This is a genomic window from Xanthomonas sp. LF06-19 (genome assembly GCF_034105425.1).
Lineage (GTDB): Bacteria > Pseudomonadota > Gammaproteobacteria > Xanthomonadales > Xanthomonadaceae > Xanthomonas_A > Xanthomonas_A sontii.
Window position 1 is genome coordinate 740,812 of record NZ_JAXGGH010000001.1, and the last position, 57,671, is coordinate 798,482.

The 57,671-nt window shown below is 70.6% G+C and carries 44 protein-coding genes and 1 riboswitch (1 of these 45 running past the window's edge); of the genes, 10 read left to right on the forward strand and 34 right to left on the reverse strand.

The features are described from left to right. The 4 genes in view from SLW55_RS03370 to SLW55_RS03385 are tightly spaced (at most 1 nt apart) and all read left to right on the forward strand, a layout consistent with a single transcriptional unit that may run on beyond the window. A protein-coding gene (locus SLW55_RS03370) for a penicillin-binding protein activator (protein WP_320744569.1) crosses the window boundary here: on the forward strand, positions 1-1,201 show its 3' portion. It extends 524 nt beyond the left edge of the window; the window shows 1,201 of its 1,725 coding nt (coding positions 525-1,725); the start codon falls outside the window, past its left edge; its stop codon occupies positions 1,199-1,201. Beyond that, a complete protein-coding gene (locus SLW55_RS03375; RefSeq protein ID WP_026143653.1) occupies positions 1,191-1,559 on the forward strand; it encodes a YraN family protein in 369 nt (122 codons plus the stop codon). Before SLW55_RS03370 ends, SLW55_RS03375 begins: the two co-directional genes overlap by 11 nt. Before the next feature lies 1 nt (position 1,560). Beyond that, positions 1,561-2,112 (forward strand): metal-dependent hydrolase, encoded by a 552-nt coding sequence (locus SLW55_RS03380; protein WP_320744571.1) that lies wholly within the window; start codon positions 1,561-1,563, stop codon positions 2,110-2,112. Continuing rightward, positions 2,109-3,494, forward strand: a complete 1,386-nt coding sequence (locus SLW55_RS03385; RefSeq protein WP_267099978.1) for an FAD-linked oxidase C-terminal domain-containing protein — start codon at positions 2,109-2,111, stop codon at positions 3,492-3,494. The genes SLW55_RS03380 and SLW55_RS03385 overlap by 4 nt, the downstream gene beginning before the upstream one ends. A 20-nt stretch (positions 3,495-3,514) precedes the next feature. Here SLW55_RS03385 and SLW55_RS03390 read toward each other — a convergent pair whose 3' ends face one another. The 21 genes from SLW55_RS03390 to SLW55_RS03490 form a co-directional block, all read right to left on the reverse strand. Next, a complete protein-coding gene (locus SLW55_RS03390) occupies positions 3,515-4,489 on the reverse strand; it encodes a hypothetical protein (RefSeq protein ID WP_226980418.1) in 975 nt (324 codons plus the stop codon). 32 nt (positions 4,490-4,521) lie between these two features. Beyond that, entirely contained in the window at positions 4,522-4,929 is a 408-nt protein-coding gene (locus SLW55_RS03395) for a hypothetical protein (protein ID WP_152180394.1), read from the reverse strand. 390 nt (positions 4,930-5,319) lie between these two features. Next, positions 5,320-6,048 carry a response regulator gene (locus SLW55_RS03400; protein WP_267099977.1) on the reverse strand — a complete coding sequence of 243 codons (729 nt, stop codon included), beginning with the start codon at positions 6,046-6,048 and terminating at the stop codon, positions 5,320-5,322. Continuing rightward, positions 6,038-8,716 carry a sensor histidine kinase KdpD gene (locus SLW55_RS03405; protein ID WP_267082003.1) on the reverse strand — a complete coding sequence of 893 codons (2,679 nt, stop codon included), beginning with the start codon at positions 8,714-8,716 and terminating at the stop codon, positions 6,038-6,040. The genes SLW55_RS03400 and SLW55_RS03405 overlap by 11 nt, the downstream gene beginning before the upstream one ends. Positions 8,717-8,782: 66 nt before the next feature. Continuing rightward, the gene (gene kdpC / locus SLW55_RS03410) at positions 8,783-9,382 is read right to left on the reverse strand and encodes a potassium-transporting ATPase subunit KdpC (RefSeq protein ID WP_320744646.1); all 600 of its coding nucleotides are present in this window, start codon (positions 9,380-9,382) and stop codon (positions 8,783-8,785) included. Between the two features lie 72 nt (positions 9,383-9,454). Then, positions 9,455-11,524, reverse strand: a complete 2,070-nt coding sequence (kdpB, locus tag SLW55_RS03415) for a potassium-transporting ATPase subunit KdpB (RefSeq protein WP_043090518.1) — start codon at positions 11,522-11,524, stop codon at positions 9,455-9,457. A 10-nt stretch (positions 11,525-11,534) separates the two neighbouring features. Further along, a complete protein-coding gene (kdpA, locus tag SLW55_RS03420; protein ID WP_295965420.1) occupies positions 11,535-13,253 on the reverse strand; it encodes a potassium-transporting ATPase subunit KdpA in 1,719 nt (572 codons plus the stop codon). Positions 13,254-13,269: 16 nt separating this feature from the next. Next, positions 13,270-13,362 carry a potassium-transporting ATPase subunit F gene (locus tag SLW55_RS03425; RefSeq protein WP_010341961.1) on the reverse strand — a complete coding sequence of 31 codons (93 nt, stop codon included), beginning with the start codon at positions 13,360-13,362 and terminating at the stop codon, positions 13,270-13,272. Between the two features lie 292 nt (positions 13,363-13,654). Next, positions 13,655-15,163 (reverse strand): outer membrane beta-barrel protein, encoded by a 1,509-nt coding sequence (locus tag SLW55_RS03430; RefSeq protein ID WP_320744573.1) that lies wholly within the window; start codon positions 15,161-15,163, stop codon positions 13,655-13,657. Positions 15,164-16,439: 1,276 nt separating this feature from the next. Then, positions 16,440-18,011, reverse strand: a complete 1,572-nt coding sequence (locus SLW55_RS03435; protein ID WP_267100049.1) for a CocE/NonD family hydrolase — start codon at positions 18,009-18,011, stop codon at positions 16,440-16,442. A 233-nt stretch (positions 18,012-18,244) separates the two neighbouring features. Further along, positions 18,245-19,219 carry a thiamine-phosphate kinase gene (gene thiL, locus SLW55_RS03440; protein ID WP_267099974.1) on the reverse strand — a complete coding sequence of 325 codons (975 nt, stop codon included), beginning with the start codon at positions 19,217-19,219 and terminating at the stop codon, positions 18,245-18,247. 132 nt (positions 19,220-19,351) lie between these two features. Beyond that, a complete protein-coding gene (nusB, locus tag SLW55_RS03445) occupies positions 19,352-19,822 on the reverse strand; it encodes a transcription antitermination factor NusB (protein ID WP_152239566.1) in 471 nt (156 codons plus the stop codon). Continuing rightward, positions 19,819-20,286, reverse strand: coding sequence for a 6,7-dimethyl-8-ribityllumazine synthase (gene ribH, locus SLW55_RS03450; protein ID WP_017910047.1), 468 nt, complete (start codon positions 20,284-20,286; stop codon positions 19,819-19,821). Before ribH ends, nusB begins: the two co-directional genes overlap by 4 nt. Positions 20,287-20,388: 102 nt before the next feature. Then, complete coding sequence (ribB, locus tag SLW55_RS03455) at positions 20,389-21,522, reverse strand: 3,4-dihydroxy-2-butanone-4-phosphate synthase (RefSeq protein WP_295912895.1); 1,134 nt, start codon at positions 21,520-21,522, stop codon at positions 20,389-20,391. 115 nt (positions 21,523-21,637) lie between these two features. After that, positions 21,638-22,237 carry a riboflavin synthase gene (locus SLW55_RS03460; protein ID WP_152239567.1) on the reverse strand — a complete coding sequence of 200 codons (600 nt, stop codon included), beginning with the start codon at positions 22,235-22,237 and terminating at the stop codon, positions 21,638-21,640. 79 nt (positions 22,238-22,316) lie between these two features. Continuing rightward, positions 22,317-22,480: riboswitch (FMN riboswitch) on the reverse strand. A 140-nt stretch (positions 22,481-22,620) separates the two neighbouring features. Continuing rightward, positions 22,621-23,754, reverse strand: coding sequence for a bifunctional diaminohydroxyphosphoribosylaminopyrimidine deaminase/5-amino-6-(5-phosphoribosylamino)uracil reductase RibD (gene ribD, locus SLW55_RS03465; RefSeq protein WP_295965417.1), 1,134 nt, complete (start codon positions 23,752-23,754; stop codon positions 22,621-22,623). Continuing rightward, on the reverse strand, positions 23,751-24,233 hold the full coding sequence (locus tag SLW55_RS03470; protein ID WP_267086338.1) for a GNAT family N-acetyltransferase: 483 nt from the start codon (positions 24,231-24,233) through the stop codon (positions 23,751-23,753). The genes ribD and SLW55_RS03470 overlap by 4 nt, the downstream gene beginning before the upstream one ends. A 4-nt stretch (positions 24,234-24,237) precedes the next feature. Continuing rightward, on the reverse strand, positions 24,238-24,768 hold the full coding sequence (nrdR, locus tag SLW55_RS03475; RefSeq protein WP_010340907.1) for a transcriptional regulator NrdR: 531 nt from the start codon (positions 24,766-24,768) through the stop codon (positions 24,238-24,240). Positions 24,769-24,873: 105 nt separating this feature from the next. After that, the gene (gene glyA / locus SLW55_RS03480; RefSeq protein ID WP_017912204.1) at positions 24,874-26,142 is read right to left on the reverse strand and encodes a serine hydroxymethyltransferase; all 1,269 of its coding nucleotides are present in this window, start codon (positions 26,140-26,142) and stop codon (positions 24,874-24,876) included. Positions 26,143-26,264: 122 nt separating this feature from the next. After that, positions 26,265-26,789, reverse strand: coding sequence for an RcnB family protein (locus SLW55_RS03485; protein ID WP_148829930.1), 525 nt, complete (start codon positions 26,787-26,789; stop codon positions 26,265-26,267). Positions 26,790-26,899: 110 nt separating this feature from the next. Continuing rightward, positions 26,900-27,823, reverse strand: coding sequence for a helix-turn-helix transcriptional regulator (locus tag SLW55_RS03490; protein WP_320744576.1), 924 nt, complete (start codon positions 27,821-27,823; stop codon positions 26,900-26,902). Between the two features lie 185 nt (positions 27,824-28,008). On the opposite strand from SLW55_RS03490, the gene SLW55_RS03495 reads away from it, so the two are divergent. After that, entirely contained in the window at positions 28,009-29,481 is a 1,473-nt protein-coding gene (locus SLW55_RS03495; RefSeq protein WP_320744577.1) for an MFS transporter, read from the forward strand. A 138-nt stretch (positions 29,482-29,619) separates the two neighbouring features. Further along, entirely contained in the window at positions 29,620-31,281 is a 1,662-nt protein-coding gene (ettA, locus tag SLW55_RS03500) for an energy-dependent translational throttle protein EttA (RefSeq protein ID WP_017908418.1), read from the forward strand. Between the two features lie 338 nt (positions 31,282-31,619). Here ettA and SLW55_RS03505 read toward each other — a convergent pair whose 3' ends face one another. From SLW55_RS03505 to SLW55_RS03565, 13 genes are all read right to left on the reverse strand, one after another. Then, positions 31,620-32,135 carry a peptide deformylase gene (locus SLW55_RS03505; protein ID WP_150411280.1) on the reverse strand — a complete coding sequence of 172 codons (516 nt, stop codon included), beginning with the start codon at positions 32,133-32,135 and terminating at the stop codon, positions 31,620-31,622. Positions 32,136-32,605: 470 nt separating this feature from the next. Next, positions 32,606-37,084, reverse strand: a complete 4,479-nt coding sequence (locus SLW55_RS03510; RefSeq protein ID WP_320744579.1) for a cellulose synthase subunit BcsC-related outer membrane protein — start codon at positions 37,082-37,084, stop codon at positions 32,606-32,608. Then, positions 37,072-38,238, reverse strand: coding sequence for a cellulose synthase complex periplasmic endoglucanase BcsZ (bcsZ, locus tag SLW55_RS03515; protein WP_267100343.1), 1,167 nt, complete (start codon positions 38,236-38,238; stop codon positions 37,072-37,074). The genes SLW55_RS03510 and bcsZ overlap by 13 nt, the downstream gene beginning before the upstream one ends. Next, complete coding sequence (gene bcsB, locus SLW55_RS03520) at positions 38,235-40,523, reverse strand: cellulose biosynthesis cyclic di-GMP-binding regulatory protein BcsB (RefSeq protein ID WP_017910603.1); 2,289 nt, start codon at positions 40,521-40,523, stop codon at positions 38,235-38,237. Before bcsB ends, bcsZ begins: the two co-directional genes overlap by 4 nt. Before the next feature lie 59 nt (positions 40,524-40,582). Beyond that, positions 40,583-42,733 (reverse strand): UDP-forming cellulose synthase catalytic subunit, encoded by a 2,151-nt coding sequence (gene bcsA / locus SLW55_RS03525; protein ID WP_267093478.1) that lies wholly within the window; start codon positions 42,731-42,733, stop codon positions 40,583-40,585. 95 nt (positions 42,734-42,828) lie between these two features. Beyond that, positions 42,829-43,212 (reverse strand): hypothetical protein, encoded by a 384-nt coding sequence (locus SLW55_RS03530; RefSeq protein WP_267085140.1) that lies wholly within the window; start codon positions 43,210-43,212, stop codon positions 42,829-42,831. 47 nt (positions 43,213-43,259) lie between these two features. Next, the gene (locus tag SLW55_RS03535) at positions 43,260-43,718 is read right to left on the reverse strand and encodes a cellulose biosynthesis protein BcsD (RefSeq protein ID WP_193312645.1); all 459 of its coding nucleotides are present in this window, start codon (positions 43,716-43,718) and stop codon (positions 43,260-43,262) included. A gap of 219 nt (positions 43,719-43,937) precedes the next feature. Beyond that, positions 43,938-45,122, reverse strand: coding sequence for a nicotinate phosphoribosyltransferase (pncB, locus tag SLW55_RS03540; RefSeq protein WP_017916257.1), 1,185 nt, complete (start codon positions 45,120-45,122; stop codon positions 43,938-43,940). A gap of 73 nt (positions 45,123-45,195) precedes the next feature. Continuing rightward, on the reverse strand, positions 45,196-46,158 hold the full coding sequence (locus tag SLW55_RS03545) for a glycosidase-like protein (protein WP_320744649.1): 963 nt from the start codon (positions 46,156-46,158) through the stop codon (positions 45,196-45,198). Then, positions 46,149-47,663 (reverse strand): hypothetical protein, encoded by a 1,515-nt coding sequence (locus tag SLW55_RS03550; protein ID WP_320744582.1) that lies wholly within the window; start codon positions 47,661-47,663, stop codon positions 46,149-46,151. The genes SLW55_RS03545 and SLW55_RS03550 overlap by 10 nt, the downstream gene beginning before the upstream one ends. Continuing rightward, entirely contained in the window at positions 47,611-49,503 is a 1,893-nt protein-coding gene (locus SLW55_RS03555; protein WP_267100379.1) for a glycosyltransferase family 2 protein, read from the reverse strand. The genes SLW55_RS03550 and SLW55_RS03555 overlap by 53 nt, the downstream gene beginning before the upstream one ends. Before the next feature lie 41 nt (positions 49,504-49,544). Continuing rightward, positions 49,545-50,495 (reverse strand): hypothetical protein, encoded by a 951-nt coding sequence (locus tag SLW55_RS03560; protein WP_295912426.1) that lies wholly within the window; start codon positions 50,493-50,495, stop codon positions 49,545-49,547. A gap of 151 nt (positions 50,496-50,646) precedes the next feature. Beyond that, positions 50,647-51,492, reverse strand: coding sequence for a glycosyltransferase family 2 protein (locus SLW55_RS03565; protein WP_267097158.1), 846 nt, complete (start codon positions 51,490-51,492; stop codon positions 50,647-50,649). A 421-nt stretch (positions 51,493-51,913) separates the two neighbouring features. Here SLW55_RS03565 and SLW55_RS03570 point away from each other — a divergent pair, with 421 nt between their 5' ends. The 4 genes from SLW55_RS03570 (at position 51,914) to SLW55_RS03585 (ending at position 57,324) form a co-directional block, all read left to right on the forward strand. Continuing rightward, the gene (locus SLW55_RS03570) at positions 51,914-53,065 is read left to right on the forward strand and encodes a phosphotransferase (RefSeq protein ID WP_320744583.1); all 1,152 of its coding nucleotides are present in this window, start codon (positions 51,914-51,916) and stop codon (positions 53,063-53,065) included. A gap of 110 nt (positions 53,066-53,175) precedes the next feature. Then, the gene (locus SLW55_RS03575) at positions 53,176-55,356 is read left to right on the forward strand and encodes a TonB-dependent siderophore receptor (protein ID WP_320744584.1); all 2,181 of its coding nucleotides are present in this window, start codon (positions 53,176-53,178) and stop codon (positions 55,354-55,356) included. Between the two features lie 490 nt (positions 55,357-55,846). Continuing rightward, positions 55,847-56,419 (forward strand): nicotinamide riboside transporter PnuC, encoded by a 573-nt coding sequence (pnuC, locus tag SLW55_RS03580; protein ID WP_267117969.1) that lies wholly within the window; start codon positions 55,847-55,849, stop codon positions 56,417-56,419. Positions 56,420-56,592: 173 nt separating this feature from the next. Continuing rightward, entirely contained in the window at positions 56,593-57,324 is a 732-nt protein-coding gene (locus SLW55_RS03585) for a UTRA domain-containing protein (protein WP_295959400.1), read from the forward strand. Positions 57,325-57,671: the final 347 nt, after the last annotated feature.

The following is a 57,671-nucleotide window of genomic DNA, read 5'->3' on the forward strand; positions in this document are numbered from 1 at the left end:
CGACAACCAGCGCGCCATCGTGCGCCAGCTGGCCACGCTCAACGACGCCACCCTGCAGGCGCTCGCCGCCGCGCTGCCGGCCGGCGACCCGCTGTACAACTTCGTCGGCCGCGCGCTGCTGAGCCGCGGTCTGGCGCTGCCGCGTCCGTTCGACCGCGGCGAGCAGTGGGGCTTCGACACCAGCAAGCGGCCGCCGGCCGAACGCGACGGCTATCGCCCGCCGGCCAAGCTGGCGGTGCTGCTGCCGCTGAGCGGCAGCCTGGCCACCGCTGCGGCGCCGGTGCGCGACGGTCTGCTTGCCGGCTACTACGGCGAGACCCGGCGGCGTCCTGCGATCGACTTCATCGACACCACCGGCACCCCGGCCGGTGCACTGGCCGCCTATCAGAAGGCGGTCGACGGCGGCGCCGATTTCGTGGTGGGCCCGCTCGGCCGCGACGAGGTCACCGCGCTGTTCGGGCGCGACGCGTTGCCGGTGCCGGTGCTGGCGCTGAACCGCGGCACCCACGCGCCGCCGGGCGGCAGCGCCGGCTTCTCGCTGGCGCCGGAAGACGACGGCATCGCCGCCGCCGAGTACCTGCTGGCGCACGAACGCCGCAATACGCTGGTGATCGGCAGCAACGACGACACCGGCCGCCGTGCGGTGGCCGCGTTCCGCGACCGCTTCAGCGAGCGCGGCGGCAAGGTCGCCGGCAGCGTCAGCGTGGCCGACACCCCGGGCGACATCGGCGCGCAGCTGCGCAACGCCGGCGCCGCCGATTCGGTGCTGCTGGCGGTCAAGGGCAATACCGCCCGCGCGCTGGCGCCGCAGCTGGCGCTGGCCGGTTTCGCCGGCAAGACCCGGGTGGCCACCTCGCAGCTGGTGCTGGGCACCGGCAAGCCCGAGGACGACCTGGTGCTGGACGGCATCGTCTACCCGAGCGAGCTGTGGAACGTGCGCGGCGTCGGCGGCCTGCCGGCGGCGACCAGCGTGGCCGACATGCTGCCGACCGCGCGCGGCCCGGCCGGGCGGCTGTTCGCGTTCGGCTACGACGCCTGGCAGATCACCGCGTACCTGGAGAAGCTGGCGACCGGCAAGGACAGCGGCCTGCGCGGCGCCACCGGCGTGCTGCACCTGGACGGCTTCGGCAACATCGTGCGCACCCCGGCCTGGTCCACCTTCAGCGGCGGGCGCCCGACCCCGCTGCCCGATGGAAACTGAGCGGCGCCGACGCGGCAATGCGGTGGAAGCGGCGGCGCGCGCCGAACTGGAGCGCGCCGGCCTGCGCCTGATCGCCGCCAACGTCGCCTTCCGCGGCGGCGAGCTGGACCTGGTGATGCAGCAGGCGCAGAGCCTGGTGTTCGTCGAAGTACGCTACCGGCGCAGCGCCGCGTTCGGCGGCGGCGCGGCCTCGGTCGATCTGCGCAAGCGCCGCCGCCTGCTGCTGGCGGCGCAGCTGTTCCTGGCCGCGCATCCGCAGTACGCCAACTGGCCGTGCCGCTTCGACGTGGTCGAGGCCGAGGGCGATCCGCCGCGGCTGACCTGGTTGCGCGACGCCTTCCGCGCCGAGGATTGCTGAGGTGCCCAGCGTCTTCACCCACGCCGCGGTGCCGCTGGCGCTGTGGGCCGCCGCCGATCGCGGGCGCATCTCCACGCGCCTGCTCGGCGCCGGCATCGTCGCGGCGATGCTGCCCGACGCCGACGTGCTCGGCTTCGCCCTGCACATCCCCTACGCCGACGCGTTCGGCCATCGCGGCGCCAGCCATTCGCTGCTGTTCGCCGCCGTGCTGGGCGCGCTCGGCGCGTTGCTGCACCGACCCTTGCGCGCCGGCGCGCTGCAGGCGGCCGTCTGGCTGTTCGTCTGCACCGCCTCGCATCCGCTGCTCGATGCGATGACCTCCGGCGGCCTCGGCGTGGCCCTGGGGTGGCCGTGGAGCGAACAGCGCTGGTTCGCGCCGTGGCGGCCGATCCGGGTCTCGCCGTTCGCCAACGGTTTCTTCAGCGCGCGCGGCATGGCCACGCTGTGGTCCGAACTGCGCTGGGTGTGGCTGCCGCTGGCGCTGGCGGTGCTCACCTGGAAACTGCTGCAGCCGCCCTCGCCCTCCACTTCGTCGTCGCCACCTTCGCCATGACCACCGCCCTGCCCACCGCACTCACCGACACCCTTTCCGCCCTGCTCGGCACCGAGGGCTGGCGCACCGACGCCGACAGCCGCCGCAGCTACGGCGAGGACGATTCGCGGCGCTGGGCCCTGGCCGACGCGGTGGCGCTGCCGCAGACCCGCGAGCAGGTGCAGGCGATCGTGCGCGCCTGCCGTGCGCACCGCGTGCCGCTGGTGGCGCGCGGCGCCGGCACCGGCACCGCCGGCGCCGCGGTGCCGTTCGCCGGCGGCGTGGTGCTGTCGTTCGCGCGCATGAACCGCATCGTGCAGCTGCGCCCGGCCGACCGCTGCGCGGTGGTCGAACCCGGCGTGCTCAACGGCGACCTGCAGCAGGCCCTGGCGCCGCACGGGCTGTTCTGGCCGCCGGATCCGTCCAGCGCGGAGATCTGCAGCGTCGGCGGCAACCTGTCCACCAATGCCGGCGGACCGCGCGCGGTGAAGTACGGCGCCACCCGCGACAACGTGCTCGGCCTGGTCGCGGTGACCGGCACGGGCGAGCTGATCCGCTGCGGCGGCGCCTACACCAAGGACGCCACCGGCTACGACCTGACCCACCTGCTGGTCGGCAGCGAAGGCACGCTGGCGCTGATCGTGGAAGCGACGCTGAAGCTGTCGCCACGGCCGCTGGCGCAGGCCAGCCTGCGCGCGCTGTACCGCGACGCCGCCGCCGCCGCGGCGGCGGTGTCGCGGCTGATGGCACAGCCGAGCACGCCGACCATGCTCGAGTTCATGGACCGCAGCGCGATCGCGCTGCTGCGCCGCAATGGCAGCGACGTGCCCGAGGCCGGCGCGATGCTGCTGATCGAGGCCGACGGCGACCACGACACCCTGCCCTACACGCTGCAAGCGTTGGGTGCGGCGGCCGAGGGCGAGGGCCTGCTGACGCTGGACGTGGCCGCCGACGGCAGCGCGCGCGACCGCCTGTGGGCCGCGCGCCGCGCGCTGTCGCCGGCGCTGCGCACGATCCGCCCCGGCAAGATCAACGAAGACGTGGTGGTGCCGGTGTCGCGCATCCCTGAGCTGGTGGCCGGCGTGGAAGCGCTGGCCGCCGAGTTCGACCTGCCGATCGTGGCCTTCGGCCATGCCGGCAACGGCAACCTGCACGTCAACATCATGTACGCGCCGGACGACGCCGCCGAAACCGCGCGCGCGCAGGCGGCGCTGCCGCGGCTGTTCGCACTGGTGCTGTCGCTGGAAGGCACCCTCTCGGGCGAACACGGCATCGGCGTGGCCAAGCGCGACTATATGGACCAGGCCTTCAATGCCGCGACCCTTGACGCGATGCGCGCGATCAAGCGGGCGCTGGATCCGGATGGGATCCTCAATCCGGGGAAGGTGTTGCCGCCGGGATGAGGGACTCCCCAAACGCCACTTCAGCGTGATGGCACATTCGGCGCTTGGGCATGGATCGCGGCGTCCTGATGCTGCCCGTCCTGTTGTGCGGCTTGTTGCAAGGCGTCGGACATCGAAGGCGCAGCCGCGCCCAAGTCGATTTGGACGCGGGTCCCAGGCGGAAACGATGCGGCCACCCATGCCTGATCGTCCTTCATGAAGACCTGCGCATCGTTCTCGCGAATCCCTTCGGCCTTTGCCAGGACCGACGCGTGCAGCACGTGCGCATCGGAGACAGACGCCGGAAACCGCTCACGCAAGGTCGAATACATGGAATAGACGGCATGTCCTTGCGGAACCGCGTCGACCTCGGAAGGCTGCGGCGTGCCGGGTCGACGCAGCGTGGGAGCGATGGCCCGATCGTAATAGTCACCGTAGTATTGCTCATAGGTCGAATGGGGACTGACCGATGGCTGTTCCGTCTTGAACACCTGACCGATCTGGTTGAGCGCGGCATCCCGCCCTAGCCGACCGGCCAGGTACTGATCCGCGATTGCCGCGTACTGTCTAGGCCGATCTCCACTGCCGGAGATGCCGATATCGGCTCCACCACGAGCGAGGATTTCCTGTCTGACCTTGGCATTGCTCAACGTCGCAGCGGCCTCGCCACGCAGCATGCTGGCGACATAGGTCTCCCGCGACGACTTATCGGGTATCTCGGTAAATCGATGATGGCCTATTTCGTGAGAAATCGACCTTGCGATTCGCCCACCATGTCCCATCGCGTTTTCATCGATGACGATGGCACGACCAGGATCCACATAGGTTCCACCTCCTGCCCTTCCCCAGATCACCTCGATGCGGTCGTGACGCAACTGCGCCAATCCGCTTCGCAACGTCGGCGACTCCTCCAGGAATGACTGCAGCGAAGGATCCTGCAGCGGTGTAGCCGGGCGCGGCGGAGAGGAATTTGGCGACGCCTGCGAAGCGCCGGGTTCCGACATCGACTCGACCATGCTGCAACTCCTTTGCCAAAGGCATACAGTTCTTAGTTCTTCCGAATCGTCATCTGGATCAGATGCTTCTCGTCGGCAGAAAGACCCAGGATCACGCGGGTGTCCGGTGCGGCGTCAACGGACCAGTAAGCTGCCGAATCGACTGCATCGGGCCGAGGCGGATACAACGTCGCGTTCGGCCATGGCGCGCTTTCAAGCGGCACTCCCGGCAAAGGGAAACGCAGCAGCAACGTGGCATGCGACGCATCGTCTTTCGCGCTACGCAATTCAATGTCGCTGACGGGTATCCCGCCAAGCGAGCCACTGTCGCTGGTGCGCACGTCGAAACCATCCCCCGCCTGTACGGCACCGAGGCTAGTCTGTAGCTGTGCGTTGATTGCTGCAATGTCGTCGAATCGCGTATCGACCAGACGATCCACCACCCGCTTGATGCGTTCCATCGGACTCTCCTTGCTCTCTGAGGCGGATACGGCTGGCGCCACGCTGCGAGCGCGATCTAGCTGGGCATCGCGGGTGCACGCCGCAAAGATCAGGCAAGACATCGAGATGCTCAACCATCGCCATCGATGCCCGTGGCGCCGCACAACGGGGATGGCTCGCGTCCAGCAACTCATGGCCCTAACATGCATGTGTCCGGCCCGGCTCCTACGATGCCGCGGAATTTATTCAAATCCACCCGCTTGCACAAGACGGCGCCTTCGGCGCGTCGCTACGACGCGCATGGCGAGCAAGACGGCCTACTCGGACCAGACCAGGATCAAACCCCGTTTCCACAGCGAGTACGTCCGGTGCCGACCATGCGTGATCGATGCGTCCACCCCTCGCTTGAATCAGCTACTGCGTTCGTTCACGCCGATGAAACGCAGCCCCACGCCCGGCTCGGTGGCGATGTAGCGCGGGGCCACGGCGCTGTCGCCGAGTTTCTGCCGCAGCTTGCCGACCAGGATGCGCAGGTAGTGGGTGTCGTCCTGGTGGGTGGGGCCCCACAGTTCGCGCAGCAGTTGCGGCTGCGTCACCACGCGGCCGCTGTGGCGCAGCAGCAGCGCCAGCAGCGCGTACTCCTTGCGACTGAGCGGCAACGCTTCGCCTTCAAGACGCACTTCGCGCAGGCCCAGGTGGATGTGCAGGTGGCCGTCGTCGAACACCGGCTCGGCCTCGCCGGCCACCGGCTGCATGCGCAGCAGCACGCGGATGCGCGCCATCAGTTCCTGCACGCCGAACGGCTTGGTCACGTAGTCGTTGGCGCCGGCGTCCAGCGCCTGCACCTTCTCGTCCTCGCCAGCGCGCACGGTCAGCATGATCACCGGCACCGACGACCATTGCCGCAGTTCGCGCAGCACGCTGTGCCCGTCCTGGTCGGGCAGACCGATGTCCAGCACCACCAGTTCGGCGCCGTGCGCGGCCAGTTGCGCCAGGCCGGCGGCGCCGGTGTCGGCCTGCAGCACGCGGTAGCCCTGCGCGCGCAGGCTGATGTCGAGGAAACGGCGGATCTGCGGCTCGTCGTCGATGACCAGCACGCGCGGCGGCGGAATCGGATCGGCGTGGGACTCAGTCGGCATCGGGGCGGGACGGCGGCGCGGCGGGTTCGATGAGCGGCAGGGTAATGCGGATCGTGGTGCCGCGGCCATCGGGGCCCGGCAGCGCCTCGACGCTGCCGCCGTGCGCGCCGATCATGCCCTGGCAGATGGTCAGGCCCAGGCCGGTGCCGTGGCGGCCGCGGTCGCCGCGCTCGACGCTGTAGAACATGTCGAAGATGCGCGCGCGCTCGTCCTCGGGAATGCCCGGGCCGCGGTCGCTGATGTCGATGCGCAGGCGGCCCTCGACCATGCCCGCGGCGACACGGATCGCCGCGTCCGCCGGCGAGAACTTGGCCGCGTTCTCCAGCACGTTGAAGATCGCCTGCTCGACCAGCGCCGGGTGCACCCACAGCGTCGGCAGTTCCGCGGCCAGGGCGATGTCCAGGCGCACCTGCGGCTGGTAGCGCTGCAGGCGCCGCGCGGCCGAGCCGATCAGTTCGTCCACGCCGATCCAGTCGCGGTTCAAGGTCAGCCCGGTGTGGCCGAGCCGGGTCATGTCCAGCAGGTTCTGGATGTAGCGGTCCAGACGCTCGCCTTCCAGTTGGATCGTCTCGAGCAGGCTGCGGCGGTCGTCCGCATCCATCGCCTTGCCGTAACTGGACAGGCTGCTGGCCGCGCCGATCATCGCCGCCAGCGGCGAGCGCAGGTCGTGCGAGACCGAGGACAGCAGGGCCGAGCGCAGCCGCTCGGTCTCGCCGCTGACCCGCGCGCTCTCCAGGTCGGCGACCAGCCGCGTGCGCAGCGCGGCCTGGCCGATGTCCTCCACCATCGCCTCGGCCAGGCGCTGCTGCTCCAGGCCCGGGCGCTGCACGCCGGCACCGAAGCGCAGCCCGACCACACCGATGGTGCCGCGCTCGTGGCGCACCGGCAGGAACCACCAGCTCGCGCCGGCCAGCGTATCGGTGAACCGCCCGGTGGCCTGGCCGTGGCGCTGCGCCCAGTCGGCGGCGCTGCGGTCCACCGCGGCCATCGTCGGCGCGTAGTCGTCGGCGCCGTCATGCGCGCGCTCCAGCGGCTGCAGGCGCAGCCAGGCCTCGGCATCGAGGGTGCCGGCGAGCGCGCGGCGCCCGGCCTCCAGCACCTGGCCGAGGTCGGCGGCACTGGTCAGTTCGCGGCCCAGCCGCTGCAGCGCGGTGGTCTGCGCGTTGACCGCGCGCAGCGCCAGCACCTGCATGCGCAGGCGCGAGGCCAGGCGCCCGGCGACCAGGGCCGCGACCAGGAACAGCAGCACCGTGACCACGCCCTGGCGCGCGCCGATCTGGAAGGTGAAGCGCGGTTCGATGAAGAAGAAGTTGTAGCTGAAGAAGCTCAGCAGCGCCGCCAGCACCGCCGCGGTCATCCGCGTCTTCGATGCGACCATCACCACCGCGACGATGAACACCATCGACAGGTCGTCGATGCCGACCCAACTTTCGGCGATCCAGGCGACCACCACCGCCAGCGCCGACGCCACCGTGGCGAACAGCAGGTCGTCGCGCGACAGCCAGTGCGCGGGGCTGCGCCAGCGCCGCCGCGCCCGCGCGCGTGCTTCCGGCGAACTGATGATCACCAGTTCGTAGTGCGCGCCGCGTTGCAGCAGCTGCTGGGTCAGGGTGCGGTTGATCATGCGCGCCAGCGGGCGCTCGCGGGTGCGGCCCAGCACCAGGGTGGACACGCCGCTGCGCGCGGCATGGTCGAGCAAGGCGTCGGCGACGTTGGCGCCGTGCAGCAGCGCGGCCTCGCCGCCCAGCCGGCGCGCCAGCGCGAACGCGCGGTCGATCTCCAGTTGCCAGTCGGCATCCGGCTGCGCCTGGGTCTGCACGGTGACCACCGTCCACGGCGCGCCGCGGCGCTCGGCCAGGCGCCGCGCCACCCGCACCAGGTAGTCGGACTGGCCGCGCCCGTCGATCGCCACCATCACCGTGCGCCGCAGGGCGACGCTGGTGCGGCCCTGCGCGGCCTGCACGTCGCGCAGGTCGTTGTCGACGCGGTCGGCGGCGGTCTGCATCGCCAGTTCGCGCAGCGCGGCCAGGTTCGACGGCGAGAAGAAGGCCTGCAGCGCCTGCCCGGCCTGCTCGGGCAGGTAGACCTTGCCCTGCTGCAGGCGTTCGATCAGCTCGCGTGGCGGCAGGTCGACCAGCACGATGTCGCGCAGGCGGTCGAAGATCGCATCGGGCACGGTCTCGCTGACGCGCACGCCGGTGATGCGGTGGACCACGTCGTTGAGGCTTTCCAGGTGCTGGATGTTGACCGTGCTGTAGACGTCGATGCCGGCGTCGAGCAGCTCCTGTACGTCCTGCCAGCGCCGCTCGTGACGGCTGCCCGGCGCGTTGCGATGGGCCAGCTCGTCCACCAGCACCAGCGGCGGGCGCAGCGCCAGCAGCGCATCCAGATCCATCTCGTCCAGGGTGCGGCCGCGGTACTCCAGCCGCCGCCGCGGCTGCACGGTGAGGCCCTCCAGCAGCGCCGCGGTCTCGGCGCGGCCGTGGGTCTCGACCACGCCGACCACCAGGTTGCTGCCCTGCTGCTGCAACTGCCGCGCACGCGACAGCATCGCGTAGGTCTTGCCGACCCCCGGCGCCGCGCCGAGGAACACGGTCAGGCGCCCGCCGCGCTCGCGCTGCAGTTCGCCGATCAGGGCGTCGGCCTGTTGGGTGCGGGGGTCGGGCATTTGGAGCTGGGAATGGGGAATTGGGAATGGGGAATCGCAGAGCGCAAGCCTACATGGCTGCGCGATTTACCGCTGTTGCTCCTGCTTTTGCCCATTCCCGATTCCCGTTTCCCCATTCCCGGCATCCAAGGCCAAATTCAGCGCCAGCACGTTCACCCGCGGCTCCCCCAGCACGCCGAACTGGCGCGGCTGGGTCTGCGCGGCGACCAGGGCGGCGACGGTCTGCGGCGGCAGGCCGCGCGCGGCGGCGACGCGCGCCACTTGGATGTGCGCCGCTTCCACACTGATGTCCGGGTCCATGCCGCTGCCGGACTGGGTGACCAGGTCGTCCGGCACCTGCGCCGGGTCGATGCCCTCGCGTGCGGCCACCGCCTGGCGGGTGGCATCCAGGCGCTTGCGCAGGTCGGGGTTGCTGCGCGCCTGGTTGCTGCCGGCCGCCGACATCGGATCGTACTTGGCGCCGGACGGACGCGGCTGGAAGTAGCCGGCGGCGGCGAACGGCTGCGCCACCAGCGCCGAGCCGACCACGCGGCCATCGCGCGTGCGCAGGCTGCCGTTGGCCTGCTCGGGGAACAGCGCGCCGGCCAGCACGGTGGCCAGCAACGAGTACAGCGCCGCGGACGCGAGCACCAGCAGCGGCAGCACCAGCACCGCGCGCCAGCGCATCGGTTCGCGAAGGGAAACGGAAGACACGGTCATGGAGGTAATTCCGAAGGAGCGTGAGAATCGGCGCTGGGGTCAGCCCAGCGCCACCAGCAGCAGATCGATGGCCTTGATCCCGACGAACGGCAGCAGCACGCCGCCCACGCCGTAGATCAGCATGTTCCGGCGCAGCAGCGAGGTCGCCGAGGACGGGGTGAAGCGCACGCCACGCAGCGCCAGCGGGATCAGCGCCGGGATCACCAGCGCATTGAAGATCAACGCCGCCAGCACCGCGTTGGTCGGGCTGGACAGGCGCATCACGTTCAGCGCGGCCATCTGCGGGATCGAGGCGGCGAACAGCGCCGGCAGGATCGCGAAGTACTTGGACACGTCGTTGGCCAGCGAGAAGGTGGTCAGTGCGCCGCGGGTGATCAGCTGCTGCTTGCCCACTTCCACCACCGCCAGCAGCTTGGCCGGATCCGAATCCAGGTCGACCATGTTGCCGGCCTCCTTGGCCGCCTGGGTGCCGGAGTTCATCGCCAGGCCGACGTCGGCCTGGGCCAGCGCCGGCGCGTCGTTGGTGCCGTCGCCGACCATCGCCACCAGGCGTCCGCCGGCCTGCTCCTGGCGGATGCGCGCCAGCTTGTCCTCGGGCGTGGCCTCGGCGATGTAGTCGTCGACGCCGGCCTCGGCGGCGATGGCCGCGGCGGTGAGCGGGTTGTCGCCGGTGATCATCACCGTCTTGACGCCCATCGCGCGCAGCCGCGCGAACTTCTCGCGCACGCCGTGCTTGACCACGTCCGACAGCTCGACCACGCCCAGCACGTGCCGGCCCTCGGCCACCACCAGCGGCGTGGCGCCGCTGCGCGCGACCTGCTCGACGCGGCTCTTCAGTTCCGCCGGCACCTGCCCGCCCAGCGCGGTGACGTGGCGGATCAACGCATCGGCGGCGCCCTTGCGGATCGAACGCGGCGGCTGCATGCCGTTGGCCGGCAGATCGACACCGGACATGCGCGTCTGCGCGGTGAAGGCGACGAACTCGGCGCCCGCCGGATCGGCCGGCGGCAGGCCCTGTTCGCGCGCCAGGCGCACGATCGACTTGCCTTCCGGGGTCGGGTCGGCCAGCGACGACAGCATCGCCGCCTCGCGCAGCTGCGCCACGTCCACGCCACTGAGCGCATGGAACACGGTGGCCTGGCGGTCGCCGTGGGTGATGGTGCCGGTCTTGTCCAGCAGCAGCACGTCGACGTCGCCGGCCACTTCCACCGCCTTGCCCGACTTGGCCAGCACGTTGGCCGACAGCGCGCGGTTCATGCCGGCGATGCCGATCGCCGGCAGCAACCCGCCGATGGTGGTCGGGATCAGGCACACCAGCAGCGCGATCAGCAGCAGCGGATCCACGTGCACGCCGACGAAGCCGGCGATCGCCGGCAGCGAGGCGACCACGATCAGGAAGGTCAGGGTCATCGCCGCCAGCAGCATGGTCAGCGCGATCTCGTTCGGCGTCTTCTGCCGGTTGGCGCCTTCCACCAGCGCGATCATCCGGTCCAGGAAGCTGTGGCCCGGCTCGGCGGTGACCTTCACCAGGATCTCGTCGGACAGCACCTTGGTGCCGCCGATGACGCCGGAGCGGTCGGTGCCGGCCTCGCGCAGCACCGGTGCCGATTCGCCGGTGACTGCGGCCTCGTTGATGGTGGCCAGGCCGTGCACGATCTCGCCATCGGCCGGGATCAGCTCGCCAGCCGACACCACCACCAGGTCGCCCGGGCGCAGTTCGGCGGCAGGTACGCTGGTCTCGCCGTCCAGCCGCACACTGGCGACCCGGCGCGCCACCAGGTCCTTGCGTGCGCGCCGCAGCGACGCAGCCTGGCCGCGGCCGCGGGCCTCGGCCACCGCCTCGGCGAAGTTGCCGAACAGCACGGTGACCAGCAGGATCGCGGTCACCGCCCAGCCGAAGCCGGCCGGGCCCTGGCCGGACACGGTGATCAGCGCCGACAGCAGCGTGCCGGCGAACACCACGGCCATCACCGGGCTGCCCAGCAGGTGCCGCGGCGACAGCTTCAGCACGCTGTCGCGCAAGGCCGCGCGCAGCGCCGCGGCATCGAACAGCCCAGGCCGGCGCGCCGGCGAAGAAGCCACGGATGTAGAAGGAAGCGGGGTGCTCATCGTCGTCGTCTCAGTGCGCGGCCAGGGTCAGGTGATCGGCGATCGGTCCCAACACCAAAGCCGGCGTGAATTGCAGAACGGTCAGGATCGCGATGACCGCGATCAGGGTCAGCGCGAAGGTCGGGGTTTCCACCTGCAGGCTGCCGCCGGTTTCCGGCGCCACCCGCTTGCGCGCCAGTTGCGCGGCCACGATCAGCGGCACGATCAGCGCCGGATAGCGGCCCAGCAGCAGCACCACGGTGCAGCTCAGGTTCCACCATGGAATGCCGTCGCCCAGCCCCTCGAAACCGGAGCCGTTGTTGGCGAACGCCGAGGTGTACTCGTAGAACACCTGGCTGATGCCGTGGAAGCCGGGATTGGAAGCCGCCGAGATCGAGGCCGGCAGGGCAAGGGTGATCGCGGTGAAGCCGAGCAGCACCAGCGGCTGCAACAGGATCAGCAGCGCCAGCAGGCGCACTTCCGGCGCCTCGATCTTGCGCCCGAACAGTTCCGGGGTGCGCCCGGTCATCAGGCCGGCCAGGAACACGCTCAGCAGCAGGTACACCAGGAACTGCTGCAGGCCGCAACCGATGCCGCCCCAGATCGCGTTGATCAGCATGTTGACCATCGCCACGCCACCGGTCAGCGGCGCCAGCGAATCGTGCATGGCGTTGACCGAGCCGTTGGAGGTCTGCGTGGTCAGCGACGACCAGGCCGCCGAGGCATCGACGCCGAAGCGCACCTCCTTGCCTTCCATCAGCGCGGCACTGCCGGGCGCGTGGCCTTCGGCCCACAGCGACACCGCGGTGGACGCCAGCGACATCACCAGCATGCTGCCGAACACCAGCGCGGTGAACTTGCGGCGCCCGGTGAACGGGCCGACCATGAACGCCACCGCCACCGGGATCAGCACGATGCCCAACATCTCCAGCAGGTTGGAGAACGGCGTGGGATTTTCCAGCGCCATCGCGCTGTTGGGGCCGTACCAGCCGCCGCCGTTGGTGCCGAGCTGCTTGATCGCCACCATCGCCGCGACCGGGCCGAGCGGGATCTTCTGCGTCTGCTGGCCGGCGCTGGCGTCCAGCGGCGTGGCGACCGGACCGGCCGCCAGCGTCGAAGGCACACCCTGCTGGGTCAGCAGCAGCGTCCACAGCAGGCACAGCGGCAGCAGGAAGCGCAGGGTGGGACGGATCACGTCGGCCCAGTAGTTGCCGAGATCGACCTCCTGCGCCGTCTCGCCGCCACTCGCGGCCGCCTTGCGCGCCGCATCCTGGCCACGCCCACCGAACAGGCCGCGCAGCGTCGCCGCGACCAGCGCCAGGCCCATCATCGGGGTGATGAACTGCAGGCCGACCACGCCCACCGCCTGCGACAGGTACGACAGCTGCGCCTGGCCCGAGTAGTGCTGCTGATTGGTGTTGGTCAGGAACGACACCATGGTGTGCAAGGCCACGTCCCAGCGCATGTTGGGCACCGCATCCGGATTGAACGGCAGCCAGGCCTGGGTCACGAACAGCACGAACACCAGCACGCCCAGTACCAGGTTGCTGGCCAGGAACGCGCCGGCATAGGCGCGCCAGTGCATGCCGCGCGCCGGGTCCGTGCCGAGCAGGCGGTACAGCGGGCGTTCGATCCAGCCGAACAGCGCGTCGCCGCGCATCGGCGCCCCGCGCATCACCTTGGCCAGGTACAGGCCCAGCGGCCATCCCAGCAGCAGCGCGAGCGCATAGACAAGCAATGTATCGATCATGGAAGTGGCACTCGGCTCAGAAATCTTCGGGGCGCAGGATCACGTACAGCAGGTAACCGGCCGCGACGATCACCGCCACGCCGCAAACGAACGAAAGCCAACCGCTCATGGTCTCAACTCCGAAACAAAGGGACGGCCCGCCGCAGGGCAGGCCGCAATCGTGTGGGAACACCGCCGGACGCGGCATGCGCACGGAGGCAGAAGGGAAGCGCAACATGGCCACGCACGCCGGGTCGGACAGGCCTTCTGGCCCAGGCCGGCATTATCGAAGCCGCCGCCATAAACTCTCCGTGGCGAAGGCGCGCGGCACGCATAAATTCTGCGTAAAACCGCGCGACGCAGGCGCGTGCGCCACGTCTGCCGGCGCCGCGCCGCCGCCTGCACGGCAGCGCGCGACGACCTCAGTAATGCAGGATCGCGTCGATCAGCGCCGTCGCCTGATGGTTGCGGCGCCCGCCGTCGTAGGCGGGGAAATCGTAGGCATGCTCGTAGCGCAGCTCCGGGCGGATCTCCAGGTCCTGCGACACCCAGTGGGTGAGGCCGATGGTGTGGCTGGAGTAGCGCGTGGCGAAACCGGTGCGCTGGCCGTCGTGGTCGTTCACGAACTCGTTGCGGATCGCCAGCATGTCCGACGCGCCGAGCTGGATGTTGACGTAGTTGACGATGGCGTCGGCAGTGCTGCGCCCCAGCGGGAAGTCCGGCGCCTCGCCCAGCGCATAGCCCGGGCGCCCGGTCGGCGCGTGCGACTGCGACGGATCGGTGGCCAGCGCCTGGTCGCGCACGTAGATGTGGTAGGCCTCGGTGAGCATGTGCACCTTCGGCGAGAAGCGGTGGCCCCAGGTGAGCACGAATTCCTGCAGGTTGTTGTAGGTCTGCGCGGCGTTGTTGTACGACTCCACGCACGGATACAGCATGTCGTCGTTGCTCTTGGAGACCCAGCGCAGGCAGGCCTGCGCGCTCAGGCGGCTGGTCGCGTCCCAGATCGCCGAATCGTCGCCGCCGTGCACGCCGAGCTGCAGCGTCCACTGGTCGTTGAGCTTGGTGGTGGTGAGGATGCCCATGTTGGTATAGGCATCGACCGTATAAAGGATCGAATGGGTCAGCAGGTAATTGTTCGGCGAGAACTGCGCCTCGATGTCCGGTAGCGACAGGTAGCGGCCGACCGTGACCAGCATGCCCTGCGCCACCGACGGCAGGTACAGGTCCACGTGCGCGATCATCGGATCGTTGCCATAGATCTTGCCGTTGAGCGCGCTGTTGGGCTGCGGGTGGTGCAGCAACTGGTCGCTGGTGACGCCCTTCATCGTGGTGTAGTGATAGTCGTAGCCGTACAGGTCGTCGAGGTGGAAGCCCCAGTCGACATGGTCGGTCTGCACCGTGTCCGGCACGCGCTGCAGGCGGATCAGCGCCTGGTTGAACTCGCCGCGATTGGGCCGCGTGGAGTAGGACAGCGGGTAGTTGCTGCGCGAGGACGTGCTGGCGTTGAGCGAGGGATTGATCCAGCCGTACAGCTCGATGCGATTGCGCTGCATCCACTGCCCCACGCGCGTGCAGGCTAGCGCCTTCTCGACCGGGTACTGTGCGTTCTCGTTGGGCACGCCGACCGGGTAGTCGACCGCGCCGAGCTGCCATTCGGCCGACGGAAACGGCGGCGAGGAGAACGGCGCCGCCAGACCGCGGCGCGCCGGCGTCGGCGCATCGGGATCGGCCGGTTGCGCATCCTCGCGATAGGCGGAGGCCAGGCGCGAGAAGAAGCCATTGGAACAGTCGGCGCTGCGTGCCGGCGGCACGGGGGCGGGCTCCGACGCCGGCATCGCCTCCGACAAAGGCGCAGCCAGGCCCACGGCGGCGGCATCGCCGGCGCACAGCAAGGCCAGGGACAGGAACAGGGGATGGAGCTTCATGGACATCGCGACGTCGGCTCGCAACGAGCCGTCCTTCGTTGGGTGGAGGGGGCAACGACGGCGCGCCGCCTCACGCGCACGCGCCATCGCAGGCGATGCGCCGGGTAGCGCATCGCGGGGAGGGAGTTGGAATGCAGCGCCGCGGTGGTGGCGGCGTTATGTCGTCAACGCGCGTGCAGTGAACGCGCGCGGCCGTGTGGCGGCGGATGCTGCAGCGCGCTGCGGCAGCCATGGTGGCGTCGCGGCGCACATGGCATGGCCGCCACGCGGACGCGGACGGCACGCCGTTGCGTCTGCGGCACGCGGCGCCTGCAGGCGATCAGTGCGGCCTGCGACACGCTCAAGATTGCAGCCATCGATTCCACGCAAGCATCCCGTCGTCAGCGCGGAAAGTATAGGAATCGCCGGATATCTTCGTTGCAAAGCGCCGGCGGGTTCGAATAAAAGCTGCGTAAATTCGTGTGCTGTGCTGGCGTGGTGTGCGCGCTATGTGGCGATGCGTGGTGCCGTACCCTCATCCGCCCCTGCGGGGCACCTTCTCCCGGTGGGAGAAGGGAGAAGCCAAAGCCCCTCTCCCGCCGGGAGAGGGGTTGGGGTGAGGGTCCGACGCGCGAAGCGCTGCGCTGATCCAACTGCACGAGGCTTCGCCCGTACCCTCATCCGCCCCTGCGGGGCACCTTCTCCCGATGGGAGAAGGGAGAAGCCAAAGCCCCTCTCCCATCGGGAGAGGGGTTGGGGTGAGGGTCCGGCAAGCGAAGCGCTGCGTTGATCCAACTACACGAGGCTGCGCCCGTACCCTCATCCGCCCCTGCGGGGCACCTTCTCCCGGTGGGAGAAGGGAAAAGCCCAAAGCCCCTCTCCCATCGGGAGAGGGGTTGGGGTGAGGGTCCGACGCGCGAAGCGCTGCGCTGATCCAGCTGTACGAGGCTGCGCCCGTACCCTCATCCGCCCCTGTGGGGCACCTTCTCCCGGTGGGAGAAGGGAGAAGCTCAAAGCCCCTCTCCCATCGGGAGAGGGGTTGGGGTGAGGGTCCGGCGCGCGAAGCGCTGCGCTGATCCAACTACACGAGGCTGCGCCCGTACCCTCATCCGCCCCTGCGGGGCACCTTCTCCCGGTGGGAGAAGGGAGAGGCCAAAGCCCCTCTCCCGCCGGGAGAGGGGTTGGGGTGAGGGTCCGGCAAGCGAAGCGCTGCGCTGATCCAACTGCACGATGCTCAGCCCTACCCTCATCCGCCCCTGCGGGGCACCTTCTCCCGACGGGAGAAGGGAAAAGCCAAGCTACCTCAGTGCAACGGCACACTCAAGAAAGACGGCGTCGCCGTCGGCGAGCTGAAGCTCACGGTGCCGCCGAAGCGGCTGGCCGAGGTGTAGCGCGGATCGGTGGTGTCCACCACCAGCACCAGGCGGCGGCCGGCCGGGATCTCGACCGCGGTCGCCTGCAGCGCCAGGTCGAGCGTCACCGGTGTGCCCGGGGTCGCGTTGCGCAGGGTGTACGGCACATGGCTCAGCAATTGCGCCGAACCCGTGCCGTCCATGCTGTACAGATAAGCGAACAACGACACGTTGGACTGGCTCGGGGTCACCGTCAGCCGCAACGAGGGCGCGCCGGCCAGGCGCTTGTCGCTGGACAGCACCGGGCCGCTCCACACCGCGGCGCCGGCGCGGCTGACCAGCGGGATCGAGGTGGTCACCGGCTGGCCGAGACCCTGCAGCAGGCCGCTCACCATCACCACGCCGGAATCGGCCAAGGTCGGCACGCCGGTGGCGATGCGGTAGTTCCAGCCGCTGCTGTTGCCGCTGGTCAGCGACCCGGTCGGCAACAACAGGCCGCTGGGGCCGGTCAGGCCGTAGCGGGTGGCGCCGGCCTGTACGCTGTTCCAGTCGGCATAACTGAGCCAGGTGCCGCCGAGGGTCGACAGCTGCACCGGCGCTTCACGGTCCACGCCGTTGTCGCGGCCTTTCAGGTAGCGGTCGAACCAGCGCGTGGCCTCGGTATACACCTGGTTCGGCAGGCCCAGCGCGCCCGGCAGTTCGGCGGTGGCGTGGTCGCCCTGGCTGAACATCAGATGCTTGGGCACGCTGAGCCGGTTGTACAGGTTGATGTACTGGTTCGGCGGGAACAGGCCGTCGTTGAACGCATTGGCCATCAGCACCGCCGGGCCGTTGCGGTTGAGCGCCTGCACCTCGTTGATCACCCCGCGTTCGGCCGCCTTGGGCAGGAAGCCCTGCACCGCGCCGTCGTAGTCGCCCACCGCCACGTGCGCGGTGATCCGCGCCAGGTCCGGACCGGGCCGGCCGGTGGCGACCCCGGCGGCAACCAGCAGTCCCACGCCCTGTTGGCTCACGGTGCTGTTGGCGTACAGCGAGGCTTGCAGATCGGCCCAGCCGCTGAGCGCGGCCACCGCCTTGATCCGCGGGTCGCGCGCGGCGGCGAGCAGGCTGGTGCCGGCGCCGTAGGAGATACCCGAGACACCGATCGCCTTGGCGTCGGCCGGGGTGTTGGCCAGCGCCCAGTCGATCACTGCGCTGACGTCCTCCACCGTCGGTGCCCCGGCGATGTCGATCAGCCCCTGCGAATCCCAGAAGCCGCGCGAGGTGTAGCTGACCACCACGTAGCCGTCGTTGGCCAGTTCGCTGGCGCGGCCCACGTATTCCAGGTTGGGCAGCGACCAGCTGGCCGGCATCACCACCAGCGGGAATGGCCCCGGGCCCTGCCCTTGCGGCACCAGGACGAGCGCGCCGAGCTTGGTGCCATCGAAACTGGAAATGCTCTGGTACTGCTTGGAGAAGCCGGCCGCAGCCGCGGCGGCGGAGAACACCAGCAACATCGCGCCAAGGGCGATGCGACGTGACACGGACATGCGCATGGACTGCCTCCCAAGCGGCGCCGGACCGGGATGGCCGGCTGCCGGAACGGTACTGCCAGAACGATGACAAGGGCTCGACACGGGGCCGGGCAGGCGGACCGTACCACCGGGTACGGGCGATATTCACGCCGCAGTGCGGCACAGTATGGAAGGACCTTGGCGGGCGGCCCAAACGTGCTGGCGCCGCGGCCGGTGGCCGGCACACGCTCAGGCCACGCGGCTCAGCTCAAAAAGTGCTGGTAGCCGCTGCGCGGCGGCTGCCACCGCTGGCCGTCGGCATCGCGCACCGCGATGCCATTGCCGGCGACGATGCGCCCGATCGGCGTCGCCGTGACCCCGACCGCCTGCAGCGCCTGCCCGATCGCCGCGCGCTGCGCCGGGTCGGCGGTGAAGCACAGTTCGTAGTCGTCGCCACCGCCCAGCTGCCAGGCGTGCACCTGCGCAGGGTCCGCGTCGGCCGGGGCGGCGACCGCCGGCAGCGCGGCCAGCTCCAGTTCGGCGCCGACGCCGCTGCGCGCGCAGATGTGCTCCAGGTCGGCCAGCAGACCGTCGGAGACGTCCACGCAGGCCCGCGCCAGGCCACGCAGGCGCAGGCCCACCTGCACCCGCGGCGTCGGCCGCAGCAGGCGTTGGCGCAGGCGTTCGTGCACGGGATCGGCGGCGGGCGCGGTCACGTCGAGGCGCCCGGCCTGCCACAGCGCCAGCGCCGCGGCCGCCTCGCCCGGCTGGCCGGTCACCCAGACCTCGTCGCCCGGCTGCGCGGCATCGCGGCGCAGCGCCATCGTCGCCGGCACGCTGCCGATCGCGGTGACCGACAAGGCCAGCGGCCCGCGCGTGGTGTCGCCGCCGGCCAGGCCGATGCCGTGCGCATCGGCCAGGGCGAAGAAGCCCTCGGCGAACGCATCGACCCAGGCCATGTCGACCTGCGGCAACGACAGCGACAGCGTGCACCAGCGCGGCTGCGCGCCCATCGCCGCCAGGTCGGACAGATTCACCGCCAGCGTCTTCCAGCCGATGTCGGCGGCCGCGGTCTCGGCCGGGAAATGCACTCCGGCGTTGAGCGTATCGGTGGTGATCGCCAGCAACTCCCCCGGCGGCGGCAGCAGCAAGGCCGCATCGTCACCGATGCCCAGCGGCAGGTCGTCCCGCGCCCGGCTGCGCGCACGCAGGCGCTCGATCAGATCGAATTCGGGCATGGGGGGCTGGGAATCGGGAATGGGGAGTCGGGAATGGGAAAAGCAGGAGCAACAACCGGCGCGCCGGCGATCTCGGAGGGGACGGCAGTTGCTTTTGCCATTCCCCATTCCCTTTTCCCCATTCCCAGCCCCTCAGCCCCCCGACTCCACCGCGCGCCATTCCAGCGCGGCGCGGTCCAGGACGCCGTTGACGTAGGTGTGGCCGTGTTCAGAGCCGAAGCGCTTGGCGGTCTCGATGGCTTCGTTGATCACCACGCGGTACGGCACGTCCATGCGGTGCAGCAGTTCGTAGGCGGCCAGGCGCAGCACCGCGCGCTCGATCGCGTCCACTTCCTCGACCGTGCGGTCCAGGTAGCCGACCAGCGCTGCGTCCAGTTCGGCGCGGTGCTTGAGCACGCCTTCGACCAGGTTCTCGAAGTACACCAGGTCGGCGATCTCGTGCGCCTGCTCGTGCGCGAACTGCGCGATCACGTGCTGGGCGTTGCCGCCGGAGATCTGCCAGGCGTAGATCGCCTGCAGCGCACGCCGGCGCGCGCGCGAACGCAGGACCGGATCCACGCCGTCGCGGCGTGAGTGGTGCTTGTGGCCAGCGGGTTTGTTCACGGCAGCAGCTCCAGCAGGTTGACCATCTCCAGCGCGCTCAGCGCCGCTTCCTCGCCCTTGTTGCCATGGCTGCCGCCGGCGCGCGCCTCGGCATCCTCGACCTGCTCCACCGCGAGCACGCCGTTGAGCACCGGGATGCGGAAGTCCAGCGACACCCGCAGCAGGCCCTCGGCGCAGCCGTCGGCCACGTGTTCGTAGTGGCGGGTGTCGCCGCGGATCACGCAACCCAGCGCGATGATCGCGGCATGCTTGCCGGCCGCGGCCAGGCGGGCGGCGACCAGCGGCAACTCCCACGCGCCCGGCACCCGGATCACGTCCACCGCGTCATCGGCGATGCCGTTGCCGGCCAGGCTCTGCCGCGCACCGGCGACCAGCACGTCGGTGATGCGGGCGTTCCAGCGGCTGGCGATGATCGCGAAACGCGCCGACTCGGGAGTGCGGAGGTCGCCTTCGTAGTGGGACATGGCGGTGGCAGCTTTAGGGGGTGGGAGAGTTTAACAGGCAGGGAGGCCGCGGCCCGAGCGAGGGAGAACAGTCGCTCGCCCAGCGCCGATCCGGCACCCGAATCAGGCTTTACCCAATCCCGAATCCCGATTCCCCAATCCCTGCCCCACCTCCACATGCTCCACCACCTCCAGCCCGAACCCGGCCAGGCCGATCTGCCGGCGCGGGGTGCCGAGCACGCGCAGCTTGCCCAGGCCCAGGTCGGCCAGGATCTGGCTGCCGGCGCCGTTGCGCCGCCACTGGCCCACGTCCTTGCCGTGCGCCGCCTCGGGCTGCGCGCGCAGCCGCGCCAGCAGCGCCTCGCTGTCGCGCGGCGCCGACAGCACCACCATCACCCCGCGCTCGGCGGCGGCGATCGCGCGCAGGGCGTCGCTGGCGGCCACCCCGAAATCGTCGCGGCGCCAGTGCAGCAGGTCGGCCAGCGGGTTTTCCACCTGCACCCGTACCAGGGTCGGCGTCTCGGCATCCGGGGTGCCGCGGACCAGCGCGAAGTGCAGGTCGTGGGCGATGCGGTCGCGGTAGGTGACCAGGGTGAAGCCGCCGAACTCGGTCTCGATCGGCCGCTCGTCGATGCGTTCGACGGTGTGCTCGGTGGCCAGGCGGTAGGCGATCAGGTCGGCGATCGAGCCCATCTTCAGCCCGTGGGTGCGGGCGAACGCTTCCAGCTGCGGACGCCGCGCCATGCTGCCGTCGGGATTGAGCACTTCCACCAGCACGCCGGCCGGCTCCAGCCCCGCCAGCATCGGCAGGTCGCTGGCGGCCTCGGTGTGGCCGGCACGGGTCAGCACCCCGCCCGGCTGGGCGATCAGCGGGAAAATGTGGCCGGGTTGGCTGAGGTCGTGCGGCTTGGCGTCGGGCTTGACCGCGGTACGCACGGTGTGGGCGCGGTCGTAGGCGGAGATGCCCGTGGTCACGCCCTCGGCGGCCTCGATGCTGACGGTGAAGTTGGTATGGAACTGCGCGGTGTTGCGCTGGACCATCGGCGCCAGGCCCAGTTGCGCGCAGCGCTCGCGGGTCAGCGACAGGCACACCAGGCCGCGCGCGTGCGTGACCATGAAATTGATGTCCGAGGGCTTGACCAGCTCGGCGGCCATGATCAGGTCGCCCTCGTTCTCGCGGTCCTCGTCGTCGACGATGACCACCATGCGGCCGGCACGGAGTTCTTCCAGCAGCTCGGGAACGGAGGCGAAATTCAGGCTCGGGGTAACGGAAGGCGACATGCGGGGACTCGCGGAAAGACGGAAGGTGCCGCGCGCGCCGCAGGCAGCGGCGCAGCGTGGCGGAGAGGCAGAAGGCCGGACGCGGCCAGGATCAGTCCTGGCGGCCCTGCAACAGGCGTTCGACGTAGCGCGCGACCAGGTCGATCTCCAGGTTCACCGCCGCGCCGACGGCGGTCTGCGCGAACGCGGTGTGCGCCACGGTGTGCGGAATCAGCGCGACCTCGAAGCCTTCGGCGTCGACTTCATTGACGGTGAGGCTGACCCCGTCCACGCAGATCGAGCCCTTCTTGGCGATGTAGCGCAGCAGCGGCGCCGGCGCGGCGAAACGCCAGCGCTGCGCGCGCGCATCGTCGTGAATCGACAGCACCTCGCCGAGGCCGTCGACATGGCCGCTGACCAGGTGCCCGCCGAGGCGGTCGCTGGGGCGCATCGCCCGCTCCAGGTTCAGTATCGCGCCCTCGGCCAGGCGGCCGAGCGTGGTCAGCGCCAGGGTCTCGGTGGAGGCGTCGGCCTGGAACGCCGCCGCGTCGAAGGCGATCACGGTCAGGCACACGCCATTGACCGCGATGCTCTCGCCCAGGCGCACGTCGGCGAACGGCAGGCTGCCGGTGGCGAAGGTGAAGCGGAGATCGCCGCCCTGCGGCTGGCGTGCGGCGAGATGGCCAACGCCTTCGATGATTCCGGTGAACATAGCTACGTTTCTCGCAATGGGGTGAGCGAAAAACGCCACAAGGCAAACAGGCACGCGCACAGCCGCAAGGCTGCGCGAAGGCCGTCTTCTTTCATCCGGACTATACCGTCGGCTCCGGCATCGCACCGGATCTGCTGACCTTCCCGATTCGGCGCGTCGCGCCTGCGCCGGGAAGCGCTCGCGGGCTCGTGCGCGAACGCACCTACCGCCGGTGGGGAATCGCACCCCGCCCTGAAGACGTTTGTGGTCGCCGGCGAACCGGCTCGGGCATTCTAGCAGGCGCGGCCGCAGCGGCCGCCCGGTACAGCGCGCCACCGGTGGGACAAAGCGTCGCGGTGCGCACGGCAACCTTGCGCGCGGCGACGCGCATCACCGGCGATCGCTCAGGGCGAGGCCGCCCCCGCGCTGGCGGCGATCGCCGGCCGCAGCAGCAGGCGCAGGTCGTCGCCGAGCTGGCGCACGTCCTGCAATTGCAGCGGTACGCGCTGCGCCATGGTCTCGATGCCGAGCCCGGCCAGTAGCGAACGCGCGGTATCGCCCAATAGGAGCGGCGCCATGTACACCAGCACCTCGTCGACCAGGCCGGCGCGCAGCAGTGCACCGCTCAGCGTCGCCCCGGCCTCGACCTGGACCTCGTTGATGCCGCGCTCGCCGAGCAGGCGCAGCGCCGCGTGCAGGTCGCAGCGGCCGTCGTGCAGCGGCACCGCGGCGAACGCGGCATGATCCAGCGCCGGCGGCACGCAGTCCGGCGCATGCAGGTACAGGGTCGGCGCGCTGCCGTCGCGGACCTTGGCCTGCGCCAGGCTGCGCAGTCGCGCGTCCAGCACCACGCGCAGCGGCGGCTCCACTTCGGTCGCCGCCTCCAGGCGCACGGTCAGTGCCGGGTCGTCGGCCAGCACGGTGCCGGCGCCGGTAAGGATGGCGCCGGCGCGGGCGCGCCAGTGCTGCACGTCCTGGCGCGCCGCCGCGCCGGTGATCCATTTCGATTCGCCGCTGGCCAGGGCGGTGCGTCCGTCCAGGCTGGCGCCGAGCTTGATCCGCAACCACGGTCGGCCGCGCTCCACCCGCGACAGGAAACCGCGGTTGAGCGCGCGTGCCTGCGCGTCCATCAGGCCTGCCTGCACCGCGATGCCAGCCTCTCGCAGCAGCGCGAAGCCGCCGCCGTTGACTTGCGGGAACGGGTCGGCCATCGCCGCCACCACCCGCGCCACGCCGGCCTCGATCAGCGCCAGCGCGCACGGCGGGGTGCGGCCGTAGTGCGCGCACGGCTCCAGGGTCACGTAGGCGGTGGCGCCACGGGCGCGTTCGCCGGCGGCGCGCAGCGCTAACACCTCGGCGTGCGGCCCGCCGGCGCGCTGGTGGAAGCCCTCGCCCACCACGACACCGTCGCGCACGATTACGCAGCCGACCATCGGATTGGGCCGCGTGGTGTAGGCGCCGCGCTCGGCCAGGCGCAGGGCCTGCGCCATCCAACGATGGTCGTCGGCGGAGAAGTCGGAGACGACGTCGGTGCTCATGCGGATGCGGTAGCAGCACTGACGTCGCGGCGCATCACCACGATCTGCAGCAGCCCCAGCGGCAGGTCGGCATGGCGCTGCCAGCCCAGGCGCTCGTAGAACGGCACCAGCACCGGCTCGCAGTACAGGTACAGCCACTGCACGCCGAAGCGCGCGGCGGCCTGCACGCAGTGCGCGACCAGGGCGGCGCCGACGCCGGCACCGCGTGCCTGCGGCCGCACGTACAGCGTCGCCAGCCACGGCGAGAACTGGCGGATGCGCGCGTCGTCGTTCTGCAGCAGGCTCACCGACCCCAGCCAGTCCTCGCCGTCCAGGGCGATCCAGCTGGTGGGGATGCGGCGTTCGTCGCGGTGGCTGCGCAGGTCGGCCTCGGCCTCCACCACGTTCCACTCCGGCAGCAGCGGGCCGAACGCCTGCAGATGCTCCTGCGCCAGCGCGGGAATGTGCTGCGCGGCCTCGGCCAGACAGACGATGCGCATGCGCTCAGCGCTTGCCGGTCTTGTCGCCCGGCTTGGCCGCGCGCACCAGGTCCAGCAGCGGCAACTGCTCGCTGCCCACCGGCAACTCGCGCTCGAGCTTCTCGATCTCCTCGCGGAAATCGGCCACGTCCTGGAAGCTGCGGTACACCGAGGCGAAGCGCACGTAGCCGACGTGGTCGAGCTTGCGCAGCTCGGCCATCACGTACTCGCCGACCCGGATCGAAGGCAGTTCGCGCTCGCCGGACATGCGCAACTGATGCACCACCGCGCGCACCGCTGCCTCGATCTGCTCCTCGGCCACCGGCCGCTTCTGCAGCGCGCGGTCGAAGCTGGTGCGCAGCTTGCGCGCATCGAACGCCTCGCGGCCGCCGTCGCTCTTGATCACCGTCGGCAGCTTGAGTTCGATCGTCTCCAGCGTGCTGAAGCGCTCGCCGCAGGCCTCGCACTCGCGACGCCGACGGATCGTCGCGCCATCCTCGGACACGCGCGAATCGATCACCCGGGTATCGGTGTGCTGGCAGAAGGGGCAGTGCATCAGGGGCTGGGATTGGGGATTGGGGATTGGGGATTGGAAAAAGCAGAAACCTCAGGAGCCGAGCTTACGCCCAATCCCGAATCCCCAATCCCCAATCCCGGCTTCTCAGCCATACACCGGATACTTGCGGCACTGCGCGGTCACCGCGTCGCGCACGCGCGCCAGCACGGTGTCGTCGGCCGGGGCGTCGAGCACGTCGGCGATCCAGTTGGCCAGGTCGACGCAATCCTGTTCCTGGTAGCCGCGGGTGGTGATCGCCGGGGTGCCCAGGCGCAGGCCCGAGGTCACGAACGGCGAGCGCGGGTCGTTGGGCACCGAGTTCTTGTTGACGGTGATGTGGGCCTTGCCCAGCGCCGCTTCCGCGTCCTTGCCGGAGACGTCGCGGCCGATCATGTCCACCAGCATCAGGTGGTTCTCGGTGCCGCCGGAGACGATCTTGTAGCCGCGCGCGATCAGGGTCTTGGCCATGGCCTGGGCGTTCTTCACCACCTGCTGCTGGTAGCGGGTGAATTCCGGCTCCAGCGCTTCCTTGAACGCCACCGCCTTGGCGGCGATCACGTGCATCAGCGGGCCGCCCTGGATGCCGGGGAACACGATCGACTGCAGCTTCTTGGACAGATCCTCGAGCTTGTCGCCGGCGCCGGCGGCACTGGCGACGATGATGCCGCCACGCGGGCCGCGCAGGGTCTTGTGGGTGGTGGAGGTGACCACGTGCGCGTGCGGCAGCGGGGTCGGATAGACACCGGCGGCGACCAAGCCGGCCACGTGCGCCATGTCCACGAAGAAGTAAGCACCGACCTTGTCGGCGATGGCGCGGAAGCGCGCCCAGTCGATCACCTGCGAGTAGGCGGAGAAGCCCGCCACCACCATCTTCGGCTTGTGCTCCACGGCCAGGCGCTCGACTTCGTCGTAGTCGATCAGGCCCTGGTCGTCGACGCCGTACTGCACGGCGTTGAACAGCTTGCCGGAGGCGTTGACCTTGGCGCCGTGGGTCAGGTGGCCACCGTGCGCCAGCGACATGCCGAGGATGGTGTCGCCCGGCTGCAGCAGCGCGAAGTACACCGCCTGGTTGGCCTGCGAGCCGCTGTGCGGCTGCACGTTGGCGTAGTCGGCGCCGAACAGTTGCTTGACCCGGTCGATGGCCAGCTGCTCGGCGACGTCGACGAATTCGCAACCGCCGTAGTAGCGCTTGCCCGGATAGCCTTCGGCGTACTTGTTGGTCAGCTGGCTGCCTTGCGCTTCCATGACCAGCGGGCTGCAGTAGTTCTCGCTGGCGATCAGCTCGACGTGGTCTTCCTGGCGGCCGGCTTCGGCGGCGATGGCGCGGGCCAGGTCGGGATCGTAGGTTTCGATGCGGGCGTCGCGCGGGAACATCGGGTCTCCGGGGGGCATGGACAGAAGGCAGACGACTAGTTTAAGCCCCGCGCGCGGCCGAGGGCGAACCAAAACGCAGACGGCCTCCCGAAGGAGGCCGTCTGGCGATGCCGCAGCAGGGCTCAGCGGCCGCTGAGCACCAGATCGGCGATGATGCCGGTGGCGATGGCGACCAGCAGCAGGTTGCCGGTGTCGTCGCGCACCCAGCGGTAGCCGTACGGCGGGCGCCGGACCTGGTAACGGTCGTAGTCGTAGACCACGTAGTTCGGGCCGTAGTAGCGCTGGCCGCGCGCCCAGCGCGGCGGGCCCGGGCGGTAGTAGACGACGTCCGGACCGTTGCGATAGCCGTCGCGGTAGCCGCGGTCGTAGGCGCGACGGGCGTCGCGGCGGTCGCGCTCACGGTCGCGCCAGTAGCGCTCGCGATCGGCATCGCGGTAGCCGCGGTCGTACCAGCCATGGTCGCGCGGACCCGGTCCCGGCGGCGGGGGCGGCGGCCCCGGAGGACCCGGAGGACCCGGAGGACCCGGCGGGCCCCAGCCCGGACCGGGACCCGGGCCGCCCGGACCCCAGGCGAACGCGGGTGGCGCCATGAAACCCAGCGCCAGCGCGGACGAGAGGGCGATTGTGGCAATGCGTTTCATGTTCATGGCAACTCCGTCACGTGGTGTGGCGGTTGCATTTAGGCCGTTTTCGTCTGAACCGTCTCCTGCTGGAATCGGTTACGTATTCAGCTTCACGGATCGGGCTGGGAAAGCGTTCATCCAGCGGCATTTCCGGCCTGCGCGTGCAGGCGCAACAGCGCCGCCTGCGCCGTGTCATCGGCTGGCAAATAGACCACCAGGCGGTTGCCGTTGCGCGGCGCCGACCACCAGTTGACCTGCTGCAGGCGCAGCTCGCCTTCCTGCGGATGGCGGAAGCGCTTGAGCTGGTTCTCCACGCCGCGCACCTCGCGCCGCTGCCGCCACAGCGCATCGAACTCGGGAGAGGCCGCGCGGTAGCGCGCCAGCAGCGCCTCCCATTCCGGCTCGCCCAGGTGTTCGGCCATCGCCGCGCGCAGCAACGCCACCATGTGCTGCAGCACGTCCTGGCGATCGAGCAATGCGTCGCGCCAGCGCGGATTGGTGAAGGCCTGATAGACGCAGTTGCGATCAGCGTCCGCCAGGTCGGCCAGGGTCACGCCCATCAGCCGCTCGAAGGCCGGGTTGGCGCCGAGGATGTCGAAGCGCGGGGTCTGCAGCATTGCCGGCCACGGGCCGAGCTGGTCCAGCAGCATGCGCCCGGTGCCGGTGAGGCGTTGGCACGGCGGCGGCGCCAGGGCCGTGGTCTCGCCCAATCCCGCCAGCGCCAGCACGTGCGCGGTTTCGACCTCCGAACACTGCAGGGCGCGGGCGATAGCGGTCAGCACGCGCGCCGAGGCGCGGACCGGGCGCCCCTGCTCCAGCCAGGTGTACCAGGTCACGCCGACATCGGCGAGCAAGGCCACTTCCTCGCGGCGCAGGCCGGGGGTGCGGCGCCTGCCGCCGCGCGGGAGCGCCAGCCGCGCCGGGTCCAGGCTCTCGCGGCGGGCGCGCAGGAAGGCGCCCAGCGCGCGGGCACGCTCGCTGGCCAGGGCCGGGCCCGACGTAGCATGCGCGACCGCCCGCTCCGGCCTGGAGGTGGAATGCGCGAGGTCCGGTTGCATCGTCTTCTCCACTTTTGCTGTCCGCCGGTGCCCGACGACGCCGCGTCGACAGGCGGCGCAGGCGTGTCTGTCGCGCCGCAGGAGACGGCGCCCCGACGCGATTGTTCGGGACACCAGGGAGGCAGCTCCAGTACCAGGATAAATGAGTCCTTGTACCAGTTTATCGACTCACCATACTGCGCGCCATGACCACACCCTCCCCCGCCTCCGCCATGCCCGCCACCACCTCCACCCTGAGCCACCGCGGCCTCGGCATCCTGCTGATCGGGCAGATGCTGCCGCTGATCGATTTCTCCATCCTCAATGTCGCGCTCGGCTCGATCGCCCACACGCTGCACGCGTCGGCGACCCAGCTGGAGCTGATCGTGGCCGTCTACGGCGTCGCCTTCGCGGTGGGCCTGGCGGCGGGCGGCCGGCTCGGCGACAACCTCGGCCGGCGCCGCGTGTTCGGTGCCGGCGTGCTGCTGTTCGGCCTGGCCTCGTTGCTGTGCGGGGTGGCCGGTTCGGTCCCGGCCCTGCTGGCCGGCCGCATCCTGCAGGGACTGGGGGCGGCGCTGGCGGTGCCGCAGATTCTGGCCACCATCCACGTCAGCCTGCACGGCAAGGCACACGCGCGGGCATTGGCGCTGTACGGCTCGCTGGGCGGCATCGCCTTCGTCATCGGCCAGGTGCTGGGCGGCTCGCTGGTCAGCGCGGACATCGCCGGATCCGGCTGGCGCAGCGTGTTTCTGATCAACCTGCCGTTCTGCCTGCTGGCGCTGGCCTGCCTGCGCGCCGTCCCGGAGACCCGCGCGGCACGGCGGATGCCGCCCGACCTGGCCGGCGCCGGGCTGCTGGGGCTGTTCCTGGCCTGCCTGCTGCTGCCATTGGCGCTGGGCCCTTCCCTGCACTGGCCGCCGGTGTGCCTGGCGGTGCTGGCCGCGTGCCTGCCGCTGCTGGCGGCGCTGGCCCGGGTCGAACTGTGGCAGGAACGCCGCGGGCGCACGCCGCTACTGCCGCCGGCCCTGCTGCGGCTGCCCAGCGTGCGCTTCGCGCTGCTGGTGGGCGGGGTGTTCTTCACCTGCTGGAGCGGTTTCATGTTCGTGCTGGCGCTGACCCTGCAGACCGGCGCCGGCCTCTCGCCGCTGCAGTCCGGCAATGCGTTCATCGTGCTGGGCGCGGCCTACTTCGCCTCCGCGCTGGTCAGCGCCCGCGTGGCGGCGCGCTGCGGCCCGGTGCCGACGCTGCTGCTGGGCTGCCTGGTGCAGATGCTGGGCCTGCTGGCGCTGGGCTGGACGCTGCACGCCGTGTGGCCGCATCCGGGCGCGGGCAACCTGGCCCCGGCGACCGCACTGATCGGTGCCGGCCAGGCCTGGATCGTGGCCAGCTTCTACCGCATCGGCCTGTCGCAGGTGCCCACCGACCATGCAGGCGCGGGCAGCGCCATGCTCTCCACCATCCTGCAGGCGGCGATGGGCCTGGGCCCGGCAGCACTCGGCGCGATCTACGCCCACGCCCGCGGTGGCGGCAGCCTGGCCGCGATGCAGGCGGCGCTGCACAGCGAGTGGCTGGCGATGCTGGTGCTGGTGATCTGCGCACTGTTCTATCTGCGCGGGCAGCGCCGCGCGGGGGAAACGGCGACGGCACCGAGCGCAGCGCTGCCGCCGATCGCCGAGTAGCCCGCGCGGCACCGCCCGCGCGTCTGCCGCCGCCACCGTGCGGCAACGAATGCCGGCGGCCGTCCGGCTATAATCCGCCATCCCTTTCGACGCCCTCCGGCCGCCGGCCGGCGGGCGCCCTGCGCCTTTGGAGCCGCCATGTCGCAATACATCTACACCATGAACCGGGTCAGCAAGACCGTGCCGCCCAAGCGCCAGATCATCAAGGACATCTCGCTGTCGTTCTTCCCCGGCGCCAAGATCGGCCTGCTCGGCCTCAACGGCGCCGGCAAGTCCACCGTGCTGAAGATCATGGCCGGCGTGGACACCGATTTCGAAGGCGAGGCGCGTCCGCAGCCCGGCACCAAGGTCGGCTACCTGGCGCAGGAGCCGGAGCTGGACCCGAACAAGACCGTGCGCGAGTCGGTCGAGGAAGGCGTGGGCGAAGTGCTGCAGGCGCAGGCCGCGCTGGAAGCGGTGTACGCCGCCTATGCCGAGGAAGGCGCCGATTTCGACGCGCTGGCCAAGGAACAGGAGCGCCTGGAGGCGATCCTGGCCGCCGGCGACGCGCACACCCTGGAGAACCAGCTCGACGTGGCCGCCGACGCGCTGCGGCTGCCGCCGTGGGACGCCAAGATCGCCAACCTGTCCGGCGGCGAGAAGCGCCGCGTGGCGCTGTGCCGGCTGCTGCTGCAGAAGCCGGACATGCTGCTGCTCGACGAACCGACCAACCACCTCGACGCCGAGTCGGTGGAGTGGCTGGAGCAGTTCCTGGCGCGCTACACCGGCACCGTGGTCGCGGTCACCCACGATCGCTACTTCCTCGACAACGCCGCCGAATGGATCCTGGAACTGGACCGCGGCCGCGGCATTCCGTGGAAGGGCAACTACACCGAATGGCTGATGCAGAAGGACGAGCGCCTGAAGCAGGAAGAGAACCAGGAGAAGGCGCGGCAGAAGGCGATCCAGAAGGAACTGGAGTGGGCCCGGCAGAACGCCAAGGGCGGCCGCTCCAAGGGCAAGGCACGTCTGGCGCGCCTGGACGAACTGCAGTCGGTCGATTACCAGAAGCGCAACGAGACCAACGAAATCTTCATCCCGCCGGGCGAGCGCCTGGGCAACTCGGTGATGGAGTTCAAGAACGTCTCCAAGAAGTTCGGCGACCGCCTGCTGATCGACAACCTGTCGATGATCATCCCGCCGGGCGCCATCGTCGGCATCATCGGCCCCAACGGCGCCGGCAAGTCGACCCTGTTCAAGATGATCACCGGGCAGGAGAAGCCGGATTCGGGCGAGATCGTGGTCGGCCCGACCGTGCAGCTGTCGTACGTGGACCAGAGCCGCGACAAGCTGGAAGGCAACCACAACGTGTTCCAGGAGATTTCCGGCGGCCTGGACATCCTCAACATCAACGGCGTGGAGATCCAGTCGCGCGCCTACATCGGCCGCTTCAACTTCAAGGGCCAGGACCAGCAGAAGATGGTCGGTTCGCTGTCCGGCGGCGAGCGCGGCCGCCTGCACATGGCCAAGACCCTGCTGCAGGGCGGCAACGTGCTGCTGCTCGACGAACCGTCCAACGACCTGGACATCGAAACCCTGCGCGCGCTGGAAGACGCGCTGCTGGAGTTCCCGGGCAACACCTTCGTGATCTCGCACGATCGCTGGTTCCTGGACCGCATCGCCACCCACATCCTCGCCTTCGAGGGCGACTCGCACGTGGAGTTCTTCCAGGGCAACTACCGCGAGTACGAGGAAGACAAGAAGCGCCGCCTCGGCGACGACGCCGGCCCCAAGCGCCTGCGTTTCAAGGCGCTGAAGTAAGCCGCAGCGCGTTTCTGGCAGCACCCGCCACGGCCCGCTTCGCGCGGGCCGTGCGCGTTTTGGCTGACTGTCGGGTGGGTCCGCTCTCTGGCTCCGGGAGTCTGCGGGAGTCGACTGTCATACAACGGCGACACGCGAAGCGGTGCGCTTTCCGATGGCGCAATGCGTCGGGACTGAAGTCCCTCCCACAGTGCACCCGCCGAGTTCGTTGCACGTCCCTGTGTCGCGATGGGCCTTACCGGTAAAACCGTCGCGACTGGAGCGCTCCTACAAGCGCGTGGCACTGCACGCATGCGGAAGTGAGCGCTACGCATCGCCAACGCGGGGGCATCCCGGCACTACAAGTCGTAGGACAGCACGTCCTCGAAACCGAACCTGTCGAAGTCGCGGATGCGCGAGGGATACAGGCGGCCGATCAGGTGGTCGTGCTCGTGCTGCACCACGCGGGCGTGGAAGCCCTCGGCCTCGCGCTGCAGCGGGGTGCCGTCCGGCAGCACGCCGCGGTAGCGGATGTGCCGGTAGCGCGGAATCACCGCGCGCAGCCCGGGAATGGACAGGCAGCCTTCCCAGCCATCCTCCAGGTCGTCGGACAGCGGCTCGATCTCCACGTTGGCCAGGGCGGTGCGCGGCACCGGCGGCGCGTCCGGATAGCGCGCGCTGCGCTCGAAGCCGAACACCATCAACTGCAGATCCACCGCGATCTGCGGCGCGGCCAGGCCGACGCCGCGCGCGGCGTCCATGGTCTCGAACATGTCGGCGACCAGCGCATGCAGTTGCGCGCTGTCGAAATCGGTGACCGGCGGCGCCTGGCGCAGCAGACGCGGGTCGCCCATGCGGATGATGTCGCGGATCATGTGCGGACTCCTGGCAGCGGGGAATGGCCGCGATTATCCGCCGTGGCGGCGACGCGTGCAGCCCGGCTGCGGCCTCCCCTGCCCCGACTGCGACACGCCGCGGTGCAATCCCCGTGTTGCGGCAAAGCGCTTGGCGAATTCTGCAGGCGTGAACTGTCCTGCAGCCGCGACGCCCGGCGTGGCGCGCTTGCCGATGGCGCAATGCGTCGGGACTGAAGTCCCTTCCACCGTGCACCCAGCCAGCGTAGCGCGCGTTCCGTCACGCGTGGTTCCGCAGCGCCGTGGGCCATCCGCCGAGATGGATGTGCACACGTGACGCCCGCCTGACGTCGCTCCCACAGGGATGCGCGGGGCATCCTTGTGGGAGGGACTTCAGTCCTGACGACGGAGGGTGTCAGTCGGGTTTCGGTGCCGCTTGTCGCGGCTGTACGACAGTTGACGCCTGCACCGGTCTCCGCGCGGCGCGCGCCCTACTCCGGCACGTACGGCGAGGCCAGCACCTGCGGGCGGCGGCCGAGGCCGGCGCCGAGCCGGTCGAGCACGAAGCGCACGTAGAGGTTGGTGCTGAACTGGGTGTAGTCGCGGGCGTTGTTCAGCAGCAGGCGGCCGCCCAGGAACAGCTGCGGGGCGATCTGCCATTCGGCCGCGCCGGCGATGTTGTAGGACATGCCGGTCTTGCTCTGCCCGGCATAGACCGGCGCGACGTAGCGGTCGGTCAGGCCCAGCAGCGCGGCCAGCGAGGCGGCGTCGTAGGCGGCCTGCTGCATCTGCGCGCTGGTCGGGAAGTACGGGCTGTCGTCGCTGCGGAAATGCTGCACGCCGACGCTGGCGTCCACGCTCCAGTTGACCGTGCGCCCGGCGGTGCGGCCGCTCCAGTGCACCGGGAAGCCCAGGTCCACGTAGTCCTGCGGGCTGAAATAGCCGCCCTGGCCGTAGGTGTAGCCGCCCAGGTTCTTGTCGTACTGCATCGCGGTCAGGTTGAGGCCGGCGGTCAGCGCCTGGTTCTCGGTGTCCAGCGCGTGCACGTACACGCCCAGGTCGACCTGGCGATGGTCGTTGCTGGCGACGTTGCGGCCGACCAGGCGGTCGGCAGTGACGCTGGCGTAGCCGCCGAGCAGGCCGTTGTCGAGGGTGGCCGACAGGCGCAGGCCGTTGCTGGTCACGCCGCCCCAGCCGAGTCCGGCGCGGCCGTCGTCGACGCCGCCGAAGGACAGCAGGCTGTCGCTGACGGCGCGGCGGAACACCTGGCCGGAATAGGTGAGGTTGTCGCCGGCCTGGCCGCGGTAACCGACGCCACCGACGATGCGACGCTCGGGGAAGCCGACCGGGGTGCTGCCCAGGTCGGCGCTGAAGCCGCCGTTCTTGTAAGTCACCGCCATGCCGACGCCACGCGCGTCCTGGTCCATGCGCCGCGCCCCGTTGCCATTGGCGGCCATGGTGTACAGCGCCTGGCTGAAGCCGGCCGGGGTCAGCGCCGCGGCGGTGGGGTTGGCGGCGAGGTTGCGGAAGCGGGCGATGTCGGCGGCGCTGAGGTCGGCGCTGCGCGAGGCGTCGCCGAGGATGGCGCTGGCCAGCGTGCCGATCGCGGTGTCGGCGGCGGTGTTGCCGAGCAGGAACGCCGACAGCGGCTCGGCGTACAGCGCCTGCAGCGCTGCCGCCTCGCGCTGTGCGTTGGTCAGCGCCGGGTCGGTGTCGTTGAACAGCTTGTTGTACAGCCCGGTGTTGACCGCATAGGTGCGCAGCGCGTTGCGGGTGGCGTTGCTGTTGCCCTCGGTGAGCAGCAGTTGGTACAGGTCGCTGCCGACCAGGCTGTCGATCGGCGTGCGGTCGGCGGCCAGGGCATCGCCCATCGCCGCGGCCGGGCCGGCGCCGAAACGGCTGGCGGTGGCGTAGCCGGTGCCGAGCGTGCCGGCGTCGAGCAGGGTCGGGGTGACGTCGACCTGCAGCTTGCCCTCGCCCACCGCGAACTCGCCGTGCAGCGGCACTTCCAGATCGCGCAGCCGGCCCAGGCCGGCCTCGCCGTCGCGGGCGCGGTAGCTGGCGCCGGTGGCGAGGCTGTCGCTGTTCTCGGCCTGCACCTCGCGCAGTTCGTCGAGCACGGTTGAACCGCCGCCGGCGCTGACCGGCGCGGCCGGCTGGCGCAGGGACGCGCGCGGCGCCGCGGCCAGCAGCCCGTCGTCGGGCAGGTCGCGCGGCACGCTGCGGGCGGCGCTGCGCTGGCCCGGCACCGGCAACGCGGCCAGGGCCACGCCGACGGCGCTGGCGCTGGCCGGCGGCGGCAGGTCGTCGCCGGCGGCCACGGCCGGCGCGGACGCCGGCAGCGCGGACGCCGCGTAGGCCGGGGCCGGCACGCCGCCGCCGAGGCGGTCGGACACCACCGCGGCGCTGCGCGGCATGCGTCCGTTCATGCCGGCGAACGGATTGAGCGGGCGCCCGGCAGCGGCGTAGGACGCCGGGCCGTTGGCAGCCGGCAGGCCGTTGTCGTACTGGCCCGCCTCGCGCGCCTGCGCCGCCAGTGCGGCGCGGAAGTAGCTCTCGGCCTTGCGGTTCTTGCCGGCGCTGCGGTACACGCGGCCGGCGGCGCCAAGCACCTGCGGCGAATCCGGCGCCTGCGCCAGCGCGCGCTGCAGGTAGTCCTCGGCGCTGTGCAGGTCGCGCAGCGCGGCGGCGGTGTTGGCCGCGGCGATCAGCGTGTCCAGGTCGTTGGGCGACTGCTGCAGTTGCTGCTGATACAACACCAGCGCCTGGCGCTGGTCGCCGGCGGCGGCGTACAGCCGTGCCAACGCGGCCACCGCCTGCGGATCCTGGTTCTGCTGCGCCAGCAGCGGCGCCAGCGCGTCGTAGGCGGCTTCGAGGTTGCCGAGTTCGCGCAGGGCATCGACCTGGCGCAGCACGTAGCCGCTGCGCAGCGCCTGGTAGCGGCGCTGCTGCTCGGCGCTCATGTCGCTGTCGCGCAGCTGGCGCAGGGTCGCCGCCAGTTCCGCGTCCTGGTGCGCGCGCAGCAGCACGCCGGCGTATTGCAGGCGCGCCTCGGTGGAGGGGTTCTGCGCGACCAGGCGCTGCGCCAGGGTCAGCGCGCGCTGGTTGCTGCCGATGTCGGCATAGGCGCCGGCCATCGCCGCCAGCAGCGCCGGCTGTTCCAGCGCGTCGCCCAGCGCGGCCTCGGTGCGGCCCAGCAGCAACTGCGCTTCGCCACCGCGGCCCTGCTGCTGCAGCAGGCGCGCCGTGGCCGCCTGCTGTTCGACCCAGGCGGTGTTGCGCAGCGCGCTCATCTCGGCGGTGCGGGCATTGGCCGGAATGCGTTCCAGGCTGGCGTAGGCGCTGGCCCAGTCGCCGCGTTCCTGCGCCAGCAGCGCATTGGCGTACAGCGCCTCGGGCATGTCGCCGTGCACTGCGAGCAGGCCGTCCATGACGCTGCGCGCCTGGTCCGGACGCCCGGCCTGCTGGTACAGGCGCGCCAGGTCCAGCCGCACCCACGGATCGCCCGGGTTGTCGACCATCGCCTTTTCCAGCTCGCTCTGCGCGGTGACGGTGTCGCCGGCCTCCAGCGCCTGCTGCGCGCGGGCGCGCTGCAGGTTGGCTTTCAGCGCGGACTCGCCGCCGGCCTGCTGGCGCTGCGCCGGGCTGAGCCTGGCGAACAGCGCATTGGCCTCGTTGGCGCGGCCCTGGCGGCTGTACAGGGCGATCAGGCCCTGCAGCGCGCCGGCATCGTCGGCATGCAGGCGCAGCGCCTCGCGGTAGCTCTTTTCGGCGGCGGCGGCATCGCTGGCCGACTGCAGGTCGCCCAGCAACGCGTAGCCGGCGGCCTCCTCGGGCTTGAGCTTGACCGCCTGCTGGACCAGGCGCAGCGCGGCGTCGGTGTCGCCGCGGGTGCGCGCGGCCTGCGCCTGCTGCAGCTGCAGCCAGTAGCGCGCGCTGTCCAGCGCGCTGCGCCACTTGCCGTTGGCGGCCGCGGCCGGGCGCAGCAGTTCCTGCGCTTCGCCGAAGCGCTGCTGGCGCAGCCGCACCGAGCCCAGGCCACCGAGCGCCTCGGCATCGCGCGGACGCGCGCGCAGCACCTGCGCGAAGCGCTGTTCGGCCAGCGCCAGGTTGCCGGCGTTGAGCGCCTTGAAGCCTTCGCCCAGCTGTTCGCCGGCCGGATCGCCGCCTTGCGCGCGGCGCTCCTGCAGTTGCGCGGCCTTCTTGGCGATCTCGGCATCGTTCGGATTGGCGGCCAGGAACGCCTGGTACAGCGGCGCATCGGCGGGGCCGGCATTGAGCCACAGCAGCGCCTGGCGCCAGCCGGCACGCGCGGGACCGGCGACATCGGCGCGCTTGCTCAGCGCGGCGAGCTGGGCGATGCCCTCGCGCCGCGACGGTTCCCGGTAGGTCTGCACCTGCGCCAGCGCCAGCGCCGCGGCGGTGTTGTCCGGCTGCGCGGCAGCCAGGCGGCGCAGGCCGTCGCGTGCGCCGTCCCAGCCCTGCGGGGTGCCGGCCAGCGCCTGGTAGTACTCCAGCGCCAGCGAGTCCGGCGGGCCCTTGCCGTCGAACAGCGCCTGGTAGGCGCGCACCGCGTCCACGTAGCGGCCGGCGGCGGCGGCGCGGCGCGCGTTGCGCAGGTCGATGTTATCGCCGGTGCCGCCGATCGACATGGCCAGGCGCTGGGTCTGCGGCGCCTGCGGATGCGCCTTCTGCAGCTGCGCCAGGCGCTTGCGCGCGTCGGTCTGGCGGCCCTGCGCCAGATCGATCTGGGCCAGGCCGAGCAGGGCGTCGGGCTGGTTCGGGTCGACCCGCAGCAGCTTGCGCCAGGCGTCGGCGGCGAGATCGTCGCGGCCCTGGTCGTGCCAGTAGTTGCCCTGGCTGACCAGTTGCTGGGTGGCGTCGGCGTTCTGCGCGTGCGCGCTGCCGGCGAGCAGGCACAGGTCGATCATGCCGGCCAGGTACAGGGGTTTGAGGTTCATGCGGAGCATTGGGTTCTCCAGGCGGGCTGCAGCGCGCCGTCTGCGGAAAAGCGGTAGCGGTTGTCGAGCCAGGCGCGTCCGAACAGGATCAGCACCCGGTCGTAGTAGGGAAGCCGTGCCGCGGCGGCGTCGCCGGGCGCGGGAATGCGTTGCGCCTGCGCCTGGAGCAGCGCCGGTTCGCGCAGCGCGCTCAGGTACGGCAGCAGGGCCGCGGCGAAGCCGGGCGGCGCCTGGCCGCTGCCGACGCCCTGACGGCTGTCGATCTTCTCGTCGAGACGGCCCTGCGCGCGCAGTTGCTGCAGCGGGCCGGACAGGTCGTCGAGCAGCGCCTTGCGCAGCGGATCGGCGGCATCGAGCATGCCGGCCCACAGGTACACGCGGATGGCGTCGTAGCTGCCGATCGCGCCCTTGTCGGGGTCGATGCCGAACGCGCGGCCGTCCCAGGCGGTCCAGTCCGGCGCGAAGCCGACCGGCGCGCTGTCGCGCAGCATCCGTGCGCTGCGCGTGGCCAGGCCGGCCCACGGTCCCTTCGGATCGACCGCGGCGAAGCGCCGCAGCAACTGCAGCGGCAGGTAACTGGGGTTGAGCGTCCAGCGTTGCGGCCTGACGAACCCCTTGGCCGCCGGCAGCAGCATGCTGCCGAACCCGGGCAGCTCGGCCAGCTCGGTGCGTCGCACCAGCGCCAGCATCTGCAGACCGGCCTGGGTGTAGCCGGGCCGTTGCCACAGGCGCCCGGCCTCGAGCAGCACGTAGGCGATCCACAGGTCCGCGTCGCTGGCGCTGTTGCCGTCGAGCACGCGCCAGCTGCCGTCGCTGGCGCGGCCCCACAGCCAGGCCGGCAGCACCTGCTGCGGGCGGCCGCCGCACAGGTTGTGCCGGGTCCAGCCGAGCACGCGCTCGAACAGCACTTGGTCGTTGGCCACCAGCGCGAAGAACAGCGCGTAGGACTGGCCTTCGGAGGTGCTGCGCTGGTCGGCATGCTGGAAATCGATCACCCGCCCGCTGGCATCGAGGTGCTTGCCGACGAACGCGATCCACTCGCGCCACGGCGCGCAGGCCGGCGCCGCCGCCAGCGCGGCGCGCGCCGGCGGCAGCAGCGTCGCCGCACCGGCGGCGAGCAGGCCGCCGAGCAGGCGTCGGCGTTGGCCGGTGTGTCCGTTCACTGCCCTGCCTGCAGCCGCGCCGCCGAATGCCGGCGCAGCACCACGCGCGCGGCCAGCGCCAGCAACACGCTCAGCAGCACCACCGCCAGGCCCAGCAACAGCGGGTGCTGCGAGAAGTACCAGCGCGCCCAGGTCGGCAGCGGCAGGTGACCGACATAGTAGGTCTGGTTACCGGCCAGGCTGCGCACCTTGCCCTTCTGCAGCAGCACCACGCTGCCCTGGAAGTCCTTCAGCGTGGCCGGCTCCAGCCAGGCGTCGAAGAAGTCCTCGACGCTGGCCGGGTCCTCGGCCAGCAGCGCGACCACGCTGCGCCCGGCCTTCAGCGGCGACTGGAAGCCCATCAGCACCACGTCGCCGGGTGCCGGCTTCACCGCCACCTCGGCGGTGGTCGGCAGGTCGGTGCGGCGCGCATCGAACGACAGGAAGCCGGGCAGCTTGTCCAGCACCCAGTCGCTCATCGCAAAGCGCCGCCCGCTGGCGCCGTCGCCGATCGGCAGCGCCGCGCTCCAGCGCTGGAACAGCGGTTGCGAGCGCAGGCTGCCGAACACCAGCAGGTCGCTGTCGGCGTGCTTGTCGACCTCGGCGGCATGGATCAGTGTCACCCGCAGCGCCGGGTAGCCGGTGGACGCGCCGAGCCGGCCGAGCAGGGTCAGCAGGTTGGCCATGTCCTGGTCGCCGATCTCGTCCGGCACCACCACGGTGGACTCGGACAGGTCGGCCAGGCGCGTGAACGGGAAGCCGGCATTGCCGAACGCGGCCAGGTTCGGCATCGCCATGTAGTGATGGAACGAGCGCAGGTCCACGCTGGAATCGGCATCGATCGCGCCGGACACGTCGGGGAAGGTGTTCTTGCACGCCTCCGCCTGCGGGCGGTCGAAGAAGAAGTGGAAACGCAGCTGGCTGTTGGCCGAGAACGGCCCGGTCGGCAGCAGCAGTTTCTGCTCCACCGGCATCGCCCCCTTGGGCGAGAGTTCGTGCCACCAGCGCAGCGGCAGCGACTCGGCATAGGCGTGGCCGTTGAGCGGCAGCGTGGTGACGAAGGCATCGTTGATGCTGACGTTGAGCGCCGACTTGTTCTGCGTCTCCGGCACCGTGTAGCGATAACGCAGGTTGACCGGGATGCCGTCGCGCTGCCACACGAACAGATCCGGCGGCAGCTGCAGGCCGACCCGGATCAGGTCGGGGTGGTAGCCGCTGACGTTCAACTGCGAGGTCTGCGCGACCAGATCGCCGAAGCGCACCGGCTTGTCGCCGGAGATCCAGTTGGGCGCGTCGTAGGGCTTGCGCGGCTGCGCCGGCTTGAGTTCGCCGATGCGCGCCACCGGGCCGTTGAACGGCGTGCCCAGGCTCAGCGCGGTGGCGGCCTGCTGCAGGTCGTTGTCGTTGCGGCCCAGCACCAGCAGCAGCTTGCCGGTGGCATCGCGCGGATTGGTGATCATCGCCAGGGTCGGGCCGGCGATCTCGGTCAGGCCGGCCTGGGTCGCGGCCAGCTCCGCCGGCAGCGTCGCGGCGGTGGCGAACAGCACCGCGTTGCCGGTGGCCGGCACGTCGCCGATGGCCACGCCGAACGACGCGCCGCGGTAGCCGGCCTGCGCGCCGAACCAGGAGGCGACGATGCCGGCGCTGCGCAGCGTGGCCAGGTCCGGGCGCTGCGGGAACACGAACGGCAGTTCCAGGCGGCGCGTATCGCGCTTGTCGTAGAACGGCACCGGCAGCAGCGCCAGGTCGTTGCGCAGCACCAGCGGGGTGGCGGTCAGCGACAGCCGCGTGGACGGATCGATGTTGGCCCACAGGCTGGTGTGGTCCGGATCCTCGCAATCGCGGGTGTAGTGGCCGATCAGTTGCAGGTTGAGCCGGTTGTAGTCGCTGATCAGGCGCGGATCGATCGGCACGTCGCTCTGCTGCAGCTTGCCGGCGTTCTCGCGGCTGACCGGCAGGGTCGCCACGGTGACGCCGTTGACGCTGACCTTCAGGTGCGACAGGTCCGGCAGCAGCGCCGGCGAGTAGCTGTAGACCAGATGCAGGTTCGCCGCCTGCACCACTTCGTCGGTGCGGGTGCTGAAAGCGATACCGGCGCTGCCCTGGATGCCGCGCAGGGTCATCTCGTAGTCCACACCCAGTTGCTTGAGCGTGGCCGAGCGCTCGCGTTCGGCCGGAGACGGCAGCGGCGTGGCGGTCGCGGCGGCGGCCGGCGCCTGCGCGGTGGCGGGAAGGGTCGGCTCCTGGGCCAGGGCGAGGCCGGAGAGAACCGTGAGACAGCACGCAGCCAGGGCGGGTAGACGCATCGACGGCAACCGGATGGAAGTGAAAGATAGGAATGAACGCGACACGATGGAACGGCGACTCACGGCGCAGCCTCCTCGCCGGCGGTGCGGCCGCGCCAGCCGCTGCGCGCACTGCTGGCGACGTGCTGGCCGAGGCGCTTGAAGCCGCGCATGCTGGCCGCGAACACGCGGCCCAGCGATACCCAGAAGCGGTCGCGGTCGTGACGGCCCCACTGCGACACCCAGATGTCGGCACGGGCGAAGGTGCAGGCCACCAGCCAGCGCTCCTGCTCGATCGACATCGGCCGGAACTGGATGCTGATTTCGCCGTCGCGGTCGTGGCGCACCATCGCCGGCAGGCGCTTGGAACTGCCGCGCTGCGGCAGCGCGATCTCCACTGGCATGTCCGGCTCCACCGGCACCGGCGCGAGCAGGCGCAGCGCCATGCCGCCGGTGGAGAAGTTGACCGTGCGGCAATCCAGTTCGCGGCCATCGGCCAGGTGCAGCGTGGCCGGGATGTCCAGCGGCACGCGGTGCGAGCGGCGCACCTGGCGCATTTCGCTGGCGGTGGCGATGGTGGCGCCGAGCAACAGCACGTTGTACGCGGTCCAGGCCAGGTTGAACCAGATCGTCTGCGCCTCGCCACCGGGCTGCACGCTGAGCAGGCGCATCACGCCCGCAGCCAGGCCGGCCAGGTTCAGCACCAGCAGGAACAGGTAGGGCTTGGCGATCTGCCCGTCGAAGTAGCTGCGCGGCACCAGGCCACCCTTGGGGGTGACGTTGAACTTGCCGAGCTTGGGATTGAGCAGCGCCACCAGCGTCGGGCGCAGGATGTACCAGGCCAGGGTGGTCTCGTAGACCTCGTTCCACAGCAGGTGGCGGAACTTGCCCTGGGTGCGCAGGTTGGTCAGGTTGGCCTGCAGGATGTGCGGCAGCGCATAGGCCAGGATCATCAGCGCCGAGGCATGGATCACGTGCGCGCCGAAGAACAGGAACGCCAGCGGCGCGGTGAGGTAGACGATGCGCGGCAGCCCGTAGAAGAAGTGCAGCATCGCGTTGGCGTAACACAGGCGCTGCGACAGGCGCAGGCCCTTGCCCAGCAGCGGGTTGTCCAGCCGCGCGATCTGCGCCATGCCGCGCGCCCAGCGGATGCGCTGGGCGACGTGGCCGGACAGGCTCTCGGTGGCCAGGCCGGCGGCCTGTGGCACCGCGATGTAGGCGCTGCGGTAGCCGCGGCGGTGCAGCTTGAGCGCGGTGTGCGCGTCCTCGGTGACGGTCTCCACCGCCACCCCGCCCACTTCCTCCAGCGGCTTGCGCTTGATCACCGTGCACGAGCCGCAGAAGAAGGTGGCGTCCCACTGGTCGTTGCCGTCCTGCAGCAGACCGTAGAACAGCTCGCCCTCGTTGGGCACCTTGCCGTGGTTGCCGAGATTGCGTTCGAACGGATCGGCGGAGAAGAAGTAGTGCGGCATCTGCACCACCGCCAGCTTGGCGTCGCGCAGGAACCAGCCCATCGCCACCTGCAGGAACGAGCGCGTGGGGATGTGGTCGCAGTCGAAGATCGCCACGTACTCGCCGCTGGACTTCTTCAATGCCGCATTGATGTTGCCGGCCTTGGCGTGGAGGTTGTTGGTGCGGGTGACGTAGTGGATGCCGACCTGCGCGCAGAACGCGCGGAACTCCTCGCGGCGGCCGTCGTCGAGCAGGTAGATGTTGAGCTTGTCGGCCGGCCAGTCCATCACGCTGGCGGCGAGGATGGTCGAGCGCACCACCGACAGCGGTTCGTTGTAGGTGGGAATGAACAGGTCGACGCTGGGCCATTCGCGCTGGTCGGCCGGCAGCGGCAGCGGCCGCCGGTTCAGCGGCCACAGCACCTGGAAATAGCCCAGCGCCAGGATCACGAACGCGTACAGTTCGGCCAGCAGCAGGCCCAGGCCCAGGCTGAGGTCGACCGGGCTGCTCATGCCCACGGTCTGGGTCAGGCGCCACCAGATGTAGCGCGAGGACACCGCCAGCGACAGCGCCATCATCACCAGGATCGCCAGGCGGCTGCCGCTGCGCCGCAGCAGCATGGCCGCGGCGAACACCACCAGCGAGAACAGCAGTTGCTGCGGCACATCCATCGGGATGGCGACGACGAAGACCAGCAACACGGCACCCAGCAGCCACAGCGACCAGTTGGCCAGGACATGCAGCGGGCGCGCGGCACGCGACGCGGAGGCAGCGCTCATCGGCGATTCCTAACAAGGGGAGGAGGTCGGCGCGCGGTCTTCCCCACCGCGCGGCGACGGCAAACAGGTGCGGCGCCCGCAGGCGCCGCATGGCATCAACGATTCAAGAAGCGCTTGAGCGGACCGCCCGGCGCCGGCACCGCGGCCTCGCGGCCGACCTCGAGCAGGCGCTGGAACAGCTGCTGCAACGGCGTGCCGGTCGCGGTGCCGATGACGGCGGCCGACACAGGCGCCGCCGGTGCGGCGGGCGCCACCGGCAATGGTGCAGCCGGCCTGGGCTCGACCGCGGCGCGTACCACCGACAGCACCGGCGCCGGTGCGGGCGCCGCCGGCGGCGGCGCGGCGGCCGGCTCCGCGGCGCTGAGCCGGTCGGCGGAAAAATCCTGGTAGGCGGTCGCGCCACTGCTGCCGAGCTTGGCGAACAGGCTGGAGACGTCGTCGCCGGTTTCGGCACCCGTTTGCTTGGACTTCTTGGACATGACGCCCCTCATGACGATCTGAAAATAGTCGGTCGCTACCGCCGCGCTCAGCCGGCCCTGGCCAGCACGAAGCGGCGCAGGTCTTCGTGTCCGGACGACAACGCACGCACGCCCAGGCCGGCCGACATCCCCACCTGCATGAACCATGCCTGATACACCCCTTCCAGGAAGCCGTCGGCACCGCCGGCCTGCCCGGCCAGGCCGATGTGCAGCGGCGAGCCGGCGTGCAGCAGCTCGACGCGGTCGGCGTGCTCCTCGAAGCGCGCATAGCCCCACTCAAGCTGGTCCCAAACGCGGTTCACCGCGTCCTCCAGCTCCTGCAGGGTGGTGCAGGCGCCGACCGGGTGTTCGGCGGCGAAGCGGCGGCCGATGCGCGCCATCAGCAGGGCCAGGTCCTCGGCGCCCAGCTCCGCGGCGAACTCCTCGGCGAGCGCGCGCAGAAAGCCGCGCCACTGCCGCGAACAGGCATGGGTGCGGTAATGGGTCTGCAACGCGTGAGCGCTCATCGAGGAAGTCTCTGGGCAGGGACGGAACGACAACGGCGTAGCGGGTGTGGCGCCCCGGGCCGACCGTTGCCGGCCGTCACTAATGCGACACAGTTCTCACTTTGTGACGCAGTGTATCTCACTCTTTCTTCACCGCAAAGCCCTGATGCGCCGAACTGCGACCCCTGCCCGCCCGCTCCGGGACCGGCGCTGGGTCGGCACCGGCAGGGCCGCCCAGGCTCAGTGCCGTTCCTCGGCCGGCACCTGGAACACCTGCCGCAGGTAGGCCAGATAGGCCGGATCGTCGCACAGGGTCTTGCCGGGCGAGTCGCTGAGCTTGGCCACCGGCTGACCGTTGCAGCGGACCATCTTGATCACGATCTGCAGCGGCACCAGGCCCAGATCGTTGGTCAGGTGCGTGCCGACGCCGAACGCCAGCATGCAGCGGTCGCGGAAATGCGCGTACAGCCGCATCACCTTGTCGATGTCCAGGCCATCGCTGAACACCAGGATCTTGCTGCGCGGATCCACCCGATGCCGCTGCAGATGCGCCAGCACCCGCTCGCCCCATTCGAACGGATCGCCGGAATCGTGGCGCATGCCGTCGAACAGCTTGCAGAAGTACAGGTCGAAATCGCGCAGGAACGCATCCAGGCCGACCACGTCCGACAGCGCGATGCCGAGATCGCCGCGGTACTCGCGCGCCCACGATTCCAGCGCCGCCGCCTGTGAATCGCGCAGCCGCGGCCCCAACGCCTGGAACGCCTGCAGGTATTCGTGCGCCATCGTACCCAGTGGGGTCAGGCCGTAGCGGCGGGCGAAGTACACGTTGCTGGTGCCGACGAACTGCTTGCCCAGGGTCTGCTGCAGCACCGGCAGCAGTTCGCCGTGCCAGGCGCGCGAATAGCGGCGGCGGGTGCCGTAGTCGGCGATGGCGCAGTTGTCGTAGCCCGGGGTGTCGCGCAGCAGCGCGATCTTGGCCTGCAGGCGGCGCAGGCCTTCGGCATGGTCGGCGCCGCCGGCGTTGCGGAACCACACCTCGTTGACGATCGCCAGCAGCGGCACCTCGAACAGGATGGTGTGCAGCCACGGCCCACGGATATGCAGTTCGATCTCCCCGGGCACGCTGGCCGAGGCCTGCAGTTGCAGGTACTTGCGGTCCAGGTGGAACAGCGCCAGGAAATCGACGAAGTCCGGCTTGATGAAGCGCATCGCGCGCAGGTAGTCCAGCTCGTCCTCGCGGAAGCGCAGCGCGCACAGCGCGTCGATCTCTTCGGAGATCTGCGGCAGGTACTGCGCCAGGTCGATGCCCGGGGTGCGGCACTTGAAGCGGTATTCCACCTGCGCGCCGGGATGCTGATGCAGCACCGCCTGCATCATGGTGAACTTGTAGAGGTCGGTGTCCAGCAACGAGTCGATGATCATCCGCCGATTATGCGCTCAGTGCGTTGCGGCCCCGTGGTGGCCAATCGCAGGCGTCGCGATACACGCGCGCAACTCACCGCTTCAGCACCGCCTGCGCCGGCTTGTGCTGCACGGTGAAATCGCTGTCGCGCGCGCCGCCGGCGTCCGGATCGGTGTACCAGCACCACAGCGCGATGCCGGCGATGCGCGGCTGCGCGTCGAGTACGTCGCGCCACTCGCGCAGCACCTGCGCCTGCAACGCAGTGTCGACCTCGGCCGTGCGTTGCTCCGGGCTTTCCCACGGCGCCGCCAGGCTGCCGTGCGCCGAGCGCAGGCCCAGCTCGGCCACCCACACCGGGCGGCCGCTGCGTTCGCCCAATGCCTGCACCCGCGCGGCCGCCGCGCGCATCTGCGCGCGCCGCTGCTCCGGCGCGGCGGCCAGCGCCGGATACAGGCTGGTGCCGACGAAATCGAAACGGTCCCAGTAGCCGAAGCGCTCGGCCTGCTCCAGGCCGTCGGCGACGTAGCCGATCGGGCCGCGGTAGACCTGGCGCACCGCCGCCAGCAGCGCCGGCCACTGCGGCGCATCCTGCAACTGACGCAGTTCGGTGCCGACGATCAGCGCGCTGGCGCGTTCCTCGGCGGCGACCTGGGCCAGTTGCAGCAGCGCGCGCCGATAGGCCGCGAACCAGGCGTCGCGATCGGCCGGCGCGGCCTCGCCGGCCCAGTGCCCGGGAATCCACAGATGCACCTTCAGCACCGGCTGCAGGCCGGCGGCGCGCATCTGCCGCAATCCGGCGCGGACCAGCGCCGGGCTGCTGTCGCTGCCCAGCACCGGGGTCGAAGACTGCGGCGACGCCTGCCAGACGAAGGCGACCAACAGCGCACGCGAAGCGCCGGCCTCGGCCAGTTGCCGCAGCGACTGCTGCGCGGCGGCGCTACCCCACGGCGCCTGCGGCGACACCTTGACGTTGGCGCCCATCCAAGGCGGCGGCGCCGCACTGCAGCCGCCGGCACTCAGCGCCAGCAGCAGTGCGGTCAGCAGTCTCACGGCGATCGGCGCCATACCCGGTAGATGCCCTGGTGGTAGACCAGACTGTAGCCCGGCAAGCCCTGCTGCCACAGCTGCGGGAAGCGTCGGTTGAGGCTGTCCAGGGCGCCGGTCTGGCTGGCCGGGTCGCTGACCACCACTTGCGCCGGCATCTGCCGCGGATCGACCAGCGCCTGCTTGAAGCGCGGGTCGAACGGCAGGATCAGTTGTTTGGCGTCGCCGCGCGCGACGATCACCGGATAGCTGGCGCGGTCGTCGAGCAGGGTCGGCAGCCGCGCCTCGGCCAGCCACGCGCCCAGGTGCGCGGCGTCGGCATGGCGTGGCGGCGCCGGTGCCTGCAGCGCGGCGATCCAGTCGCGGGTGGTGGAGGTGGCGGTGCGGGCGATCACCCAGCCGCTGGACACCGCGCCGGCCAGCAGCAGCGCCAGGCCCAGCCAGCGCAGGTTGCGGCGCAGGTCGCCCAGCACCAGCGCCGCCGGCACCAGCAGCAGGGCGAGGAAGTCCAGCGGCTGCGCCGTGAAACGCGCCCAGGTGGCGAGCGTGCCGGCGCCGATCACGGTGGCGGCGGCGGCCACCACGCTGCGCCAGGTGTCGCTGTCGCGGGTGTGGCGCAGCAACAGCAACAGCGGCGCGCTGACCACCCCGGCCAGCAGCAACCACAGCGGCGGCCACCACGGCTGCGCCGCGGCCTGCTGCAGCCACGGCTGCAGCGCCGCCTGCGCCGAGATGCCGCGGAAGGCGGACGTGGCGTCGCGCACGAACAGCAGCGGGTCGCCGAAGAACATGTAGTTGAGGTACATCCATGCCCCCACCGCGAACAGGAACGGCAGGTAGCACACCAGGTAGAAGGCCAGCGGCGCCTGCCGCATCAGCCGCGGCGGCGCGATCAGGAACAACCACGGCGCCAGCGCCAGCGCCAGGAAGCAGGCACGCTCGTCGACGAAGAACAACAGGCACAGGCTCGCGGCCAGGCGCAGGTAGGCGAAGGCTTCCGGATCGTCGCGGAAATGGCGCAGCGCGCGCGCGGCCACGTAGAACACCAGCAGGCCCAGGCCCTGGTTGTTGCCGGACAGGGTCGGCCACAGGAAGAACGGCTGGATCACCACACCCGCACTGAGCGCCCAGGCCCAGCCGCGGCCCAGGCCGGCGGCGATGTCGCGCCACAGCAGGGTCACCAGCGTCGCCCCGGCCAGCACGTCGACCAGGTAAGGCAGCAGCGGCGTGGACAGGCCCGGCAGGCCGCCGAGCAGCACGCCCAGGTACAGCGAGGCCTGCGCGTACAGGAAGCCCAGGTACTCGATGCGGAAGCCGGCCGCGTCGCGCAACAGCAGCAGCTTGGCGTACTGCGCCATCGCGTCGTCGCTCATGTAGCCGTGCGCGAGCAGACGGTGGCACAGCAGCGCCAGCAGCGCCGCGGTGAACACGAACACCGCGGTGCCGCGCGCGCGCGGCGGCGCGTCAGTCGTCGAGCGCGGCGCGGCGCTCTTCGGCCATGTGCTTGCTGATGCCATGGGTGGTCTTTTCCCAGTAGAACGGGTTGCGGATGAGCTGCCACAGGCCCTTGTAGGCGGCGATGGACTGCAGCAGCCAGTACAGCGGCACGGTCAGCGCGTAGGGCGCCAGGCGGAAGTAGTCGCGCTTGAACGCCGCCACCAAGGTCATATAGATCAGGAAGCCATTACCGAGCAGCAGGTTGAGCAGGCTCAGGTAAAGCAGCGCCGGCGGGAAGAACGGATCGAAGAACTTCGAGCCCACCGCCAGCCACAGCCCGTAGCTCAACCACATCAACGGCGCGGCCAGCGCGGTGAAGAAGGTGCCGCCGACGAACAGCTGGAAGCCCCAGAACCCGCGCACGCCGGTGGAGCGGTACAGCTGCACCGGGTCGCGCATGTGCACCAGCCAGGTCTGCATGTAGCCCTTGAGCCAGCGCGAGCGCTGCCGGATCCAGTTGGGGATGCTGACGTTGGCTTCCTCGAACGTGGTCGAGTTGACCACGCTGACCCGGTAGCCCTGCTGGGTCAGGCGCACGCCCAGGTCGGCGTCCTCGGTGACGTTGTACGGGTCCCAGGCGTGGACCTTGCGCAGGATGTCCAGGCGGAAGTGGTTGGAGGTGCCGCCGAGCGGAATCGGGATGCGCAGGGTCTCCAGCGCCGGCAGGTAGAAGTCGAACCACAACGTATATTCCAGCGTGAACATGCGCGTGAGCCAGTTCTCGTCGGCGTTGTAGTAGTTCAGCCGCGCCTGGATGCAGGCCACGTCGGCCGGCGACTTGCGGAACGCGGCGACCACGCGCTTGAGCTGGTCCGGCTCCGGCTTGTCCTCGGCGTCGTAGATCGTGAGCATCTGCCCGCGGGCGAAGCGCAGCGCGTAGTTGCAGGCCTTGGGCTTGGTCTTGGGCTGCGACGGCGGCACCCGGATGATCTCGAAGAACGCCTCCAGGCCCAGCGCCTTGGCCGCCTCGATGGTCTCGGTATCGTCGGCCTCCAGCACCAGCTTCACGTCCAGCTTGGAGGTCGGGTAGTCGAGCCGGCGCAGCGCGTTGGCCAGGATCGGCAGCACGTCCGGCTCCTTGTACATCGGCACCAGCACCGTGTAGACCGGCAGGTCCTCGTCGCCGAGCGCGGCCACTTCCTCGTCGCTGACCTTGATGTCGATGCGGCGCCGCGCACCGCGCCAGGCCAGCACCAGCTTCAGCCCGAAGGTGGCCAGGAACGCCACCGCGATCAGCGTGTTGAGCGCGATCAGGGTGACCAGCGGCCACAGCGCCAGGGCCGCGGCCAGCACCACCGTGAGCGCCACCAGGAACACCGACTGCGCGCGGGTGATCACCTGCCGCGCCGAATGCTCGGGTGCATGTTCGGCCAGCAAGTTCAGCGCATCATGGGTGAGCTGCGCGTCGGCGTGCTGCTGCAGGCTCCAGACGATGTCGAACTTGGAGGTGCCGACGAAGCGCACCTGCTCGCCGTAGGTGGCGCGCGCCCAGGCGAAGATCTCCGGACCGGGATCGGCCACCGCCAGCACCAGCTGGCCGTCCTCCTCGCGCCACGGCAGCACCAGGCGCTGCGCGTAGTCGGCCAGATGCTCCGGCTGGAACAGCGCCGGGTCGATCGGCTGCTTGAGCAGGTTGGCGAAGTTCAGCCCGAAGTGCTGCGCCAGCACCGTGTAGAAGCGCAGCGGCGCGACCCCGCGCTGGGCCAGCACCACGTCGCCCAGCCGCGAGCGCCAGCGCGACTGCAGGGCCAGCGCGTTCTGCAGCTGCGGCGGGTCGATCACCCCCGCGGCGACCAGCGCCTCGCCGATCGGCGCCTGCAGGCCGCCCTCGGTGGGCAGCCGTCCGAGCCGGCCGGGCACGCTCGCCTCGGCGGCGACGCTCTCGTGTTCGCCGGTCACGGCTAGAACCGCCACCAGGCGGCCACGAACGGACCGCCCGCGCCGCCGGTGTTGCGCCCGGCCACCGGCTGCTGGTAGCCGAGCTGCAGCTGCGTGCCGCCGGGCAGCGTGTACAGCACCGAGGCCTGCAGCTTGCTGAAATCGAAGTTGTTGCCGCGGATCGGCGTGTTGTCGCCGGGCGCGTAGATCCGGTTCGGCCCCTTGCCGTTGCCCAGGCTCTGGATCACGTTGAACTCGCCGATCAGCATCCAGCGCGGCGCCAGCGCCACGCCGCTGGACACGTCCAGGCGTGCCTCGTCGGAGGCGTCGCCGCCGCGCAGCCGCACCGCCGTGCCCAGGTCGACATAGCCGTCGTGTTCGCCCAGGCGATAGCCGCGGCCGACGCTGTAGCGCAGCTCGGCGCCGTAGTCGCCCTGGCCCAGTGCCGGCCGCGCGCCATCGCGCTGGCGCGCATACGCGGGCACCAGCGCCAGCAGCTGCAGCGCGCCCTGCCAGGGGCCGTCGCGGCCGTCCGGGTCGAGCCGGTAGCGCAGGCCGATTTCCTGGTCCGACCAGCCGCTGCTGTGGCGGTCGCCGTAGCCGCTGTCGTTGCGGTAGCCGACCTTGCTGAAATAGAAGTTGCCGACCAGGGTCAGGTCCGCGCTCAGCCCGTATTCGCCGTAGAGATTGAGCTGGTCCTGGCGGCTGCGCCCGGCATCGGGGAAGTTGCCCGACTGGCCGTGGCTGTTGAACACCGCGCCGCCATCGGTATGGCTGGCCTTGAGGATCACCAGCCCGTGGCCGGCCTCGTCGACCCAGGCGCTGGCCCAGCAGGGGCCGGCCGCCAGGGCGAGCAGCGCCAGCGCCAGCCGCGCGCGGCGCGCGGGCGTGGCGCGGTGGGCAGCGGGCATGGGCACAGCGGACGCGCAGGCGCGCGCGTGGGTGCGCGGACGCACGCCGTCGAAATCATGCATGGTTGAGTTCCTGGTGGGGTTCCCCCGAACCGGAAAGCAGGCGCGGTCCAGGAGAGATCGGCGGAACACGTCATTTGTTAAGTGACGTACTTCCCAATATAGCGAATTTATGTTGCCATGCCGCACGCGCGCGCAACGCGGCCGATTTCGTTCAGCCTGGGCGGCGCCAGCACAGCCGGGCGAAGGTGACCCAGGCATGCAGCCAGATCACCGCCCACACCGCCGCCCGCACCGGCCAGGCCCGGGTCGGCGCCTCGAACTTGCGGAAGTAGCGCCACAGCCCGCGGTGCTTGTGCCACTCGACGAACCACGGGCGTTTGCGGCTGGACACGCCGCGCACGTGCAGCACGCGCAGAGTGTTCAGCACCGCCACCGTGGCACCGGCCTGGCGCACCCGGCGGCACAGGTCCAGGTCCTCGGCATGCAGCCGATAGCCGGCGTCCCAGCCACCGATGCGGGTGAACAGCGCGCGCGGCAACAGCATCAGCGCGCCGGACAGCGCCGGCACCGGCTGCAGCGGCTGCGCCGGATCGGCCGCCAGCGCCAGCCGCGAGCCGGCCAGGGGATGCCGCAGCATCGCCGCGAAGTCCGGATCGCGGCGGCGTACCGCGGCGTCGGCGCGGCCGTGCTCGTCGACCTGCTCCACGCCCAGCAGCGCCTCGCCGAGCGCGGCGGCCTGCGCGCGCAACTGGGCCAGGGTGTCGGGCTCGACCATCAGGTCGGGATTGACGAAGGCCAGCCAAGGCGCGTCGCTGGCCGCGGCGCCCTGGTTGCAGGCGGTGGCGAAGCCGGGGTTGTCGGGATTGGCGATGAAGCGCACCCGCGCATCGTCCAGCGCGTGCCGCTGCACCACGGCGAGGGTGTCGTCGCGCGAGGCGTTGTCGACCACCCGGATCTGCGCCACCTCGGCCGCCGCGCGCAACCGCTGCAGACAGGCATCGATGGTGCTGCCGCTCTCGTAGGTCACCACCACCACGGCTATCTGCTGTTCGCTCATCCGCCAATTATCCCGCATGTGCCGCCCGCCACGCGCACGGCGGGCATGGCGGCGGCGGCGATTGCCGCGCATACTCTGCGCCCCGTGCGCTGCGCGGCCGCTTGCGGCCCCGCGCGCATGGGAGACGGAGCGATCCGTGTCCTCTCCTTCGCCCAGTGCAGATGCCGGTCAGCGTTGTTTCCTGTCCCAGGCTGCCGCCCCACCCCGCAGACCGCGCGCGCCGCCTGAGCCCGCGCCCATGCCGAGATGCCGGCGGCGCCCGCTTCTCCGCTCCCGATCGCGCGACCGGGCCCTGTCCCAGGCCTCCTCGCTTCTGGTCTAGACCAACCACCCGCAAGGGCCGCGCTGTGGCGCATGGCATGCCCAGGCTGCGGCCGCTGGCACGGCGCGCCGGGTCGTGCCGGCACCGCGAGGCACGCGCATGAGCGCCCGCCACCAGATGCACGGCATGGGCATGCAGACCGTGGCCGCCGACTGGCCGCCGCTGTCCGATGGCGAGGTGGAAGCCCTGCTGCAGCAGTACGCCCTGCCCGGCCGCCTGCACGCCTTGCGTTGGCACAGCCCGCGCCCGTTTTCGGCGGCGGCGGAGGTCGAGACCGGCGTCGGCACGCTGTTCGTCAAGCGCCACCACCGTCGCGTGCGCGACCTGCACGCGCTGGGCGAGGAGCATGCCTTCATCGCGCATCTGCGCGCGCAGGACGTGCCGGTGCCGGAGGTGCTGCGCGACCGCGATGGCGCCAGCGCCGTGCGGCGCGGCCACTGGACCTACGAGGTGATGCGCGCCGGCGCGGGCGAAGACCGCTATCGCGAGGCGATGTCGTGGACGCCCTTCGCCGACACCGCGCAGGCCGCTGCCGCCGGCCGCGCGCTGGCCGCGCTGCACCGTGCCGCGGCCGGCTACGCCGCGCCGCCGCGCAGCACCACCGTGCTGGTCGCCAACCTGCGCCTGTTCGCCCAGCCGCAGCCGTTGCAGGCGCTGGAGCACGATCTGGCACGGCGTCCGGCGCTGGCCGCATGGCTGCAGCAACGCGACTGGCAGGACGACCTGCGCGTGCAGCTGCTGCCCTGGCACGCACAGGCCTGGCCGCTGCTGCAGACACCGCCGCCGGCACTGTGGACGCATGGCGACTGGCACGCCTCCAACCTGCTGTGGCGCGGACACGGCGCCGCCAGCACGGTCAGCGCGGTGTTCGATTTTGGCCTGGCCGACCGCAGTTTCGCCCTGTTCGACCTGGCCACCGCGATCGAGCGCAACCTGATCCCGTGGCTGCAACTGGACGACGGCGGCACCGCCGTCGCCGATGTCGACCAGCTCGATGCGCTGCTGCACGGCTATTCCACATTGCTGCCGCTGGACGCGGCGCACCTGCGCCTGCTGGCCGCGCTGCTGCCGCTGGTGCATGCCGATTTCGCGCTCAGCGAGATCGAGTACTTCGCCGGCATCACCGGCTCGGACATGCACGCCGAGATCGCCTACCGCCGCTATCTGCTCGGCCACGCCGCCTGGTTCGGCCAGGGCGAGGGCCAACGCCTGCTGCGGCACCTGCAGCGACACGCGGCGGCCGCGCCATGAACCGTCGCATCCACCCCGACACGTCCGCCGTCACGCCTGCCGCGCACGCACCGCGCGGCGCTGCCGCTTCCGCTTCTCTCCTTCGTTTCGTTTCCCCGAGGTCGTTCCGCATGCTTCCCACCTGCCGTTTCCCCGCTCCGCACGCCCTCGCGCTGGCCCTGGCCATCGCCCTGCCGCTGCCGGCCCTGGCCGCCGACGCTGCGCCGGCGCCCGCCAGCGCGCAGACCCCGGTCGAACTGGACGCGGTCAACGTGCAGGGTCGCCAGCCGCACGACCGCAGCAGCCTGAGCGGCTATGGCGACGCGCCGCTGCTGGACACGCCGATGGCGATCGACACCATCGATCGCACGCAGCTGTCCGACCGCCAGGTGCGCGTGCTCAGCGAGGTGCTGCGCGCCGACGCCGCGGTCGGCGACAGCTACGCGCCGATCGGCTACTACGAGAACTTCCTGGTCCGCGGCTATTCGCTGGATGCGGCCAACAGCTACCGCATCAACGGCCTGACCATCGCCGGCGAACAGAACGTGGCGCTGGAGAACAAGGAGCAGGTGCAGGTGCTCAAGGGTCTATCCGGGGTGCTGTCCGGCATCACCACCCCGGCCGGCGTGATCGACTACCAGACCAAGCGCCCGCAGCACGTGCGCAGCCTGGTGCTGAACGGCGACGACGACGGCAGCCGAGGTGCGGCGGTGGACCTGGGCGACTGGTTCGGCAGCGAGCGTCAGTTCGGCCTGCGCGTCAACGCCGCGCACGAGACCCTGCGCAGCTATGTCGATCACGCCGACGGCCACCGCAACTTCCTGTCGCTGGCCGCGGACTGGAACATCGACCCGCAATCGACCCTGCAACTGGACGTGGAGTACCAGGACCGCCAGCAGCGCTCGGTGCCGGGCTACCAGTTGCTCGGCGGCACGCAGTTGCCGAGCGGAGTGTCCGTGCATCGCCTGCTCGCCTACCAGCCGTGGTCCAGGCCGGTCGGCATCGAGGCGCTGAATGCGCAGGCGCGCTACGAATACCGCTTCAGCGACGCCTGGCATCTGCAGGTGGCCGCCTCGCACAGCCGCGCACTGATCGACGACTACTCCAGCTTCGCCTGGGGCTGCTACGGCGCGGCCAGCTGCGCCGGCGACGCGGTGCCCAACCATTTCAGCCGCGAAGGCGACTACGACATCTACGACTACCGCAGCCCCGCCGACAGCCGCCGCAACGACGAACTGCAGGCGATCGCCAGCGGCAGCGCCAGCACCGGCGTGCTGCAGCACCAGTTCCAGGTCGGCGTCGACTACCTGCATCGCACCATCTACCGCCACGGCTCGATCAACGAGATGATCGGCAGCGGCAACATCGACGCCGATCCGCCGCTGCTGTCGCCTGCCGACGCCGTGCTCGGCCCCAAGCGTCGGCGCCTGGACAGCGCGCAGACCGCGCTGCTGGCCAGCGACCGCATCGGCATCGGCGATGCCTGGCAGTTGCTGCTGGGCGCACGCCAGGTGCGCTACGACGAACGCGCCTGGGACCGCGACGGCAGCCTGACCCGACGCACGCGCCGTTCGGTGTTTCTGCCGCAGGCGGCGCTGCTGTTCAAGCTGCGGCCGTCGCTGTCGCTGTACGCCAGCTTCGCCAAGGGCCTGGCCCCCGGCGGCACCGCGCCGTGGTTCGCCAGCAACGCCGACAGCATCCTCGCCCCTACCAGCGCCTACCAGCGCGAGGCCGGCATGAAGTTCGAGCGCGATGGCGTGACTTTGGGCGCGGCGCTGTTCGACATGCGCCAGGCCAACCAGTACGCGCAACCGCAGGCCGACGGCAGTTTCCTGTTCGTGCAGCAGGGCCGCCTGCACAACCGCGGCATCGAACTGTCCGCCGCCGGCACGCTGGGCGCCGGCCTGCACCTGCAGGCCAGCGTCGCCGGCATCCGCGCGCGCGCCGAGGACACCGGCACGCCGGGCGACGAAGGCCACCAGGCACTGAACGTGCCGCGGCTGCGCGCCAGCGCCCAGGCCACCTGGGACGTGCCCGGCGTAAACGGCCTGGCACTGCTGGGCGGCGCGCAGTACAGCGGCGCCAAGTACGCCGACCGCAGCGGCCAGGTCGCCGTCGGCGGCTACAGCGTCTACACCCTCGGCGCCCGCTACGCCACCCGGCTGGGCGCGGTGCCGACCGCGCTGCGACTGAGCGTGGACAACCTCACCGACAAGCGCTACTGGCGCGACGTCGGTGCCTACGAAGGCGACGACTATCTGTTCCTCGGCGCGCCGCGGGCGGCGCGGCTGGCGCTGCAGTTCGATTTTTGAGGAGCTGGGAATGGGGAATCGGGATTGGGGATTCGTGAAAGCCGGAAGCGAGACATGGAGCTTCACCTTGTGGGAGCGGCTTTAGCCGCGACGCGCCGCGGCTGACGGGTTGCGGCTGATCGCTACAGTGAGACAAACGCTGCTCCTTCAGCAAACACTGTCTTCTTCGTTCGCAAACGCCTGGCCCTGTTCTCCGGATCCACCATGACTTCTCTCGAACACCAGCCGCGCCGATGACCAAGGTGGCAATCCACTGTCATGCAGTCGAGACGCGCGAAGTGATGTGCTTTCCGATGGCGCAATGCGTCGGGACTGAAGTCCCTCCCACAGTGCACTCGGCCGGCTTGCCGCCAGACCCTGCGGGAACGGCTTCAGCCGCGACGCGCTATTGCTGACGGGTCGCGGCTGAAGCCGCTGCTACAACACGCGCGCAATGCACTGCGCTCGCGAACAACCCCCAATCCCTAATCCCCACTCCCGGCCCCCCGACATGTCTCCCCTCGAACTGCTCGCCGTACTGATCAACGTCCTGGGTGTGTGGCTGACCGCGCGGCGGGTGCGTTGGTGCTGGCCGGTCAACGTGGTGGCGGTGCTGCTGTACGCGTGGCTGTTCTATCAGTGGAAGCTGTATTCGGACATGCTGCTGCAGGGCCTGTACGTGGTGCTGCAGGGTTACGGCTGGTGGCGCTGGAGCAACGGGCTGGGCGACGACGGCAAGGTCCAGGTCGGGCCGCTGCCGTGGGGCGAAGGCCTGCGTTCGCTGCTGGCCGGCGCCGTCGGCGCGGCGCTGTTGGGCTGGTGGATGCACCGGCACACCGATGCGGCGCTGCCGTGGCTGGACGCGGCGTTGTCGGCGTTCAGCGTGGTCGCCAGCGTGTGGGCCGCACGCAAGCGCATCGCCAACTGGGGCCTGTGGATCGTGCTGGACTGCATCTACGTCGGCGTGTTCGTGTACAAGGGGCTGTACCCCACCGCCGCGCTGTACGCAGGTTTCGTGGGGTTGGCGGTGTACGGACTGCGCCTGTGGCAGGCCGATCTGCGCCGCGCGCAAGCCGTCACCTGACACGCCACGCGCTCTTTGCTGCCTGGCGGCACAGCGCGTGCCGTCGTCAACTCGATGCGAATGGCGCGCCGCAGCCGCACGAGCATCACGCGAACATCAGTCGCCCGCATCGTCCGCGGCCCTGCCGGCAGCGTAGTCTTGTCAGCAACGCTTCTCCACGCTCTGGATTTCGCATGCACTTCGCCACCACCGCCGGCTTCGCCCAACGCATCGCCGATGCGCTGCTGGCGCGCATCGCCGCCGGCGAATGGCGGGCGGACCAGCGCCTGCCGGTGGAGCGCGAACTGGCCGCGCTGTTCGGCTGCACCCGCATCACCTTGCGCGAGGCGCTGCAGCAACTGGAATCGGATGGGCACATCTACCGCGAGAATCGCCGCGGCTGGTTCGTCAGCGCGCCGCGGGTACGCCACGACCCCAACAGCATCGCCGGCTTCATGCAGTACGTGGCCGCGCAGGGCGGCGTCCCGCGCACCGAACTGCTCGCCGCGCAGCGCCAGCCGGCCGGCCCGGCGCTCGCCCGGCACCTCCACCTGGACGATCCCGATGCCGAGGTGTTCGTGCTGCGCCGCCGCCGCTGGATCGGACGGCGCGCCGTGCTGCTGGAGACCAATGCGATCCTCGCCGCGTGGGCGCCGCGCCTGCTCGACCACGATCTGGCCGGCTCGCTGAGCGCCGTGCTGACCCAGCGCCTGGGCTTGCGGCAGGCGCGCAGCCGGCTGTCGATGTATCCGGCCACGCTCGATGCCGAGCAGGCCGCACTGCTGCAATCCACCGCCGGCACGCCGTGCTTCCGTCTGCAACGCGTCAGCTACGATCCCGACGGACGCGCCGTGGAATTCGACATCGAGTCCTGGCGCCACGATGTGCTGGAAGTGTCGGTGGATGTGTATGCGCCGGGGAAATAAGCCGATCTGCGGCGATGCCAACCCAGTCACGGGAGGTTGTGGGAGTCAACTGTCATGCAGCCTAGACGCGCGAAGTGGTGCGTGCTTTCCGATGGCGCAATGCGTCGGGACTGAAGTCCCTCCCACAGTGCATCCGGCGGGCTCGCCGCAAGCCGCTGAGGGAGTCAACTGTCATGCAACCACGACGAACGGAGTAGGCGGACGATCGGACCTCGGAAGCCGTCGGGACTGATCCCACAAAGGGGACGAGAGTCCCTCCCACATCGCACCCGGACACCGCTCATCGTACAGTCGCTTGGCTTTGGCTTTGGCTTTGGCTGTTGCTCTGGCTTTTGACTTGCCGGGTT

Excerpts from the sequence above, each read along its gene's own strand:
- nrdR (WP_010340907.1), bottom strand. The coding sequence starts at position 24,768 with ATGCACTGCCCCTTCTGCCAGCACACCGATACCCGGGTGATCGATTCG.
- SLW55_RS03490 (WP_320744576.1), bottom strand. The coding sequence starts at position 27,823 with ATGCAACCGGACCTCGCGCATTCCACCTCCAGGCCGGAGCGGGCGGTC.
- pncB (WP_017916257.1), bottom strand. The coding sequence starts at position 45,122 with ATGATCATCGACTCGTTGCTGGACACCGACCTCTACAAGTTCACCATG.
- SLW55_RS03395 (WP_152180394.1), bottom strand. The coding sequence starts at position 4,929 with ATGGAACGCATCAAGCGGGTGGTGGATCGTCTGGTCGATACGCGATTC.
- SLW55_RS03385 (WP_267099978.1), top strand. The coding sequence starts at position 2,109 with ATGACCACCGCCCTGCCCACCGCACTCACCGACACCCTTTCCGCCCTG.
- glyA (WP_017912204.1), bottom strand. The coding sequence starts at position 26,142 with ATGTTCCCGCGCGACGCCCGCATCGAAACCTACGATCCCGACCTGGCC.
- kdpB (WP_043090518.1), bottom strand. The coding sequence starts at position 11,524 with ATGAGCACCCCGCTTCCTTCTACATCCGTGGCTTCTTCGCCGGCGCGC.
- SLW55_RS03400 (WP_267099977.1), bottom strand. The coding sequence starts at position 6,048 with ATGCCGACTGAGTCCCACGCCGATCCGATTCCGCCGCCGCGCGTGCTG.
- ribH (WP_017910047.1), bottom strand. The coding sequence starts at position 20,286 with ATGTCCCACTACGAAGGCGACCTCCGCACTCCCGAGTCGGCGCGTTTC.
- SLW55_RS03390 (WP_226980418.1), bottom strand. The coding sequence starts at position 4,489 with ATGGTCGAGTCGATGTCGGAACCCGGCGCTTCGCAGGCGTCGCCAAAT.
- thiL (WP_267099974.1), bottom strand. The coding sequence starts at position 19,219 with ATGCCCGAATTCGATCTGATCGAGCGCCTGCGTGCGCGCAGCCGGGCG.
- kdpA (WP_295965420.1), bottom strand. The coding sequence starts at position 13,253 with ATGATCGATACATTGCTTGTCTATGCGCTCGCGCTGCTGCTGGGATGG.
- SLW55_RS03510 (WP_320744579.1), bottom strand. The coding sequence starts at position 37,084 with ATGCTCCGCATGAACCTCAAACCCCTGTACCTGGCCGGCATGATCGAC.
- SLW55_RS03530 (WP_267085140.1), bottom strand. The coding sequence starts at position 43,212 with ATGTCCAAGAAGTCCAAGCAAACGGGTGCCGAAACCGGCGACGACGTC.
- SLW55_RS03495 (WP_320744577.1), top strand. The coding sequence starts at position 28,009 with ATGACCACACCCTCCCCCGCCTCCGCCATGCCCGCCACCACCTCCACC.
- bcsA (WP_267093478.1), bottom strand. The coding sequence starts at position 42,733 with ATGAGCGCTGCCTCCGCGTCGCGTGCCGCGCGCCCGCTGCATGTCCTG.
- ettA (WP_017908418.1), top strand. The coding sequence starts at position 29,620 with ATGTCGCAATACATCTACACCATGAACCGGGTCAGCAAGACCGTGCCG.
- SLW55_RS03585 (WP_295959400.1), top strand. The coding sequence starts at position 56,593 with ATGCACTTCGCCACCACCGCCGGCTTCGCCCAACGCATCGCCGATGCG.
- SLW55_RS03470 (WP_267086338.1), bottom strand. The coding sequence starts at position 24,233 with ATGCGCATCGTCTGTCTGGCCGAGGCCGCGCAGCACATTCCCGCGCTG.
- SLW55_RS03550 (WP_320744582.1), bottom strand. The coding sequence starts at position 47,663 with ATGGCATCAGCAAGCACATGGCCGAAGAGCGCCGCGCCGCGCTCGACG.
- SLW55_RS03505 (WP_150411280.1), bottom strand. The coding sequence starts at position 32,135 with ATGATCCGCGACATCATCCGCATGGGCGACCCGCGTCTGCTGCGCCAG.
- SLW55_RS03425 (WP_010341961.1), bottom strand. The coding sequence starts at position 13,362 with ATGAGCGGTTGGCTTTCGTTCGTTTGCGGCGTGGCGGTGATCGTCGCG.
- SLW55_RS03565 (WP_267097158.1), bottom strand. The coding sequence starts at position 51,492 with ATGAGCGAACAGCAGATAGCCGTGGTGGTGGTGACCTACGAGAGCGGC.
- SLW55_RS03560 (WP_295912426.1), bottom strand. The coding sequence starts at position 50,495 with ATGCATGATTTCGACGGCGTGCGTCCGCGCACCCACGCGCGCGCCTGC.
- SLW55_RS03405 (WP_267082003.1), bottom strand. The coding sequence starts at position 8,716 with ATGCCCGACCCCCGCACCCAACAGGCCGACGCCCTGATCGGCGAACTG.
- pnuC (WP_267117969.1), top strand. The coding sequence starts at position 55,847 with ATGTCTCCCCTCGAACTGCTCGCCGTACTGATCAACGTCCTGGGTGTG.
- SLW55_RS03485 (WP_148829930.1), bottom strand. The coding sequence starts at position 26,789 with ATGAACATGAAACGCATTGCCACAATCGCCCTCTCGTCCGCGCTGGCG.
- SLW55_RS03430 (WP_320744573.1), bottom strand. The coding sequence starts at position 15,163 with ATGTCCATGAAGCTCCATCCCCTGTTCCTGTCCCTGGCCTTGCTGTGC.
- kdpC (WP_320744646.1), bottom strand. The coding sequence starts at position 9,382 with ATGCGCTGGCGCGCGGTGCTGGTGCTGCCGCTGCTGGTGCTCGCGTCC.
- SLW55_RS03375 (WP_026143653.1), top strand. The coding sequence starts at position 1,191 with ATGGAAACTGAGCGGCGCCGACGCGGCAATGCGGTGGAAGCGGCGGCG.
- ribD (WP_295965417.1), bottom strand. The coding sequence starts at position 23,754 with ATGAGCACCGACGTCGTCTCCGACTTCTCCGCCGACGACCATCGTTGG.
- SLW55_RS03570 (WP_320744583.1), top strand. The coding sequence starts at position 51,914 with ATGAGCGCCCGCCACCAGATGCACGGCATGGGCATGCAGACCGTGGCC.
- SLW55_RS03535 (WP_193312645.1), bottom strand. The coding sequence starts at position 43,718 with ATGAGCGCTCACGCGTTGCAGACCCATTACCGCACCCATGCCTGTTCG.
- bcsB (WP_017910603.1), bottom strand. The coding sequence starts at position 40,523 with ATGCGTCTACCCGCCCTGGCTGCGTGCTGTCTCACGGTTCTCTCCGGC.
- SLW55_RS03575 (WP_320744584.1), top strand. The coding sequence starts at position 53,176 with ATGCTTCCCACCTGCCGTTTCCCCGCTCCGCACGCCCTCGCGCTGGCC.
- SLW55_RS03460 (WP_152239567.1), bottom strand. The coding sequence starts at position 22,237 with ATGTTCACCGGAATCATCGAAGGCGTTGGCCATCTCGCCGCACGCCAG.